This window comes from Psychrobacter jeotgali, from assembly GCF_904846315.1.
Taxonomy (GTDB): Bacteria; Pseudomonadota; Gammaproteobacteria; order Pseudomonadales; family Moraxellaceae; genus Psychrobacter; species Psychrobacter jeotgali.
Map to the genome: position 1 here is coordinate 346,029 of NZ_CAJHAF010000001.1, position 57,671 is coordinate 403,699.

The following is a 57,671-nucleotide window of genomic DNA, read 5'->3' on the forward strand; positions in this document are numbered from 1 at the left end:
AAGCAGCAAAATATCAAGCAGATGATAGTGCGCCAATCAGCGAGCATTCATGGACGTCAATCTATTGGTCCGCACAAACAGCGTTAAGTGCTGCTGATGCTTTGTTGGACGATGTGAGCACTCAGAGCGATGTGCAATTGTGCTTTTCACGTCCTCCTGGTCATCATGCCCGAAAAAGTGCAGCCGGAGGGTTTTGCTATCTTAACAACGCTGCCATTATCGCTGAATATTTAAGACAAAAATACCAAAAGATAGCCATTATCGATACCGATATGCATCATGGCCAGGGTATTCAAGAGATATTCTATAATCGTCGTGATGTGCTCTATACGTCAGTACATGGCAGCCCTATTAACTTTTATCCGGCAGTCACTGGTCACGAACATGAAAAAGGTGCAGGCGAGGGCGAAGGTTATAATATTAACTACCCAATGCCTCATGGTACCGACGAAGTAGAGTTCTTCAATTACGTTGATCAATCAATCGAAACGGTTAAACTATTTGATGCGGACGTTGTTATTCATGTATTAGGCTTTGATGTTTATAAAGACGATCCAGAAGCCAAATGCAAGGTCAGTACAGAAGGTTTTAAAACATTAGCGCAAAAGCTTATAGCTTTAAATAAACCTGTGATCGTGCTGGTTGAAGGTGGTTATTATCTACCCAAGCTCAATGAAAACTTGCAATCGTTTCTATCAGGATTAATGCCAAAATAGCTCGTAACTAATAACCGCTACGTTGCTAGCAGCGTAGCGGTTTTTTCGTAGGCTGATTTCTGATTCCACTAAGAATAGTGGCTGAATTAATGATGGGTTTTCATAGTTAAAGCCAATTATCAGAGCTTAATACTAATGAAACCTAAGTGCTAATAAAACCTAAGTGTTGTTCAATCTGTTCAGCCAACTGGATAAGAGCTGCACTGACTTCTTCACGCCGACATTCATACTCTGCTTGCAAAAAGCTTACCGCCATACCAGCGATGGCGTTGCCAGAGGCATTACGAATATAAGTGCCTAAACAGTACATGCCATCACGCAGTTGTCCATCATCCAACGAGATACGACTGCGGTGCACCATGTTGAGCTCGTCTTGTAGACGGTCAAAGTTATCGACCCCATTTGCGGTCAAGGGTTCAGGAAAACCGCTCTCATATATTGATTCAATATTATCCATAGAGAGTGTCGATAACATGGCTTTACCGGTCGCTGAAAATACGGCAGGAACACGTACACCAGCGCGGAAAGTAAAACCTAGTGGGGCGGGTGCTTCGTGACAAGCTAAAAACACCACTTCGCCGACATCGAGCTTTGACAAGGTAACCGTATGCTGTAATAACACGGGATACTGCGTAATTAGGTCTTTAAACAATTGAATAATACCTTGCTGCTGCTCATATTTGCCCGCCCAATAAAGTAGATATGAGCCCAGATGAAAGCGACTATCAGCATCTTTATAAATAACGTGTTTGGATAGTAAGCTCTGCAAAATATTATGGGTTGAGCTTCGCGGGAGCGCTAATTGTTTAGCAATTTGCGCTGCGGTCAAGGGTTGCGAGGCGGCAGTGATTAAATCTAGGATTTGAAAGGTTTTATCTAGTGCAGGGACTGCCGTTGTGCTCATATATAGCCTATAGATTCTGGTGTAAGAATTAGTTTAAAGGCTCATTAACTGACCTTTAATAAATTAAATGATAAAAAGACAAATAAAGGTTGCAAAAGCTATCTAGTCGTTCTTATAATGATGTTTAGTATATAGAATTAATGTTCAGTATATTGAACAGTTGAAAAATTATCAATTATTAATTGTGTTTTATGAATATGAATAGCACTGCATCGGTTCTATTAAAGTATAGTTTTTTAAAGATAAGCAATAAACATAACAACAAGGACGGTTACAATGTCAAAAGATAAGCCACATAACACTTCATCTACTCTAAAATTATCCAATCCAGACCTGCTCAAGCAGCAGTGTCTCATAAAAGATGGTTGGCATGAGGCTAGTGATGCCGCTACTATCGAGGTGACCAATCCCTTTAATGGTGAAGTACTCGGCAGCGTACCTAGCTTAACCCAGCAAGATGTCAATGATAGCGTTGCTTACGCTCATGAAGTACAAACATCATGGGCTGCAAAAACGCCAAAAGAGCGTGCCGAGCTCATGCAAAAATGGGCCGACCTTATCGATGCTAATAAAGAAGATTTGGCTATCCTTATGACTGCCGAGCAAGGTAAGCCCTTGACTGAATCACGCGGTGAGATTGGTTATGCCAATAGCTTTATTCGCTGGTTCGCTGAAGAAGGCAAACGTGTCTATGGCGATGTGATTCCTGCTAATCAAGCGCAGCTACGCCACGTTATCTTAAAGCAGCCAGTCGGTGTGTGTGCCGCCATCACTCCTTGGAACTTTCCAGCGGCGATGATTACTCGTAAAGTAGGGCCTGCGCTAGCTGCTGGCTGTACCATCATTGTCAAACCAGCCACCGAAACCCCTTTTTCGGCCTTGGCATTAGGCGCTTTGGCGGAGCAAGCAGGTATCCCAGCAGGGGTCATTCAAGTGGTTACCGGTAAATCTTCTGTTATTGGTGAAATCCTGACGGGTGATGCACGAATTAAAAAGCTATCGTTCACAGGTTCTACTGAAGTAGGGCGTACTCTGATGGCCCAATGTGCGCCTACCATCAAAAAGCTGTCTTTAGAGCTCGGTGGTAACGCGCCCTTTATCGTCTTTGATGATGCAGATCTTGAAAAAGCCGCTGAAGGTTTGATTGCCTCCAAATACCGTAACGCTGGTCAAACCTGTGTTTGTGCCAACCGGGTCTATGTTCAAGAAACTATCAAAGATGAGTTTTTAGAAGTCTTTATCAAAAAAGTTGCTGAGCTTAAAGTCGGCAATGGTATGGACGAAGGCGTCGATATTGGGCCTTTGATTAATGAAGGCGGGCTTGAAAAGGTGCAAGCGCTACTAAAAGACGCTCTCGATAAAGGGGCAACGCTAGTTACGGGCGGAAGTACTAACAGTGCATCAGAGCTCACTTATAATCCAACGGTAATTACCGATCTCAGTACGGATATGGATATCGCTCGCGAAGAGATATTTGGTCCTATTGCCTCAATATTTACCTTTAAAGATGAAGAAGAAGTCATTCGCCGAGCTAATGACACTATTTATGGTTTAGCGGCCTATTTCTACAGTGGTGATTACGCCCGCTCATGGCGAGTCACCGAAGGCCTTGATTACGGCATAGTAGGCCATAATACCGGTTTGATTTCTACCGAAGTTGCACCGTTTGGCGGGGTTAAACAGTCAGGCTTTGGCCGTGAAGGTTCGAAGTATGGCATTGAAGAATACGTGTCTACCAAGTACTGGTGTTCTGACGTCAGTTGATACTACTTAAAATCTCATTTTTTAACTCTATAACGTTATTATAGACAGCTCTAGTATTACAAAACTAGTATTACCAGAGCTGTTAACTCAATCTTTTAAGATACTATTTAAAATGCTATTAAAGAAAAGGATATTCTTATGACTACTACCAATCAATCACTACTCGAGCGCCGTAAGGCTGTTTTGCCAACTGGACTTGGTGTTGCCTTTCCAATCTTTGCTGACAAAGCAAAAAACTCAGAAGTTTGGGATGTTGAAGGCAATCGTTATATCGACTTTGTTGGCGGTATCTCGGTACTCAATACGGGACATAGCCACCCTAAAATTATTCAGCGCGTGCATGAGCAAGTGGATAAGTTCACTCATACTGCTGCACAAATGATCAACTATGAAATCTATGTCGAGCTTGCCGAAAAACTTTGCCAAAAGGCGCCTATTAGTGGTGACAAAAGAGCTTTCTTTTTGACCACGGGTGCTGAAGCAGTCGAGAACTGTATCAAAATAGCCCGTGCCAAAACGGGTCGTCCTGGGGTTATCTCTTTTGTCGGCGGCTGGCATGGTCGTACTTTAATGTGCATGAGCCTCACCGGTAAAGTTATCCCTTACAAAAAAGACTTTGGTCCAATGCCAGGTCCTGTCTTTCATGCGCTATTTCCTGCCGAAGAATTAAATGTTACGGAAGAACAGGCGCTGCATAGCCTTGAGATGATTTTTCAGGCCGATATTGATCCAAGCGAAGTGGCGGCGATGATTATTGAGCCGGTACAAGGCGAGGGTGGCTTCCATCAAGTGACACCTTCATTTGCCAAGGCATTACGTGAAATCTGTGATGAGCACGGCATCGTACTAATTTTTGATGAAGTACAGTGCGGCTTTGCTAGAACGGGTACTTTATTTGCGTCCGAGCAATTAGGGGTTGAGCCTGATCTAATGACTAGCGCTAAGAGCTTAGCCGGCGGTTATCCTATATCTGCCGTCGTTGGTCGTGCGGATATTATGAATGCCCCGAAAGTAGGTGGTCTGGGTGGTACTTATTCAGGTAATCCGGTGGCAGTAGCAGCAGCTCTTGCTGTCATAGAAATCATTGAAGAAGAAAATCTACTTGAGCGTAGTGTGGAGATTGGTGACAAAATCGCTTCATTCTTACGTGATCTAAACTTAAGCTGCATCGGTCATATCCGTCATAAAGGGGCGATGCTGGCTTTTGAATTAATTAATAGTGATGGCAAACCCGATACGGAAGCGACTGCTAACCTAAAAGCAAAAGCTTTTGAGCAAGGCTTGTTATTAGCCTCTTGTGGTATGCATGGCAATGCTATTCGCGTCATGGTACCACTTACAGTTGAAGATGAGGTGTTAGATGAAGGGCTGGAAATTATCAAAGGAATCTTGAGTGCTTAATTTAAATTAAGTTTAGCTATTTTATGTCAGACACTATATATTAAATATTGTAATATTTTTAATTATACTGATAAGCACTTTTATATAGTGTCAGTTTAGCACCAAGGTTGACCTCAAAGCATTCGCCTTACTAATGAGCTTTGCAACGGCGCCTTGTCAATCAAGACGCCGTTTTTGTTTGTAGTGATTAGAGAGGAATAGAGTTATAGGTTTAACCCGCTTAGCTGTAAGATACAGTTAACATGGATGACACATAGACAAGGAGTAAGTTATGTCTGTAATGAAAAAATCGCTAGGGGTAGTCGATATTATTGCCTTAGCATTCGGAGCTATGGTTGGCTGGGGCTGGGTAGTATTAGCCGGCGGTTGGGTAGCAATGGCTGGTACTTGGGGCGCTATGACGGCGTTCTTTATTGGCGGTCTTATAGTAATAATGATTGGTATCACTTATGCTGAGTTGATTGCCTCCATGCCAGTGACCGGTGGTGAGCATACCTATACCCATCGTGCACTCGGGGTTAATGTCTCCTTCATATGCTCATGGAGTATGTTGTTCGGTTACTTGTCGGTAGTAGCTTTTGAAGCCGTAGCGCTACCAACGGTGGTTGAGTATTTGATTCCCAATTATAATCAGGGCTATTTGTGGTCAGTCGCAGGCTACGAGGTTTATGCGACATGGGCAGCGGTTGGTATGGCGGGCTCCATCCTTGTTACTTGGCTGAATACTCGCGGGATGGAGGTCAGTGCTTGGTTCCAAAAAACCGCAGTCGCTGGAATTTTATTCGTCGGAACCTTACTGTTTATAGGGGCAGTATTGTTTAATCCGGATACTAACAATACCGATTTGGCTCCAGCTTTTATTGGTGATGGTTTCTCTGGTGTCGCTGCTGCTATTACGGGGGTCATTGTTATGGTGCCCTTTATGTTTGTAGGCTTTGACGTTATTCCACAAGCGGCTGAAGAGATAGACTTGACCCGCCCTAACATTGGTAAGTTTTTGATTATTGCCTTGATTGTGGCAGTGATTTGGTATGTGGGCGTCATCTGGAGTGTCGGGGTGACACTGCCTGTAGCACTGGCGGAAACCTCTACTTTGGCAACAGCTGATGCGATGGAAAGTGCGTGGCAAGGCAGATGGGCAGGGGTTTTACTGGTTATCGGCGGAGTACTTGGTATTATGTCGAGTTGGAATGCCTTCTTGATTGGTGGTAGCCGCTTACTTTATGCGATGTCCAAGACTCATATGCTACCGGCATTTTTAGGTAAACTGCATCCTAAGCATAAGACACCTATCAATGCTATCTTATTCATCGGTGGTCTAGCAACGCTTGCGCCGTTATTTGGTCGCCAAATGCTGGTGTGGATTGTGACTGCTGGTGGCTTTGGGGTGGTGATTGCTTATACCTTGGTAGCCATTTCATTCTTAGTACTGCGCTACCGCGAACCTGAGATGGTCCGTCCTTTTAGAATACCTAAAGGCAAAATCGTCGGAATGGTTGCTATTGTGCTTGGTTTTGGTTTATTTGTTCTATATTTGCCGGGTATGCCAGCAGCGCTTAGTGGCCTTGAGTGGGCAATATTCCTTGGCTGGACCGCATTAGGCATCGCATTCTTTGCTTATGAATCCATGAAAAACCCAGGTATGAGTAAGAAAGTTATGGACGAGGAGCTAGAGGGGCTTAAAAATATCAATCAGCAGTGGGTAAAGGATAACCCCTACGAAGCAGAATAGAAAAGTGAGTCAGTGAGCCCATCGTAACAAAGCCTAGCGTCAATAAGATGCTAGGCTTTTTTTATGTTGCTCTAAAGTTTCTGATTAAGACTTATCACGAATGAGCTTATAGTTCAAAAACTCAGTGATACCAAGAGTACCAAGCTCTCGCCCAAACCCTGAACGCTTGACGCCGCCAAATGGGGTGTTGGCTTCGCTACCCGAAGGCGCATTAATCGTAACCATGCCGACTTCTAACTTTTCGGCAATCTCTGCTGCCAGTGCTGCATCTTGAGTTTGAATAGAAGCGCCCAGACCAAAAGGCACATCGTTAGCGATTTTGATAGCATGTTGAATGTCACGAGCTTTATAGACGACAGCCACAGGGCCAAATAGCTCCTGGCTATAAACATCCATTGAATCATCAACATCAGTTAACACTGCAGGCGCAAACCAAGCGCCAGGCTTATCTTTCATCATACCGCCTTCTACTAAGACAGTAGCACCAGCTTGTACAGCACTATCTAATTGTTGTTGCAAATTGACCGCCGCACTTTTTGAAGACATCGGACCGATAGCGGTTTTTTCATCCAATGGGTCAGCTAGGGTCATGGAACGTACCGCATCCGTAAAGCCCTGAACGAACATATCATAAACAGACTCTACCACGATTAAACGCTTAGCGGCATTGCAAGCTTGTCCGGTATTACCAAAACGGCCAGAGATTGCACCTTTTATAGCCTGCTCAATATCTGCATCTGCGGCGACAATAAAGGCATCTGAGCCGCCAAGCTCTAACACTACTTTTTTAAGGGCATTACCAGCTTCTTTAGCCACTGCTTGCCCCGCACGCTCGGAGCCTGTCAGTGAAACCCCTTGCACCCGCTCATCTTTGATAATGGTTGCTGCTTGTTCATTGGTAGCGAATACATTGTTATAAACGCCATCAGGGATACCAGCTTCTTTAAAAATCTCAGTAATGACTTCTGCTGTTTTTGGGCATTGCGGCGCATGCTTTAAAATGACGGTATTGCCAGCCATAAAGTTGGGTGCAACGAAGCGAGCCACTTGATAATGGGGATAGTTCCACGGCATAATACCGAGCAATGCACCCACTGGCAGCTTCTTCACTGAAGCTGAGCCGCTATCAACGTCGATTTTGTTGGGCGCTAATAACTGCTCAGCATTGTCAGCATAATAACGGAAAATCTCAGCCACTAAGCCGATCTCGCCTTTACCTTGAGCCACTGGTTTGCCCATCTCTTTAGCAATGATAGCGGCCAGCTCATCTTGACGTTCAAGATAAATATCAGCGACCTTATGCAATAAGGCACTACGCTCGCTAAGCGCCACCTGACGCCAGTCCTGATAGGCATCGTCAGCTTTTTTAAGCGCTTGTTGGATATCTTGTTCACTGGCAGTAGGGTAAGTAGCTTCTACTTCACCAGTAGCAGGGTTGGTTATTTGATAATCACTCATAGTTATTCCTTGGGTTCAAAGTCCATTTTTGGTTTACTTTTAAAGCTATCTTAAAAATAAAACCACTATATTTTGACGGCGGGTTGCTGCTGGGTAATACAATGAATATTGCCACCGCCAAAGACATACTCCTATTACTTGATACTGGGGAAAGATTTTTTCAAGTTGTGCTATTGCTAGGCTATCATTAACATCATCATAGCTGCCTGTTAAAAGTGGCCTTTATAAGAGTATAGTTAAGATTGAATAGCTCAACCATGAGTCAGTAAAGTACCGTACATGGAGGGGCGACGATCACGGAAAACGCCCCACTGCTGACGAGTAGCCGCAAGCTCATCCAAATCAAAAGTTGCTTTGATAATCTCGCTGGTATCTGCTGAAGCTTCTTCGATGATAGCACCTCGTCCATCGGTGATGAATGAGCGGCCGTAGAACGACATAACATTGTCCACTCCATTTTGGGTGATAGTTTCTTCTCCAATACGATTAGAGGCCACTACTGGCATCAAGTTGGCGGCGGCGTGCCCTTGCATACAGCGTTGCCAATGATCTTTTGAGTCGATATTAAGGGTAGGCTCATCGCCAATAGCGGTAGGGTATAATAAAATCTCAGCACCCATTAAGGCCATACTACGTGCGCATTCAGGGAACCACTGATCCCAACAGATACCTACACCAATCTTGGCGTACTTGGTTTGCCAAACTTTAAATCCGGTATCGCCGGGGGTAAAGTAGAATTTTTCAGCATAAGGAATACCATCTGGTATGTGGGTTTTACGATAAGTGCCCAGTATTTCGCCATCGGCATCAATAATGGCAATGCTATTAAAAAAGGTATTGCCCGACTTTTCATAAAAGCTAATAGGGATTACAACTTCAAGCGCTTTAGCCAGTTGTCTAAAGTGTTTAATAGCAGCATTGTCCTCTACTGAGGTAGCAAGTTTGAAATAATCAAAGTCATGTACTTGGCAAAAGTAAGGGGTCTCAAATAACTCTTGTAATAAGACAATATTAGCGCCCGCTTTGGCGGCATGGGTGACCAAGTCGGTTGCTATGGCGATATTCTGCTGTTTATCCCAACCACATTTCATTTGAGTAGTAGCAACGGTGACTAATCGCATAATCTAAATCCTTTTAGTCATATAAAACTGTTTATTAAAAATTGCTCATTAAATATTCGTTCAAAGTTGATGATGGGTAATTACTTGCAAGCAATCACCCATCAAAAGACTCTAATCTTTTATTGCAATCAAGCCATGTAATATCCCAAAATTAAGAAGCTGATAGCGGCTAATACTGCGCCAAGTATCGCATAGGGGAACTGGGTAAAGGCATGCTGCATGGGCGAGCATCCTGCGCCTTGGGAGGCAAGCAGTGATGAGTCACTAAAGAAGCAAGCATGGCTACCAAATGACGATGCTGATAGCAAGGCGCCAATCATCAAGGGCGTGCTCACGCCAAGTGCTAATGATATTGGAAATACAATCGGCATAGCCAAAACATACAAACCCCAGCTCGATGAAGTCGCAAAAGTTAAGAACGCCATAACGATAAAGATGACCGCAGGGAAAATCATTATCGTCATATAAGGTGTGATGGTTTCAATAACATAGGCCGTCATGCCAAGCTCATTGTTGATGGCACTTAAGAAGAAGGCGCCGATGACCGTCGACAGCGGATACAACATGACTTTAAAACCCTTAAACAAAGCTTCGACTTGAGTCTCAAAACTCAAAATACCTTGCACCCAATAAACTATTACGGTAACAAAGCAGGTCAATAGCGCGCCACGCAGCAGATCAATCTCAAAGTAAACCGTTGAGATAATAAGTAATAACATAGGGAAAGAAAAGTTTGCGATATTAGCTTTAAAAGATAATTTACGCTTAGCTTGAACATTTGAAACCAATTGCTCTTCTACAAACGCCTCGGGCACAGGATTACCTGCTTTGGCTCGTTTCTCTGCTTTTTTCATCGGACCCCAATCGCCCAAAATGCCATAAGCGACCAAGAATACAATAAGTAGGGCAAACCATGCATAAGCCATGTAAGGAATGGCGCTGATATAGAGCTTGAGACCACCGCCATCGACTGCGACCCCGTTCTCTTCTAATAGACCAGCAAAATAGACCGCCCAAGTTGAAATAGGCACTAAAATACACATAGGCGCTGCGGTTGAGTCGACGATATAAGCCAGCTTCTCACGTGATACGTTATAAGCGTCGGTCAATTTTTTGACTGAGGTTGAAACCGCCAAACAGTTGAGATAATCATCAATAAAGATGATAACGCCTAAACCAAAAGTCGCCAGTAAGGACTGCCGACGAGATTTAATAATTTTTTGTAGCCATTCACTAAAGCCATCGAGACAGCCGCTAATCTCAAGCAGCTGAATCAGACCACCCATCAGACCACAAACCAAAACAATCCATATAATGGTCTCATTACCTAAGACCGTTGACATATTGTCAGCAAAGGGGGATATCAGATCAAAGGGGTTGAGCATAACTAGGCCAGCAACGCAGCCTGCTATCATTGATTCAAACGGACGTCTGGAAACAACAGCTACTACCAATACTAGTAGCGTCGGTAATAGAGACAATGCTCCCCAAGACTCATTGGCATCGTTATTAAAAGATAACCAGGCAAAAACAAAATATATCGCTATTCCTGTCAGTAAGGTGATAAAAACGCGCTTATTATGATGCTTTCTTTGAACCGCATCGTTCAGCCCCATATTCATAGTTACACTCCTTGTAAACTCTCATTGTTTTTAAAAAGAACCATCCTGTTCTCAAGTTGTTTTGCGATAGGCAATAGCAGATCTATTGATCTGCTATCACTTACAATGACAATCGGCTTCCTCAATGATTTAGTCTAACTTTATAGTTTTGGCACTGGGCTACTGACAGCAAGATAAAGGCTTAATTATGAGTTATTCATCTACATACCTGTACGGTCTTTTAAGGCATACCACCATGAGCCCATCATAGAGTAGGGTACTCTCAAGGCGCGGCCACCGGGGAAGGGTATCCATGGAATCTTTGCAAAGGCATCAAATTCAGCGGTGTTACCATTAATAGCGTCAGCCAATATCTGTCCGAATAAATGCGAGCCAGTAACCCCGTGGCCACTATAACCATGAGCAAAATAAACGCGGTCATGGAGTTTACCCATTTGTGGTACGCGAGAAAATGACAAGGCAAAGTTACCGCTCCACGCATAGTCTATTTTGACATCACGTAGCTCGGGAAATATCTTGTTCATATTGGGTCTGATTTTGGCAGTTATATCTGCTGGGTCTTGACCGCCATAGACTGTGCCGCCGCCAAACAACATCCGTTTATCCGCTGATAAGCGATAGTAATCTAGGATGTAGCGCACATCTTCGACACAAACATCGGTTGGCAGTAGTTGATCGGCCAAGTCGCCCAATGGTTCGGTGGCGATAATCTGAGTCGATACCGGCATAACACGATCGGTCAGTTTTGGAATCACTTTGTTTAAGTAAGCGTTGCCGCAGATAACAGCCTGCTTACAAGTGACGGATCCAAACTCAGTGATAATTTTTATAGCGTCATCGGCATATTCAATGTCGACCACTAAAGTGTGCTCATAGATAGTACCGCCGCCTTGCTCAACAGCGACGGCTTCGCCAAGCGCTAGATTCAAGGGATGAAAGTGTCCACCTGAGTGATCTATAACGCCGCCGACATAAGCATCGGTTTTTACATGTTCTTGAATACCAGCTTTATCTAGCATTTCACGATCATGCATGCCGTGGCTTTCCCATAGCGCATGAGTCTCTTGCAAATCTCTTAACTGACCATTATTTAAAGCAGCAAAGATATTCTTCTCTTTTAAATCGCAATCAATATTGTAATCTCGGATAAAACGGCGAATAATTTTACCGCCGCGAGTCACAAGCTTACCGACAAAGTCTGCATTGTCTTGACCATAAGATTTTTTGATCTTTTGTAGGCTGGCGTTGAGGCCATTGACGATTTGACCGCCGTTACGACCGGACGCCCCCCAACCGATTTGGGCTCCTTCAAGGACGACCACTTCATGATCGGTTTCAACCAAATGTAGAGCTGCTGATAGACCACTATAGCCGCCACCAACCACACAAATCTCGACCTGAATATCGTTTTCTAGAGCAGGTCTATCAGGCTTAGGATTACGACTGGCAGCATAATAGCTGTCAGGATATTGGCCCTGGTCTGAGTAGTGCGGAATGTTACGCTTATTATTAGATAAGCGGTTTTGCGCTGAAGGCGGAGTAGCGTTGCTATTTGACATATTAAACATCCTGTAAATAGGTTGAGTATTCAAGGTTAGTAACTTGCTGAGCAAAACGCTTGGCTTCTTGCTTTTTTACGGCGCTCAGAAGCTCAATCATCTCGCTTGGAAATAGTGAGTCGATCACATCGCTTTTTTGAAATTCGCGAATGGCAGAGAGCCAGTCTAATGGTAAGGTTTTGAGGTCAGTATCGTCGTAAGTAATGCTATTGATAGGCTCTGGAGCTTCAAGTTTATTCTCAATGCCATACAGCATACCTGCTAATACGGCGCTACAAACCAGATAAGGATTGGCATCCGCACCCGATACGCGGTGTTCGATGCGCCGTGCTCGAGTGTCACCACCAGGAATACGAACGGCGGCGGTACGGTTTTCATAACCCCATGAGATGTTGTTAGGAGCGAGAGTCCCTGGCGTAAAGCGGCGATAAGAATTCACATGCGGAGCAAATAGTAAAGTGCAATCTGACATAGTAGCCAGTAGTCCTGCTACCGCATGGCGTAGCATATCTGAGCCATCCTCAGATCCATCGTCAAAGACGTTGTTACCATCTTTATCCAATAAACTGCAATGGACATGAAAACCATTACCTGACTGTAAACCAAACGGCTTTGCCATAAAGGTTGCGGTTAACTTACGGCGGGTGGCCACGGCCTTTACTACTTGTTTGAATAAGATGGCATCGTCGGCTGCTTTTAATGGATCATCCACGTGCAGTAGATTAATCTCAAATTGACCACAGCCATTTTCGGCTAAGGCGGCGTCAACAGGGATATCAAGCTTGCGGCACTGCTCATAGATTTCGTCTAAAAATTCATCAAATTGTAGTAAGTCATTGATACTTAAGATAGAGGTTTTATTGAGCCTCAAACCACTCTTGGGACGAATAGGCGGCTTTGGAGTTTCGCCTTCAGTATAATCCAGTAAATAAAACTCAAGCTCGGTTGCCATGACTGGTGTCAATCCAAGAGCCTTGAATTTTTTACTAACATAATCTAAAACGTGTCTGGCGTCACCATAATAAGGTTCGTTGTCTTCGGTATAGAGCCAAACAGGGAGTAGGGATGAAGGGGCACTGGTATTGAGAAGGGGGTAAGCTGCACGTCCTGTGGGCTTCGCAATGGCATCGATATCGCCATTAGTTTGAGAGGATTCGATAACGTCTGCCCCCCAAATATCGACACCTAATATAGATAAAGGCAAGCGTACCCCGCCACTTTCTGCTTTTTCCATTTGATCAAAAGGGATGCGCTTACCGCGAAGTAGACCGTTGATATCACCAGCTGCAACATATACATATTCAATGTTATTTGCAGAGTCGACCATTCCATTGGCTGTCGTCATGTCTATTATTCCTGTTAATTTTGAGACTTTTAAGGGTTTTATATCTGTGTTGCTAAGGTTTGTTATTTATAATTGACGCAGTATTCTGTCAGTAATACTAAATACAACACTTGTTAAAATAAAATTGCTAATTAAGAACTCACTATCTATTACCCAGTTTTATTTCAAATAAAGCTATTAAAATCAGTTACTTGTTAATATTAAAAACTAGTGATCTATGTTTAAACAAGGACTGTAGTAAGTTTTTTTATTAACAATGACTTCCAATATATGACTGAAATTTATAGTTGTCAAACACTATTTTAAATTAACCAGTAGTAAGTTATAAGATTCATATCTACTTATATTCAATAATAATGAAGTTTATAGTTTACATTATATGATTAGGTATGATAATTTTAGTTCAATCACCAGTCATTTAAATAAGACTTTGAGTATGGACTTAACCTTCAGGGAATTAACATGCAAACTTATAGACCTATTATCGCTATCGTATCTTGTCATAAAATGGTTGATGGGCAGCCAGCGCAAGCGGTATATCAGAAATATGTAGACGCCATAAATTTTTATGGAGGGAATCCGATATTGCTCCCTTATACCGCAGCTGATAGTGAGAATTTTGCTGCATTAATGGACCTTGCAGACGGCATTTTATTGACAGGCAGTTATAGTAATGTAGCACCTAGCCGTTACGGAGCTTCACATGTAGAAGCAAAGCAAGATTTAGGCCGTGATGAGCTGAGCTTTAAGCTATTGGCTTATGCTGAAGAGTTTAATATACCTTTGTTGGCGGTATGCCGGGGACTGCAAGAGATGAATGTTTATTTCGGTGGCACATTGCATCCCGATTGGCGTGAAATAGAAGGGTTTTATGAGCCGCATTTAGAGGATAATACCCAGCCTCTTGAGGTGCAGTATCAGCCCGTCCATGATATTAATATTCAAATGGGTGGGAGATTAGCGGCATTTGATGAGCAGTGGTATGTAAATTCCCTGCATAAACAAGCGATTAATAAAGTTGGCGAGCGCTTATGTGTTGAGGCGCTTGCTAACGATGGACTGGTGGAGGCAATAAGCTTAGCAGAACATCGCTTTATGATTGGTGTACAATGGCATCCTGAATTAAATTATGCTAAAGACGATATGTCTAAATTTTTGTTCACGGAATTCATTCAACATGCCAGCCAACAAAACCCCCAATAAAAAAGCAGTGGATAACGATATTGATGCTAAGGTTGAAAAAGATATTAGCAATGCTACCCGTATAGCTGATAACCATGAGACTAGCGATATTAATAACGATCACGATGCTAAAGATAAAGATGCTGAAGATAAAGAAATTGTCGATACTGACAACCACGATATTAGTATTGAAAATAAGTCCAAAGCTAATGGCAATTCGCTGACTTCGGCAATACTGGAACAGTCAGATGAAGAAAATATCGGCAAGAAAATTAATCAGCTGCGACTTGATAAAGGCCTGTCACAGCGTAAGCTGGCGCGGTTAGCAGGATTAACCAATACGGCGATCAGCTCTATTGAGCGCAATAAAGTAAGCCCAGCGGTCAATACTCTAAAAGCTATTTTACAAGTACTAGATTCTGATCTCACCACCTTTTTTAGTGATGAGTGGAAAGAGCGCAAACCTAGAGTGGTGGTGACGCCAAAGGACTTGTTAGAGCTTAGTGAGCCCAATAGTAAAGTCTCGCTCAAACAAGTTTACAACTGTAGTACTACAAAGAATTTAGGATTTTTGATCGAAACTTATCAGCCTAATAGTTCAACTGAAGAAAAGATTGTCCATGAGGGTGAGGAGATTGGAACGGTTATCGAAGGTAAAATCCTAATCCGAATTGAAGAGATGACTTATCTATTGAACGAAGGGGATAGCTATGTGATTGATACCAGTCAGCCGCATACTTTTATCAATCCTGGTAGTACCATAACTCGTATTGTCAGCGCACACACGCCAACGACTTATTAACACGCTATTCTTTATCCAGCGTTTTGGTAGATTTATTGATTTTAGATGGCTTTTTGGTAAGCGATATAGAGGAGGTTTTATCTAAATTATCGCTAACCTTAAGGGCAGGTTTTGGTTTATCGATAAGTTTATCGTTTTGCTTGACGGCTGAGTAATTAGAGGCTTCGCTAAGCGGCTTTACTGCGGCGGCTTTTTGTTGCTTCTTAATCTTAAGTGCGGTAGAGGCATCAAAGCGCGCTTGTTCGGCATCAAGTGCCTGCTGATAGAGCTCCTCGTACACAGCGAGTGTTTCATCGATCATTTCGCGCATAGTAAATTTATCTGTCATTTGCGGACGGGTGACGCTCTCTAATTGGTTGCGCACCGCTCTACATAGCGCTTTAGCATTGTAATTTTTGACCAATCCTTGCGGGTATAAAGGGCGCAGAATTTCACTAAAAGCCGCTTGATCCCAGCCGATGACAGGCGTCCCTAAATGAATAGCTTGCAGAGCATTTATACCGATAGATTCGGGCTGATTGGCCAGCGCCAAAACAATGTTAGCTGCTGATAGCCATTCGCGCATATCATTGCGCTTATTGCCCACATAAGTGACACGGTCAGCAAGCTCTAGGGTGTTAACACGCTGGCGAAAGTCCTCGTGCGCTACATCGCCGTCTCTATAATCTTCATCCATGATAATGGCGTGTATTTTTGGAAACTCCTCTTGTAAATTGCCTAAGATATCAATCAGCCATTCTTGACCATACTCGTTACCGATAATCGTTGGAAACACCAGCCATTTTTTATGCTCAAGCTCAGGATACTCAGCAAAGGTATGACGTAGCCAATAGACTGAGGGGTTATGCCGATAAGGGTAGCGCCGGATATCAACACCACGGTAGATACGCTTGATAACTTTTTTGCCCATCTCTTCGCGGCGTAGCCCTTTTTTAAGATAGTCAGTAACACTATCTGAGACGGTAATAATAGTATCGACATCAAGTAGTGCTTGCGAGTACTTATTGATGGGATAAAAGCCGTACATGGTCGAAACCAATTTGGGTGGGCGTTTAACCTTGGCCCGGCGCAGCGCTAAATGTAATATCCACGCAGGCGTACGTGAATGTAGGTGAATAACATCAGGCTCATACTTTTCAATAAGTCGGCGCAGCGGTGCAATCTGTAATAGCGACAGCCAAGATTTTTTATTCATATGTAGCTGATGATATATATTACCATCACGCTCTAGTCGCCTAACCAAATCGTTATCTTTGTCAGCGCTGGAGACAATGATTGAGGTGTGGTCGTTTTTTACCAGCGCGCGTCCAAGATGGAAAATACCACGTTCGGATTCATCATGTTTCAAAGACGATAACAGGCGCATAACGATCATAAGAGAGGGGATTATCCATTGGCTATTAACAACATCAAGCTGCTATTGTCAGTTAAAAATAGTCAAAACTCAACCTTCAAGATTAATCAGGTGTTACAAATAAATAGGATAGATAGGCTCAGCGCCGTTTTTGTAGATGTTCAGCATTGGGCAAGACTTGTTTTTCGCTTAAGTATTTCCAGTAACGTTGGGGTAAATACTGCTTATGCAAGCGCGGGTTTTTACGCTCCTTAATATTAACATTGGTAAAGTAACCTTGCCAAAAGCGCTGATAGCGCTGCTCATCCTCGCTATGAATACTGCTAGGATTACGTAGTACCGCTTCATCGAGATCGGTGATGGTTTGCAAAGCTGCTGGTCGCCTGCGGGTACTTTTACTTTTATCATAATAAATACCATAACCACGTAGCAGATCATAAATCGCCCAATGCTGGTCTTGGTAGCGCTGACGAAAGTGCTCGCCAATAAGCGGTAGTACATTAAAGTCAGGCTCAACCCGGGCAAAATAAATATCGTCGGTAGTGTGCTCAAAGCGTACAAAAGCTTCCATGCGGTGCTTTTCACGCCCAACTGATTTAACCGTTTGTGCCAATTCCAAGATATTTAGATTACCCAAATCCTGCATGATATCACGCTCAGGATAATCTAATGCGTATTTGACCACGTGGAATAGAGTCGTACCGATATCATCTTTTTCAGACAAAAATCCCCATAACAACTGGCGCATTTCGGAGCAATCAAGTAGTTTATTAAGCTTAACCAGTACCCGCTGGGCGTTATCTTCATCGACTACAGCTGGGGTTGCTTGGGCAATCAGCGAAGGCACGTAGCGATCATTAGCTATCAGTTGTAGCGCTTCATCGTGCTGCAATTTATGCGCATAGACATAGAATACGGCGCTGAGCCAGCCTTCAAAGCTGGGCTCATAAAGTACAATGCTGGGCGTTAAGTTGCCGATAGGGTGAGCGGCGTTTTGAGTAAGTGTTGTCATTAATTATCCTAATACTTTATTAAAACAACGCCAACTGCCCACTGCGCTGATCTTTATACTTGGTCTGGGTTTGCGCCAATACATATTGGCGAAAGTTATCACGAGTCAAATGGGCGAGGTGCTCATTTTTACCAGTAGTAGCAATGAAGTACTTGGCACGATTGACCGCTGCGCCCATTTTCTTCAAATGATAAAGGGTGAGCTGGTTGAACTTGCGGGCTTTAACGATTTTCTTCGCCGTTTTAATCCCAATACCGGGGATGCGCACAATCATCTCGTAAGAGGCGGTTTGAATATTAACTGGGAAATGCTCACGATGACGAATCGCCCATGCCAGTTTGGGGTCACAGTCCAAGTCCAAAAACGGCGATTCAGGCTCTACGATTTCATGGGCGCCAAAACCATAAAAACGCATCAGCCAATCGGCTTGATACAGGCGGTTCTCACGCACCATCGGTACAGGCGTACCGATAGCAGGGAGACGGCTATCAGCCAACATCGGCACGTAGCCGGAATAATAAACCCGCTTGAGATCATACTGCTGGTAAAAGTGGCTGGAGAGCTGAATCACTTGCAGATCGGTCTCATTACTAGCACCGACAATCATTTGGCTGGTTTGACCCGCTGGGGTGAATTTTGGCGCTTTTTTATGGGTTTTACGGCTCTCACGAATGGTGATAATCTCTTCTTTGACGGTCTGCATCGGCGCTTTTAATTGTTCATGCGACTTCTCTGGCGCTAGTAGTGCCAGACCAGACTTAGTGGGAATCTCGATATTGACGCTCAGGCGATCGGCATATAGTCCTGCTTCTAATAACAGCTCTTTGGAGGCGCCGGGAATGGTTTTTAGATGAATATAACCGTTAAAGCGCTCGCGAGTACGCAAGATTTTGGCGACTTCAACCAAGCGCTCCATCGTATAATCACCACTCTTAAAGATACCGGAGCTCAAAAACAGCCCTTCGATATAGTTGCGGCGATAAAACTGCATGGTCAAATCAACCACTTCTTCGACGCTAAAAGCGGCGCGCGGCGTATCATTGCTTTTACGCGAGGTACAATAAGCGCAGTCGTAGATGCAGTGGTTGGTCAAGAGGATTTTGAGCAGGCTGACACAGCGCCCATCTTCGGTATAGCTATGACAAATACCGGTTTTGGAGGCGTCACCCAGTCCGCCGCCTTGGTTTTTACGAGTGCCGGCTGAGGATGAGCAAGAGACATCATACTTTGCCGCATCGGCTAAAATATTGAGCTTGCCTTGGAGTCTGTCATAATTGATGGTTGCCATAGAGCAGATTACCAATGAATTAATGAAAGACTATTTTAGCAAAATGGAAGGTAAGTCATTGTAATTATGGATGAAATACCAATACTAAACGACAACTGTTGTCGCTTGATGAAAAAAGTCCTAGATAGCTTATAAGGTACTCAAACTATCTAGGACTTGGCATTGAAGATTGACAAAAATATTTGAAATCACTCAAAAATTAATCATAAATCACTTTCATAATCTCGTACTCAACCACACCTTTTGGGGTTTCGATACGGGCTTCATCACCTTCAGATTTGCCGATTAAACCGCGCGCAATAGGAGAGTTGACCGAGATTTTACCCGCTTTAAAGTCCGCTTCATCGTCACCTACGATCTGATACTGTTTCTCTTCGTCAGTATCCATATTTTCGATAACGACCGTGACCCCAAATACCACTCGTCCTTCTTTAGGAAGGGTGGCGGGGTCGATGACTTGAGCTGCACTAAGCTTGGCTTCGATATCACGGATACGCGCCTCACAAAAGCCTTGTTGTTCACGAGCAGCATGATATTCAGCGTTTTCTTTTAGGTCGCCATGTTCACGCGCATCAGCGATAGCTGCAGTAATGCGCGGACGATCGACGGTTTTTAGCTGTTTTAATTCGGCTTCTAGAGCCGCATGCCCTTGCGGAGTCATAGGATAGCGTTGCATGTTTTTTTCCTTAAACCAATAACACCACACCACCTCATAATGAGATGGTGTGAACGTTATTATGTGAATTTAAAATCTAAAAAAGAATATTATTACGCTTTATTAATCAATATATTATCAAGAGTTTATTGCTTAAGTAAATATTAAGTTAACGTAATAAAAGCATAGTCGCTGTGGAGCCACTATGCTTTTAAGGTTTTAATAAATGGTTGTTAACTTACATCGTTAAGCTTAATCTACTGAAATTATTGGGTCACGTCAATAGGTTTTGCTTGTGCGTGTAAGTCTTGTAGTTTGTAGACATCAAACGGCAAATCAATAGCATATGATTTACAAACCGCATCAGCCGCACCTAAGGTTGTGACATAAAACACCTTGCCTAACAAGGCACTACGGCGGATAGAGAATGAATCCTCTTGTGCTTGCTTGCCTTCTGTTGTATTGATGATAAGGTCGATTTTACCGTTTTTCAAGGCATCGACAATATGCGGACGACCTTCGGTGACTTTGTTAATTTGCTTAGATTCAATACCGTTGTCACTAAGCACTTTTTGTGTGCCTGTGGTGGCAACAATCTCAAAACCATAGTCAAGCAATTGGCGAGCAATAGGAGCGATTTGCGCTTTATCGCTGTCACGAACTGAGATAAAGACAGTTTTGGTTTCGCCCGCTGTTGGCAAGCCCGGTAAGCGCTCATTACTACCAATAACGGCTTTATAGAAAGCCTCGCCAAAGGTTTTACCAACGCCCATAACTTCACCCGTTGATTTCATCTCAGGACTCAAGATAGGGTCAACACCAGGGAATTTGGCAAAGGGGAATACCGCCTCTTTTACTGCATAAAATGACGGCACAATCTCAGTGGTGAAGCCTTGATCTTTGAGTGACGTGCCCGCCATACAGCGAGCCGCTATTTGTGCTAAGGAGGTACCAATACATTTTGAGACAAAAGGCACCGTACGCGCCGCCCGTGGGTTGACCTCAAGAATATAAACGGTTTCACCTTTTACTGCAAACTGGACGTTCATAAGTCCAATAACGCCCAGCTCTTTTGCCATCGCTACGGTTTGCTCGCGCATTACGTCACATAGCTCATCAGATAAAGAGTAAGGCGGCAGTGAACAAGCTGAGTCGCCAGAGTGCACGCCCGCTTGCTCGATATGCTGCATGATACCACCAATCACCACGTCAGTACCGTCGCAAACACAGTCGACATCGACCTCAATCGCATCGTCCAAGAAACGGTCGAGTAGTACCGGCGCCTCATTAGACGCTTGTACTGCCGTGCGCAAATAGTGTCTTAATTCATCTTCATTATAGACGATCTCCATCGCCCGACCACCGAGGACGTATGAAGGGCGCACTACCAAGGGATAGCCAACGTCTTTAGCTTTTACCAAGCCATCTTCTAAACTGGTGGCCAAAGCGTTTGAGGGTTGAATAAGATCAAGCTGATGAATCATATGCTGGAAGCGCTCACGATCTTCAGCACGGTCAATGGCGTCAGGGCTAGTACCGATGATATTAACGCCTGCGGATTCAAGAGCGCGAGCTAGTTTCAGTGGCGTTTGCCCACCGAACTGCACGATAACGCCATCAGGCTGCTCAATACGGACAATCTCCAGCACATCCTCAAGCGTAATCGGCTCAAAATAGAGGCGATCAGAGGTGTCATAATCGGTCGAAACCGTTTCAGGGTTACAGTTGACCATGATGGTCTCATAACCATCCTCACGCATGGCAAGAGCAGCATGCACACAGCAATAATCAAACTCAATCCCTTGACCGATACGGTTCGGCCCGCCACCGATAACCATAATTTTCTTATTATCAGTCGGATTGGCTTCGCACTCGCTATCATAGGTTGAGTACATATAAGCGGTGCTGGTCGCAAACTCTGCCGCGCAGGTATCGACGCGCTTATAAACCGGATAAACATCTAAAGCCCAACGTTTTTTACGTAGCTGCTTTTGAGAAACTCCAAGCAGCTTTGCCAAACGCAAATCAGATAAGCCTTTACGCTTAAAGCTACGTAGATTATCTGCATCTAGACCGCCAAAACCTAGCGCCTTGACCGTAGTTTCAGTGTTGACGATATCTTCGATTTGTACCAAGAACCAAGGGTCAATTTTGGTATAATTAAACACCTCATCGACGCTCATACCGATACGAAAAGCATCGGCAATATAATAAATACGCTCAGGCGTAGGAATAGTCAGATGGTTGACAACTTCGCTACGGGCTTTATCTGCACTCAGCTTGCCGTCCTTGATAGCACCAAAATCGATCTGTTCGTCAAAACCGTCAGAGCCTGTCTCCATGCCGCGTAGGGCTTTTTGCATCGATTCTTGGAAGTTACGCCCAATCGCCATCACTTCACCAACTGATTTCATTTGGGTTGATAGGATGTTATCGGCTTGCGGGAACTTTTCAAAGTTAAAGCGTGGTATCTTAGTCACTACGTAATCAAGCGCCGGCTCAAAGCTCGCTGGCGTCGCCCCGCCAGTAATGTCATTTTGCAGCTCGTCAAGCGTGTAACCAACCGCTAATTTGGCAGCGATTTTGGCAATAGGGAAGCCGGTCGCTTTGGATGCCAAGGCTGATGAGCGTGATACCCGTGGGTTCATCTCAATCACCACCATACGGCCAGTATCAGGGTTAATACCGAACTGCACGTTAGAACCGCCGGTTTCTACCCCAATCTCACGTAGTACCGCTAGTGAGGCATTACGCATGATCTGGTATTCTTTATCAGTCAAGGTTTGTGCTGGGGCCACGGTGATAGAATCGCCGGTATGGACGCCCATCGGATCGAAGTTTTCGATAGCACAGATGATGATACAGTTGTCATTTTTGTCACGAACGACTTCCATCTCGTACTCTTTCCAGCCGATTAAAGACTCATCGATGAGCAATTGATGGGTAGGAGATAAGTCAAAACCGCGCTCACAGATCTCGATAAATTCATCACGGTTATAAGCGATACCACCGCCAGAGCCGCCCATCGTATATGACGGGCGAATGATGCACGGATAGCCCATTTTTTCTTGAGTGGCAAAAGCCTCCTCCATGGTTTCAGCAATCTCAGCGCGTGGACATTCAAGGCCAATACGCTTCATGGCTTTGTCAAATAAGTCGCGGTCTTCTGCCATCTCAATGGCGTCTTTGCTGGCGCCAATCAGCTCACAGCCGTACTTTTCTAATACCCCATTTCTATCTAATTCCAATGCACAGTTAAGAGCGGTTTGACCACCCATCGTAGGCAAGATGGCATCGGGGCGTTCTTTATCAATGATTTGCTCAACCGTCTGCCAAGTGATGGGTTCAATATAAGTCGCATCCGCCATTACAGGGTCGGTCATGATGGTCGCTGGGTTTGAGTTGACTAAAATGACGCGGTAGCCTTCCTCACGGAGTGCTTTACACGCCTGCGCCCCTGAATAGTCAAACTCGCAAGCTTGACCGATGACGATAGGGCCTGCGCCAATGATAAGAATGCTTTTTATGTCGGTACGTTTTGGCATGTTTAGGGCTACCTTCGTTTAAGTGATATTTTGATTCATTTATATGTCAATCACGCTTATAGCGTTTTGTCTGAGGCTGCTTGAATAACTATTAGCTATTCAAGCGTTTACTTACGAGCTTACTATTAATAATTTAAATAATGACTCAAGCTTGCGCCGCTTTAGCCTTTTCCATCATCTCCGCAAACTTATCGAAAAGTAGTGCGGCATCATGCGGACCAGGACTGGCTTCTGGATGACCTTGGAAGCTAAACACCGCCTTATTGGTCAGCTCAATCCCTTGGTTAGTGCCATCAAATAGCGAGCGATGGGTAGATTTCACATTATCCGGTAAGGTATCTTCATCGATAGCGAAACCATGGTTTTGACTGGTAATCATCACCTTGCCTGTCGCCAAGTCTTGTACTGGATGGTTGGCACCGTGATGTCCGGTTTTCATTTTAATAGTATCAGCACCGCTGGCAAGCCCGACCAGCTGATGACCGAGGCAAATACCAAAGGTGGGAATGTCGGTCTCTTCAATGATATGGCGCACGCTGTCGATAGCGTAATCGCAAGCCGCCGGATCGCCCGGACCATTAGATAGAAAGATACCATCTGGATTCATCGCCAATACTTCTTTAATAGGCGTCTGTGCAGGCACAACGGTGACATGAGCGCCAATATCGACCAGCATACGCAGGATATTGGTTTTGGTGCCAAAGTCGTAGGCAACTACATTATATTTGTGTTCGATATGGGTGCCGAGCTGCTTATAAAAACCGCCCGTACCGCTGTCATGGCTACCCGGGGCATCACGGTTGAGTAAGGTGTCAGACAACTCCCACGTACCCGCTGTCCATTCAAAACCGTCAGGATGGCAGCATTCTTTTGCTAAGTCCATGCCCTCAATACCGGCAAACTCTTGCGCTAATTTGACCGCTTGTTGTTCGTCTTCTTGGGTGATGGTTTGACCGTTTGAAGCGGTCATGATACAGCCATTTTGTGCGCCCTTATCCCGTAATAGGCGAGTCAGCTGGCGGGTATCAATATCGGCAATGGCGACGGTTTCGTTACGCTGTAGATAGTCGGCGAGTGATTCAGAATTACGGAAGTTGGAGGTAACCAGTGTGGCATCACGAATGATAAGGCCTTCCGCCCAAACTTGGTGTTTAAAGTCGATGTTACCGGACTCTGCATCCTCAGCATTGGTGCCGGTATTGCCGATATGCGGGTAGGTTAAGGTGACCAATTGGCGCGCATAACTTGGGTCGGTTAGGATCTCTTGATAACCTGTCATGGCAGTATTAAACACCACCTCACCGACACGGTGGCCTTTGCTACCGATACTTACACCGCGAAAGATGGTACCGTCTGCTAGTGCTAAAATGGCTTGTAGTTCTGTCGATGAATTCAAGGGTTGCCTCCGCTGTAATTGGCGCTATGAGCTATGATAGGATAGATAGGTGCTATGCTGTTTTTTGGTGCAAATAATAGTTTATTATCACTATTTATAATGCTATAGATGCTATTAAAACCAAAATAAAAAAGAGCCAGACACAAAAATTTTCCACAAAAAAGCGAGAAGACATCATTGATGAAAAGGTACAGGATTCACAGGGTGGTGAATAAGTAACTTACATCATGTCCGCTCGCTTTGGCACAGATTTGGCGTATTATACTAGACTTTTCTACTAAGGGCTAGCACCATAAATCCACCTTCATTTATTAAAATTGATAATTTATCGATAAACCAGAGTATTCAGGTGATAAAGTGGTGGCTATATGCAATTGGTCGTCATAGCTTTTGGTCAAATACATGCTACTGGCGATCCCGAGCAATGCCCCGGCGAACACGTCGCCAGCATCGTGCTTATCGGATTCTATTCTACTGTAGCCTACAAAGCCTGCGCCTATATAAGCCGGAATACTATACTCCCATCCGTAGCGTTTATGGATGAAGCTGGCACCCTGAAAGGCGACTGAGGTATGTCCAGATGGGTAAGAGTCATCGTCACTATCATCAGGTCGGTTTTTATCGACTACTGATTTTAGCGCTAAGGTACTCGCCACATTGGTGCCGAAAGCATAATAAAACTGCTGACGCCCTTCTTTATCATTCATATAATAAGTGCTACCGTAAGCTATAGCAGGAATAGCAATGGCGACAATATCCCCTGCGGTCTCAATACCAGAATTGCTACCGGCGTAAGTAGGACTGGCAAATATCAAGCTGCCCGATAGCAGTATTAAGGGTGCATAAGCTTGGGTGCGCATCATTTATTCCTTAAGTTAATTTTGCCATTAGCATTCAAATCATTATTAAAGCGGCTATCAAAAACGGTACAGCAAACAGTATTGAGAAACGGCGCTGATTTCGTATTATAATGGCGCGGTAGTATTTTATGTTTAGCGATTTTGAGTTAATTTTACGTTAAAGTACAGATGATTCTTGATTAAAGTGCGACATTGTTAAAAAATTTATACCACTAACTATAAAGACTAAGGACAGACTATGATTTATAAATATTTGGATAAAACTCCTGAATTTGCCACGCCTTTCAATGGCTGGGTTGCCGATAGCGCACGGGTGATTGGCGATGTTTATTTAGGTCACAAAGCCAACGTTTGGTTTGGGGCGGTGATACGTGGCGACAATGAGCGCATCCATATTGGTGATTATACCAACGTGCAAGAGAACAGCGTGATTCATACTGATGCAGGTATTGAAGTCAATATCGGCAATCACGTTACTATTGGTCATTTGGCAATGCTGCACGGCTGTGAGATTGGTAATAATAGCCTGATTGGTATCGGTGCCGTGGTGCTCAATAATGCCAAAATCGGCAAAAACTGTATCATTGGTGCCAAAGCTTTGGTTACCGAAGGTAAAGAGATTCCGGATAATTCATTGGTCATGGGCGCACCGGCAAAAGTGGTCAAAACCTTAACTGATGAGCAAGCAGCCATGCTTACCTTATCAGCACTGCACTATGCAGAGCGTTGCCAAAATTTTAAAACCGGTCTAACCGAGATCGAGCAACCTGAATAACTTATCGTAAGTTAGGTATAGTTGGTACTAAATTAAATAGATACACTAGATTATAATGCGAGACTGGAGACAAATTTTACTTGCGTGCTGTGTCCCCAGCCTCGCTATATCCTTTTTATATTGACCTGACTCTTACTTAAATTCAGATAACTTAAGTAACATTAATTAAGCTATCTGATTTAGGTTGCCTAATTATTTTAACCATCAATATTTTTAATCACCATCAATGAGAATTGCAATATGAGTACGTCGTCATCCGCAGCAAACACCTTAGCCCTATTTGATTTAGATCATACTTTACTCGATGTCGATAGCGACTATCTGTGGGGCGAGTACATCGTTAAGCACAACCTCGTTGACGAAGCCCAGTATCGCACTGCCAATCAAAAGTTTTATCAAGACTATATCGAAGGCACTCTTGATGCGACCGAGTATAATGAGTTTGTCGCTCAGTTTTTGAGCAGTTTGCCGATGCAGCGCCTTATTGAGTTACGTGAGGATTACATTAAGTACGAAATTGAACCACACATGCGCCCAAAGGCAATTACTGTGCTGCGTGAGCATTTGGATTTAGGTCATGAAGTGGTCATCATCTCTGCAACCAATGACTTTATCGTCTCCGCTATCGCTGAGCGCTTTGGTATCGAGGAAGCAAATATTTTGGCGACCCCGCTTGAGGTCAAAGACGATCGCTATACCGGTAAATTGACCGACAAACCCAACTTTAAAGAAGGTAAGATTTATCATCTTGAAAAATGGGTGGATAAGCGCAAGGCTGAAGGGGTAGTGTTTGACAAAACTTATGCGTATTCTGACTCCAAAAACGACATTCCGCTGCTCGATTGGGCGGATGTAGCGGTATGTGTATCGCCTGATGATGCTTTGCATGCGCATGCTTTAGCCCATCGCTGGGCGGTGGAAGATTGGGCGATTTAGCTCTGACGGTATTTAGAAGCCATTCACACCCACGACAACCTTAAATAATCACAAAATCTCAGCAAAACCTAGGAAAATTTATGGAAATCAATCCCTACCAAGAGCAAATCAAAGATCTCACCGAGCGTGGACAGGACCTACGGAGGTATCTTTGACTTTGATGGCAAGCAAGAACGCTTAGAAGAAGTCAATTTAGAATTAGAGAATCCTGAGCTGTGGAATGATCCAGAGCGGGCAACCAAAATCAGTAAAGAAAAAAGCCAACTCGATGGCGTTATTGATGTGGTGGTCTCACTTGAGACCACTTTAGAAGATGCCGAGGCCATGCTGGATTTGGCAGTAGAAGCGGATGATGAGGCTTTACTTGCCGATGTGCAAGCCGAATTAGAGAGTGCTGAAAAACGGGTTGCCGATTTGGAATTTCGCCGGATGTTTGATGGTGAGATGGACGGCAATAATTGCTTTTTGGATATTCAGTCGGGTAGCGGCGGCACAGAAGCGCAAGATTGGGCGGAGATGCTGCTACGGATGTACACGCGCTGGGCAGAGTCGCACGGCTTTAAGGTTGAATTGATTGAGATATCCTCAGGCGGGGTGGCGGGTATTAAGTCGGCGACGCTGGCTATCAAGGGCGATTACGCCTTTGGTTGGTTACGTACTGAGATTGGCGTGCATCGGTTAGTGCGTAAGTCGCCCTTTGATAGTAATCATGGTCGTCATACCTCGTTTGCGGCGGTGTTTGTCTCGCCTGAGATTGACGATGATGTTGAGATTGATATCAATCCCGCTGATTTGCGTATCGATACTTATCGCTCATCGGGGGCAGGTGGTCAGCACGTTAACACTACCGATTCGGCAGTGCGTATCACTCATGAGCCGACTGGGGTGGTAGTTGCTTGTCAAAATGAGCGCAGTCAACATGCCAATAAAGACACGGCGATGAAGATGCTACGTGCCAAGCTCTATGAGCTTGAGATGCAAAAACGCATGGAGAAGCAGCAGGCGGTCGAAGATAATAAATCTGATATCGGTTGGGGCAGTCAAATCCGCTCCTACGTGCTCGATGACGGCCGTATTAAAGACTTGCGCACCGGCGTTGAGACCTCTAATACTGGTGCAGTGCTCGATGGCGATTTGGATCAATTTATTGAAGCCAGTCTAAAAGCTGGATTGTAAATCATCATTATAAAATACCGTTTTTAGCTATTTAACAACAATTACTTAAGGAAAAACTATGCCAAGCGTCAACCACTATTTCGATAATAAAGTTACTTCTATCGCCTTTCAAACCGCTACCAAGCCTGCCACCGTTGGCGTAATGGAGATTGGTGAGTATGAATTTGGCACTAGTGAGTTTGAGACCATGACCGTAGTCAGTGGCGCATTAACGGTTAAGTTGCCAGACAACGATAACTGGCAAAAATTTAACGCTGGCGAGTCCTTTACCATCGAAGCCAATCAAAAGTTTCAGGTAAAAGTTGAGGTTGAGAGCGCTTATTTATGCCTTTATGGTAAGTAATAATTTTTAGTTTAAACGATATTTATTATAAAGAGCGCCAAGTGTTTTACGCTTGGCGTTTTTTTTGACGGTTTTATCTTAATGATTTTACACAGCATTACACATTATCTGCGCCAAATGAACAGTAAAAACTGTAGTAATTGACTATGCTAAATAGTCTATTTGAACTTCAAATCAAAATACTAAAAGATAAATAACGAAGGCAGGACGCTATATGGCTAAGACCACTGAGCAACAAATAAATGACCTGCGTCATGATTACGAGCGCCTAGCCCAGCGTGCCAATTTGCGTTATGTCAGCGACGATGAGCCCGGCTTTACTCGTAAGCGCTGGGGTCGTGGTTTTACTTACAAGGATGCTAACGGTAAAACGGTTAAGGATAAAGCGCTACGTAAGCGTTTTGATGCTTTGGTAATCCCGCCGATGTGGTCGCAGGTTTGGATATGCCGTGATGATAAAGGCCATCTGCAATCGACAGGGCGTGATGACAAAGCCCGTAAGCAGTACCTTTATCATCCGCTATGGAATAGCGTACGAGACAAGGCCAAGTTCGATGCTATGATTGGCTTTGCCGAAGCATTGCCGGATTTGCGCGCGCAAGTTGAGCAGGACTTAGCAGCAGAATCATTATCACGTGCCAATGTGCTGGCGGCGGTGGTTAAGTTGCTTGAAACTACCTTAATCCGCATTGGAAATAGCCGTTATGCCAAGCTCAACAAAAGCTATGGCTTGAGTACCCTGCGCAGTAAGCATTTAAGCGTGACAGAGGACGGCTTAGCTTTTGACTTTATGGGCAAAAGCGCCAAAGAGCATCATATTGAGCTGCAAGATGAGCGCTTGATTGACATCGTGCAAGCTTGCTCAGAGCTGCCCGGCTATCAGATATTTAAATACTTAGATGAAAATGGTGATAAGCAAGTGGTCGATAGCGCCGATATTAACGATTATTTGCGCGCGCATCTTTGTAGTAATGATTGTAGCGATAGATTATATAGCGCCAAAGACTTTCGGACTTGGATGGCAAGCGTCCTTGCAGCAAGTTATCTGTATGACGAGCTAAAAACTTCAGGTAAAGAGATATTAGCCAGCGCTGCTGATAGCCGTAAGCGTCAACAATTAGTCACAGATATGGTAAAAGAGGTGGCAGAGGAGCTAGGCAATACACCCAGCGTTTGCCGCGCCTCATACATTCATCCTGTCATTATTGAAAAGTTTTTAGCAGGGCAGTTTTTTGAGCCTTATAAACAAGCGCGTCGTGGCCGTACCAAAAACTATCAAAGTACCGATGAAAAGGCTTTGCTTGGCTTTTTGAAGGAAAATAAATATCAAGACTTATCTTTAGTGGTATAAAAATGATACGCTACGTATTGAAATAGAAGATGAAATGGGTTATTAATAGATCAATGACTTTATATTAAAATAAATGTGACAAAACGGTCTATAGGATATTACCGTTTTACTGGACGTTATACTTGGTTTTCTATAGACCTTTTAGCTCTCTTTTCTAATATATGCTATGCGTCCTAATTTTCCATAAAGTTCTAACTTTCCAAAATATTTTTTGCTAAAGGATTAGCTCATGATTACTACTCAAAAACCTTCCGATCACTCTACTTCTAGCAGCTATACGGATTACTACAATAGCTTTGATCAATCAGCATTATTAACAGAAATCTTTGGCGAGCATCTCGATGATAGACTCAATGCCTATATGGCTTGTTGCGGGCGCCATGTCCGTGACGGTCTGACGAACAAGACCGCTTTGGTGCACGAAGATACAGCGGGTAAGGTCACTCGTATGAGCTTTGGCGAATTGGACAAAGCCAGTGCTCAAGTAGCCAACTTGCTGCAATCTTATGGGGTACAAGCAGGTGATCAGGTAGCGACTATGCTGCCGCGTACCCCAGAGTTATTAACTATCGTGCTGGCTACTTGGCGTATTGGCGCTGTTTATCAACCTTTATTTACCGCCTTTGGTTATGACTCGATCAAATACCGCATGGATAAAGCCAATACTAAAGTGGTCTTTACCAATCATGAGAATCGTAGCAAATTTAAGGATTTAGCTGAGCAAACCAAAATGGCATTGGTAGGCCCTCAATCTGACAGCTGGGATGATGATAATTATGATGACATCATTGCAAAGCAGCCGCAAACCTTTGAGCCAGTAACTCTGGATACCGATGCACCATTTTTGCAGATGTTTACCTCAGGTACGGTAGGTAAATCCAAAGGCGTTAGCGTGCCGCTAGCGGCGCTACCGACCTTTTATTTATATATGCGTTATGCGATTGATTTACGTGAGAGCGATAATTATTGGAATATGGCGGATCCGGGCTGGGCTTATGGTCTTTATTATGCGATTACCGGCCCTCTATTATTGGGTATGACCACTTATTTTAATGAAGCTGGTTTTGATGCGACCAATACCCGCGACTTTATGGTACGCCATAAAATTACCAATGTGGCTTCCTCGCCAACCGCCTTTCGCATGATGAAATCTAGTGGTGTTTTTACCGCGCCTACTACAAAGTCTGGCAATGAGCTGTTTTTACGGGTGGCCAATTCAGCGGGTGAGACTTTGAATACCGAAGTCGTCAATTGGGTAGAGAGCCATTTAGGCTGCAAAGTTTGTGACCAATATGGACAAACTGAGACCGGCATGACCTGCTGTGAACATCATGCATTAGAGCACAAATGCCCCGTAGGCTCGATGGGTATGGCGCTGCCCGGTCATACCTTAGTGGTGTTGGACGATGATATGCAAGTGCTGCCCGATGGCAAACAAGGACAACTGGCGGTAGTGGTCAGTCAGTCGCCAGCGTTCTATTTCCGCGGCTATAGCTGGAATGAGAAACAAGCCTTCGTCGATGATTACTATTTAACTGGTGACGTGGTTGAGCGCCATAGTGATGGTACTTATTGGTTCTCAGGGCGTGATGATGACATTATTACTACCGCAGGTTATCGAGTAGGGCCGACCGATGTCGAAAACACAGTGTTAGAGCATGAAGCGGTTGCCGAATCAGCGGCAGTTGGCGTTCCTCATGAAGTGCGCGGGCATAATATTAAGTCCTTTGTGGTGCTAAAAGAGGGTATCGAAGGCAGTGAAGAGATCGCTCAAGAGATCAAGGATTTGGTGCGGGAACGTTTATCGACTCATGCTTATCCCAGAGAGGTTGAGTTCGTGACTGCGCTACCAAAGACCCCAAGTGGCAAAATTCAGCGCTTTTTATTACGTAGTTTGGCAGCTGAATAAAATTGATACCAGTAGCACTGTACCTATTTTAAAGTGGGTGAACTATATTAGTCATAACATTAATAATAATTAGGGAATAAGTATGGATATGCAGTCTAACAGCTTTTTGGTTACTGGCGGCGCTTCAGGATTAGGCGAAGCAGTAGTTCGCGGTATTGTGAATAAAGGCGGTAAGGTCGTTATCGCAGATCTAAACGAAGCAGCAGGGCAGGCGTTAGTAGATGAGCTCGGTGATCAGGTACGCTTTGCTCGCTGCGATGTGGCTAGCGGCGCAGAGGTTCAAGCGGCGGTTGAGCTAGCCGAAGAGGCGTTTGGCGGGATTCAAGGCTCCATCAACTGCGCCGGTATCGCCGTAGTCCAAAAGCTGCTCGATCGTGAGAATACTCCAGCTGATCTTGATGACTTCAGCCGTGGGGTCAATATCAATCTAGTCGGCTCATTTAATGTGGCGCGTCTAGTCGCTGCCAGTATTGCTAAGCGTGTTGCAGCCGACAATAATGATGCAAACAATAATGATTCAAAAAACACTGATAATGGCGTCATCATTAATACTGCTTCAATCGCTGCTTTTGATGGGCAAGTCGGGCAGGCCAGCTATTCATCGTCCAAAGCCGGTGTGGTTGGCTTAACCTTACCGCTTGCTCGTGAGCTCGCTCGTCATGGTATCCGAGTGATGACCATTGCCCCTGGAGTCTTTGCGACCCCTATGATGCAAAGTATTCCGGATAAAGCGCGCGAGCAGTTAGAGTCAGCCGTACCTTATCCTAAGCGTTTAGGATCTCCTGATGAGTTTGCCAAACTGGTGCTGCATATTATCGATAACGCTTATCTAAATGGTGAAGTTATTCGTTTAGATGGGGCGATTCGGATGGTGTAGTAAATCCTAAGATATCTTGAATATTCTTCTTATATAAATTTTAGAACAGATATCAAGCATAAGCTTGAGTCTGTTCTTTTATACTTTTCAATATAGCGCCCTGATAATTTGTGATTGATGCTGCAAGATCTATCCGTAGTTATCAGAGCCTATAACTGTTTTTGACTTCTCACCCCATTTCCTCTAAAACGCTCTTGAAACATCCTCTCGTCATACCTATTAACGACTATGAAATATATCATTGTTGTCAGTAGGGTATTGGTATTTCGTTAGTAAATTTAATGTTTTCTTAATTTGATTAGACTATCACCAAGAAGTCATTATTTAGCATTGACAGCCAAAAATATTGAGTTGAAATTTTAGTCTATCTACCCTATATAGATAACAACTAACAGCAAGCGGTTTGATCTAATACCTATAAAAACCCGCTGCTCTATATCAATTATTAAAGGATAACATTATGAGGTTTGAAAAATTCACTCAAAAGCTGCAATCGGCTATTCAAGAAGCGCAAAGTCTATCTTTGGGCCGCGATCATACTGGTATTGATCCGGTACATCTATTAAGCGTGCTATTGCAAGACGAGTCTAATTTATCTATCTGCCAACAAGCAGGGGCGTCTATTCCCGCATTGAAAAATGGCGTTGCCAAAGCTTTGGATAATCAAGCGACTATTGCTGAGCCTACAGGCGATGTCAACTTAAATCCCAATGCGGTCAAAATACTAAACTTGGCGGATCGTCAGGCTCAAAAGGCTGGCGATGATTTTATCGCTACCGAATGGGTGATGTTGGCACTGGCCGAACAAGGTGAGACCAAAAAGATATTTGAGACTGCAGGTGTGACTGCTAGCCAGCTAAAAGCAGTCATTGAACAGTTACGCGGTGATCAAGTGGTTGACAATCAAAACGCTGAAGACCAGCGTGATGCGCTCAATAAATATACCATTAATTTAACTGAGCAAGCAGAAAAGGGCAAACTTGACCCGGTGATTGGGCGTGACGAAGAGATTCGCCGCACCATTCAAGTATTGTCACGCCGTACCAAAAACAACCCAGTACTGATTGGTGAGCCCGGTGTCGGTAAAACCGCCATCGCAGAGGGTTTGGCACAGAAAATCATTAATGGTGATGTACCTGAAGGACTGCGCAACAAAGAAGTGCTGTCGTTAGACTTAGGTGCCTTGATTGCGGGTGCAAAATTCCGCGGGGAGTTTGAAGAGCGGCTGAAAGGTGTGCTAAGTGACTTAGCCAAGCAAGAAGGCAACGTCATTTTATTCATCGATGAGCTGCATACCATGGTTGGTGCAGGTAAATCTGAAGGCGCGATGGATGCGGGTAATATGTTAAAGCCTGCGCTTGCCCGTGGTGAGCTGCACTGCGTCGGAGCGACCACCCTTGATGAGTATCGTCAATATATCGAAAAAGATGCTGCGCTTGAGCGCCGCTTCCAAAAGGTATTGGTCGATGAACCTTCTGTTGAAGATACCATTGCGATCCTTCGTGGTCTTAAAGAGCGTTATGAGCTCCATCACGGTGTCGATATCCAAGACAGCGCGATTATTGCCGCTGCTCGTATGAGCCATCGTTATATTACCGATCGTAAACTGCCGGACAAAGCCATTGACTTGGTTGATGAGGCGGCGAGCCGTCTACGGATGGAGATGGATAGTAAGCCTGAAGCTTTAGGTAAGCTTGATAGCCGTCTTATTCAGCTGAAAATGCAGCGTGAAGTCCTTAAGAATGAAGAAGATGCCGGCGCTCAAGCCGAGCGTAAAGTGCTTGATGAGCAGATTGAAGAGCTGGAAAAAGAATATGCAGATCTCAACGAAGTCTGGCAAGCTGAAAAAGCCTTGGTCAAAGGCAGTCAGCAGCTCAAAGACGAGCTGGATAAAGCCCGTATCGCTTATGATAAAGCCAGCCGTGAAGGTGACTATGAGACTATGAGTAAGCTACAGTACGAGACTATTCCGCAGCTTGAGCGCCGTATTCATGAGTCGGATCTGGCTGAGCAAAAAGAGCAGACAGGTGCAAATATTGGTGTAAAATTGCTGCGTAATAAAGTCACGGACAATGAGATCGCTGAAGTGGTTGCTGCTGCTACCGGTATTCCCGTGAGCAAGATGATGCAGGGCGAGCGTGATAAAATGCTAGCAATGGAGGACAAGCTCCATGAGCGCGTCATCGGTCAAGACGAAGCGGTTGAAGCGGTTGCGAACGCCGTACGCCGTAGCCGTGCTGGTTTGTCTGACCCCAATCGTCCTTCTGGTTCGTTCTTATTCTTAGGGCCTACCGGTGTCGGTAAGACCGAATTGACCAAGTCATTGGCGAACTTTTTGTTTGACTCTGAGGATGCGATCGTTCGTATCGATATGAGCGAATATATGGAGAAGCATAGTGTCAGCCGCTTGGTCGGTGCGCCTCCAGGCTATGTTGGTTACGAAGAAGGCGGCACCCTGACCGAAGCGGTACGCCGTAAGCCTTATAGCGTTATCTTGTTTGACGAAGTCGAAAAAGCGCATCCTGATGTGTTCAATATCTTGTTACAAGTATTGGATGAAGGTCGTCTGACCGACTCGCAAGGCCGGGTGGTTGACTTTAAAAATACCGTTATCGTGATGACCAGTAACTTAGGCTCGCATAAGATTCAAGAGATGGTTGGCGAGAGCTATGAGGATATCAAAGCTGAGGTTATGGATTCGGTCGGACAGCATTTCCGCCCCGAGTTCGTCAACCGTATTGATGAGATTGTAGTCTTCCATCCGCTGGGTATGTCGCAGATGGCGGGTATTGCTGATATTCAAATTCAGCGTTTACGTCAGCGTCTACAAGAGCGTGAGCTTGATATTGAGCTGTCACATGATGCGTTGAACAAGCTAGTAGCCGTAGGTTATGATCCGGTTTATGGTGCGCGTCCACTGAAACGTGCTATTCAGCAACAGATTGAAAACCCACTGTCTCTTAAATTACTGGCTGGTGATTTTGTCGCAGGCGATATCATTAAAGTTGATATTGATGCCAATGACAACCTTACTTTCGATAAGCTTAGAATGAGCTAATCGTCTATTATTAATAGTCTGTTAAAAATAAAGCCCCTTATCTACACTAGTAGGTAAGGGGCTTTTTAATTGGTAATCATAATAAGGTAGTAAGCTCTAAGCTTGACACTAGGCTGATTATATTGTTTATATAAGTTATAGCTTATAAGCAAGTCAAAGGATGAATACTATGATAAATAATAATGAAGGAAAACCCGCACCGTCGATTTTGGCGTTATCTATTATCGCCTTACTGTTTAGTGCGTCCGCTTGTTCTAGTCCCTCAACACCATCAACTGACGATAATGTAACCGACACTCAGAGTGTATCAACTGAAACGGCTGACGCTGTTTATCAGTCTGAGTCTGCTGATGAGGCTAACGCCGCTTATAATGCTGAGTCTAAGCAGGCAACTAATGTTAAGCCGGCTTTTATGAGCAAGGCTATCGCTAGTTTCAATGAGCCGTGGGCGATGACCGCCTTACCCAAAGAGAGTAATGAGCCGTTAAAGCTGCTAGTCACCCAAAAAACCGGCGAGTTATTTATCGTGGACACCGTCACAGCAGCTAAAACCCCTATTAAGGGTGTTCCTAAAGTTGGCTATGGCGGGCAAGGGGGCTTAGGAGATATTATCTTAGCACCAGATTTTGCCACTAGCGGCTCTATATACCTAAGCTACGTTGAGGCTGGTACCGCAAGTGAGCGCAATAAATATGGGGCCAAAGTCGTTGAGGCTAAGCTCTCAGGCTTAGATACCGCTACGCCCACGCTACAAGCTATCACGCCTATTTGGCAGCAGAATAAAAAGTACGGAGGTCAAGGGCACTATAGTCATCGCTTGCTATTTTCACCTGATGGCCGTTATCTGTATATCAGCTCGGGCGACCGCCAACAAAAAGATCCAGCCCAAGATATGGATGTCAACTTAGGTAAAATCATTCGCCTGTATCCAGATGGTTCTATTCCTAATGATAATCCATTCTATACGCGCGCTGATGATATCAAGTCCCAGTTTTGGAGCGTAGGCCATCGTAATGTGCTGGGTATGACCTTTGATAATGCTGATAGACTTTGGGCGATTGAGATGGGGCCTAGAGGCGGTGATGAGTTCAATTTAATTAAAAAAGGTAATAATTATGGTTGGCCTATAGTCTCTAACGGGCGTAACTATTCTGGCACTGATATCCCTGATCATGATACCCGTCCTGAGTTTGAAGCGCCCAAGATTACTTGGACACCCGTAATATCGCCTTCTTTTATAAACATCTATACTGCTGGCAGCCATAATGACTTTCCAGCATGGCAAGGAGATGCGCTGCTAAGCGGTCTGTCGTCTCAAGCATTAGTCGTAGTCAGTATCAATGAAGACGGCAGTGCAGCAGAGCGCTATCGCTATGATATGGGTGCCCGTATTCGCAGTGTATTAGCCATTGATGGGCAGGTTTGGCTACTAGAAGACGGTAAAGATGCTCGGTTATTGCAGCTAGTGCCTGAGTAAGTGCAATTAATCCCTGAATGAGTGTAGATAGCCTAAGCAATTCTTAGCCTTGATCTTATATATTAATATAACCATAGTATCACTAAGGATTATAACGCTGTAGCCAATTGATAAAAAATGGTTAGTTTGTTAAGGTAGCGCTACCTTAAATTATGAGATTTTATACATGAATGATGTGAAAGTAGGTAGATTAGGCCCTTTTCCTAGGGTAAATAAACCCGTTTTTATTACGTCGGGCATTCTGATCGTTGGTTTCATTATTTTTGGGGCATTTTTCACCGAAACCGCAGGAGCACTTTTTGAGTTTCTGCAAAGCTTTATTACCAAGAATTTTGGCTGGCTATTTATCATCTTAGTGAACATTGCACTAGTTTTCTGTATTTATCTAGCAATGAGTCGTTATGGCGATATTCGTTTAGGGAAGCAGACCGAACAACCGCAGTACCCTTTGTTCTCATGGATTGCAATGTTGTTCTCAGCCGGCATTGGTATTGGGTTAGTATATTGGGGAACGGCTGAGCCTTTATATCATTTTATGGCGCCACCACTGGGTGAGGGAGAGACCGTAGAAGCCGCTAAACAAGCTATGAACTTCTCTTTTCTGCATTGGGGGCTCCATGCTTGGGCCATTTATACCATAGTTGCTCTATCATTGGCTTACTTTCATTTCCGCCGCGGTTTACCACTCTCTATCCGTTCGACCCTGTATCCTATATTAGGTCAAAGGATCTATGGTAAATGGGGGCATACTGTCGATATCTTGGCGGTATTCGGTACGATGTTTGGGGTAGTGACCTCGCTAGGACTTGGGGTGATGCAGATCAACTCAGGTCTGGAGAATTTATTTGGTATACCCAATACGGTGTTGGTGCAGTTTGCTATCATTGCTTTTGTAACCGCACTAGCTTGTGGTTCACTGATGCTCGGTCTTGATAAAGGCATTAAACGCTTAAGTGACATCAATATGGGCTTTACCGGGGTGTTATTAGCTTTTATGGTCATTTTAGGACCGACATTGTTTATCTTTGATAGTTTTATTGAGAATATGGGGAACTATCTAGCGGCCATTGTACCTTTGTCCTCATGGGGTGAGTCTTATAGTAATACCGATTGGCAAGGCGCTTGGACGATATTTTACTGGGCGTGGTGGGTTAGTTGGTCGCCATTTGTCGGAGTGTTTATTGCCCGTATCAGTCGTGGTCGTACTATTCGTGAGTTTACCCTTGGGGTGCTGCTCATTCCAATGACCATTCTGTTTTTCTGGTTCACTACCTTTGGCGGTTCTGCTATCAATATGGAGCTACTGGCCAGTATGAGTCCTGAGCTGGCAAGTCCAGGGCTGGTTGAGGCGGTACGAGCAGACACCGGTAGCGCTATCTTTAAACTGGTTGAATATTACCCCTTTACCCAAGCCATTACTTTGCTAATTGTAGTAATGATTGTGCTGTGGTTTGTGACTTCATCGGACTCCGCTAGCTTCGTCATCGATATGCTAACCGCTGGCGGCGATACCAACCCGCCTAAGATTCAGCGTCTATTTTGGGCGATCATGCAGGGATTAATTGCCGCTATCTTATTGGCAGCTGGTGGTTTATCAGCGCTACAAGCTGCTGCCATTGTCGCAGGACTACCTTTTGCACTAGTAATATTTGTGATGATGTACGCACTTTTGCGCGGACTGAGTCGAGATCGCTTGATTCTATATCGAGCTAAGCAGCACTTTATTACTGAAGAGTCTGCTGATCACAACTCGGCTGATGAGTTCGTTGACGAGCATCTGTTAAAGGGGCCACCAAAGATTGTCAAAGGGGATTAAGCTAAGGCGTATCCTAATATCATAGATTGAATCAAAGCCCCATTCATAATGAATGGGGCTTTTTTAATAATTTTTAGAAATGGATATCAGCTTAAGTGATAACTTAAATCGATGAATAACTCTATACTGTTAACTTTTATTTAAACTGAGACATATTAAATTGATAATCGGGTAACATCTTGTTAAGGTAACAGCCCCTCAGATATCGGATAATATAATGAGTAAACTCAAAATTGGCCGCTTAGGGCCTTTTCCAAGGGTAAATAAACCTGTGTTTATTGCCTCAGTAGTGCTAATTGTTGGTTTTATCATCTTCGGTGCCTTATTCCAAGAATTAGCAAATACTGTGTTTAGTGACGCACAAGCGTTTATTACTAAGCGCTTTGGCTGGCTATTTATTATCTTGATGAATGTGGCCGTGGTGTCATGTTTGTATTTAATATTTAGTAGATACGGTGATATTCGTTTAGGTCATCAGACTGAAACTCCACAATATAGCTTACCCTCTTGGATTGGGATGTTGTTCTCAGCCGGTATTGGTATTGGTATCATGTATTGGGGTACGGCTGAACCTGTTTATCACTTTATGGCGCCGCCGCTTGGTGATGCAGAGACTGTAGAAGCCGCCAAGCAAGCTATGAATATCTCCTTCTTACATTATGGAATACATGCTTGGGCCATTTATGCCATTGTGGCTTTGTCATTAGCTTACTTTCACTTCCGCCGTGGTTTACCGCTTTCCATTCGCTCCAGTTTATACCCTATATTAGGTCAAAAGATCTATGGTAAATGGGGTCATACCGTCGATACATTAGCGGTATTTGGTACGATGTTTGGGGTGGTAACCACTTTAGGTTTTGGGGTTTTACAGATCAACTCAGGACTTGAGGGTCTATTTGGTTTGCCTAATACCGTCACCATGCAAGTCATTTTGATTGCTTTTATTACTATGCTAGCTTGTGGCTCGCTACTCATGGGGCTGGATAAAGGTATCAAACGTTTAAGTGATATTAATATTCTGCTGACGTTTTTGCTATTAGGCTTTGCCTTTATCATGGGCCCTACCCAGTATATTATGGATAGTTTGGTTGAAAACACCGGTAACTATCTACAAAATATTGTGCAATTGGGTTTTTGGAATGAAGCTTATAGTAAAACGGATTGGCAAGCGTCATGGACGATATTCTATTGGGCATGGTGGATCAGCTGGTCACCATTTGTAGGGGTTTTTATTGCCCGTATTAGCCGTGGTCGTACGATTCGTGAGTTTTTGTTGGGTGTGCTATTTATACCTATGATTATTCTATTTTTCTGGTTCACCACCTTTGGCGGTGTAGCGGTAAATATGGAATTGATTGGTAATCCTGGATTTATTGAAGTCGTACAGAACGATTATGGTAGTGCTATCTTTAAACTGATGGAGTTTTATCCGTTTACTAAAGCCACTACGATGTTGATCGTTATCATGATTGTATTGTGGTTTGTAACTTCGTCAGACTCAGCGAGCTTCGTCATCGATATGTTGACTTCAGGTGGCGACACTAATCCACCGAAGATTCAGCGTTTATTCTGGGCTATTACCCAAGGTTTCGTTGCTGCCATCCTGTTAGCAGCCGGTGGTTTAGGAGCCTTGCAAGCAGCAGCAATTGTGGCAGGATTTCCCTTTGCTATTGTTGTATTCGTTATGATATACGCGATGATGCGAGGCTTTAGCCGTGATAGGTTGATATTGTACCGTGCCGAACAGCGCTTCATTACCGATGAATCAGTAGAGCATAATACCGCTAATGAGTTCGTTGATGAAAGCTTACTAAAAGGGCCTCCTGAGATTGCCAAAGGTGATTGATCTAAACAAACTCAAGCCACAGTATTAAAGATATCATCAATAATATTACTCAATCCAAGCTCCAGTTTACTAGTAAACTGGAGCTTTTAAATTAAGTCAGTTTGTCAAAAAACATGCTAAAACTTTTGTAATTTTTTATATTTCAACAATAGTCAGGAGCATATTGATTTGATAAATTGATAATACCTTGATATGGTTACGCTATTTTGTTTTAGGAAAGTCTATGGATCACGTTAAAGTTGGTAGAGTGGGCCCTTTTCCGCGGGTAAGTAAACCGGTATTTTTGACCTCAACGATTTTAATTCTGGCGTTTATTATTTTTGGGGCGCTATTTAATGCGCAAGCAGAAATCGTTTTTGGTCAGGCCAAGGAGTTTGTATCTCTGCGTTTTGGTTGGTTCTTCATTCTAGTAATTAATGCCACCGTGTTGATGAGCATCTACATGATATTTAGCCGCTATGGCGATATCAGGCTAGGTCATCAGACAGAAAAGCCTGAGTACAATCTGATTTCTTGGATTGGTATGCTGTTTTCGGCAGGTATTGGTATTGGACTGTTATATTGGGGTACAGCGGAGCCGCTTTATCACTATATGGCGCCGCCGCTAGGGGCCGGAGAGACCGTAGAGTCTGCTAAGCTGGCGATGAATATCTCCTTCTTGCATTATGGTTTCCATGTATGGGCACTTTACGGCATGGTAGCTTTGGCATTAGCGTATTTCCATTATCGCCGTGGTCTGCCATTAGCTATCCGCTCCACGCTCTATCCTTTATTAGGTAAAAAGATATACGGCGGCTGGGGTCACACCGTTGATACTTTAGCGGTATTTGGCACTATGTTCGGGGTGGTCACCACCTTAGGTCTTGGGGTGTTGCAAATCAACTCTGGTCTTGAGAGCTTGTTCGGTATTCCTAATAACATTAGCGTACAGATTATCTTAATCATTGTTATTACCATACTAGCGGGCATGTCGCTATTCTTAGGACTGGATAAAGGTATTAAGCGTTTAAGTGATATCAATATCTTTTTGACCATTGTGCTCTTGAGCTTTGTGATTATATTAGGGCCTACCCAGTTTATCTTTAACAGCTTTATTGAGAATATCGGTAATTATCTGCATCAAGTTATACCTCTAGGCTTCTGGACTGAGTCTTATGAGGGTCAAGAGAACTGGCAGGCATCATGGACGATTTTCTATTGGGCTTGGTGGATTAGCTGGTCGCCGTTTGTTGGGGTGTTTGTCGCTCGTATCTCCCGTGGCCGTACTATCCGTGAATTTACCCTAGGGGTGCTACTAATCCCAGTAGCGATTTTATTCTTATGGTTTACTGCTTTTGGCGGTTCAGCGGTTCATATGGAGCTGTTATCGGTTCTTGATCCTAGTATCGCCAGCCCTGGGCTAGTTGAAGCGGTTAGCGCCGATACCGGTAGTGCTATCTTTAAGCTAATGGAAACTTATCCTTTTACTGCCGCTGTGAATTTACTGATTGTACTGATGATCGTATTGTGGTTTGTAACCTCATCAGATTCAGCCAGTTTTGTGATTGATATGCTGACCTCAGGTGGTGATACAGATCCACCAAAGATTCAGCGTTTATTCTGGGCAGGTACTGAAGGCGTTATCGCGGCAGTACTACTTGCAGCTGGTGGTTTGAGCGCCTTGCAAGCAGCCTCTATCGTCTCAGGTCTACCGTTTGCGGTGGTGATATTAGTGATGATGTATTCATTACTACGGGGCTTGAGCCGAGATCATCTGATTCTATATCGTCAGCAGCAGTGGTTTATCACTGAAGAATCAGCTGAACATAACTCCGCAAATCAGTTTGCTGATGAAGAGTTGCTCAAAGGACCGCCCGAAATTGTGGTAAAAGTTGAAGAGTAGAGAGTAGCTTTTCAATCATTAAAATATATTGTGATAATAAAAACCCCAGCTTAGTCATAAGCTGGGGTTTTTCGATCTAAAGGCTGTAATTTTGAAGATAAGCTCAAAGGCCGGTTAGAGAAGATAGTTAAAGAAAAAGTTTACTCAGTCGCTTGATCGTCTTTGTTAATCTGTACGTACTTATCAAAGTTCTGCGCATAGTCCGTCAAGTTATCGTTAAGCATCTGGCGGTATTGTTTAACATAAAATTCAATAATATCGTCTTTTTCTTTAGCGAAATCATCGCCTTTCACAAAGCCAATGGAAGCTACCGAAGCACTGTAACGGGCGGCGGCGTACAGTAACGAAGCCCCGACCTGACCTGAATGCGCATCTGGTCCTAGCTGACTATTGGCAAGTTCGATGATAGCATCAGCACGCTGATAAAACGCCTGCATTTCAGGGGTGATTTCAACCGCTGCCTCAGCATTATCATTCGCTTGGTTTTCAGGTGCATTATCTGTAGACATAGAGTACTCCTATTTAATTATTTAAAGGTAAGACTATAAACCTGCATCCGCTTTTAATATTTCAGCTTTATCGGTTTTTTCCCAAGTAAATGCGGTTTCAGAGCCTTCACGTCCAAAATGGCCAAAGGTAGCAGTCTGCTGGTACATAGGTTGTAATAGGTTTAACATCCGTGTGATACCGTAAGGACGAAGATCAAAATGGGTGCGAATCAAGCTAATGATTTTCTCATTACTGATTTTACTGGTACCAAAAGTATTAACCGAGATAGAAGTAGGTTCAGCAACGCCGATAGCATAGCTCACTTGTACTTCACAGCGCTCTGCTAGTCCAGCGGCAACGATGTTTTTGGCGACATAACGAACGGCATAAGCGGCGCTACGATCCACTTTTGAAGGGTCTTTACCGCTAAAGGCACCGCCGCCATGACGGGCCATGCCCCCATAAGTGTCAACGATGATTTTGCGACCGGTAAGGCCTGCATCACCAACGGGGCCGCCGATAACGAACTTGCCTGTGGGGTTAATATGATAACGTGTTCCAGCATGCAATAGATCTGCGGGCAGTACCTGCTTGATAATGTTTTCCATTACCGCTTCTTGGAGATCTTTTTGCGAGATGCTAGGATCGTGCTGGGTTGAGAGCACCACTGCATCAATGGCAGCAGGACGGTTACCTTCATATTTTAGGGTGACTTGGGCTTTGGCATCGGGGCGTAGCCACGGTAGCTCACCTGCACGGCGTAGCTCAGACTGACGCTCCATCAAGCGATGGGCAAATTCAATAGGGGCTGGCATCAGCACCTCAGTCTCGTTACTAGCATAGCCAAACATTAAGCCCTGATCGCCTGCGCCTTGCTCCTCAGGGCTACTACGATCGACCCCCTGAGCAATTTCAGGTGATTGCTTACCTAGCATATTGATTACTGCACAAGTCTCACCGTCAAATCCTAAGTCTGAATGATGATAGCCAATGCCATTGACGGTATCACGTACGATACGCTCAAGGTCGATATTGGCCGTAGTCGAGACTTCGCCCGCCAGTATGACTGCGCCAGTCTTGACTAAGGTTTCGCAGGCGACGCGCGCATGCAGGTCTTCACGTAGGATGGCATCAAGAATGGCATCGGAGATTTGATCGGCCATTTTATCGGGATGGCCTTCGCTGACAGATTCGGAGGTAAATAAACTATATTCACGCATAGTGGGATCGCTTAATTGCAGGGATTGTGATTAATGTAATCGACAATGCAGTCATTATTAGAGGTTGTTACCTGACTCTCAACAGCTTAATTTTATGGGGATCTTTCACCCAGATTTAACTTACGCAAAACTTGGTTGAGAGTTAGGTCTTTTTTGTAAAAATAAGAGTTAAAAAGTGAGCATATCTTACCGTGAATTGCGGCAAAACTCTAGCGCTGGATAGTACTGAGAAGTATGTGCGCCTCTACAACTCCAAAAACTTGGCTTTATCCTTGAACATACACTCTTCATATACTGGACAAGCACCGCATTTAGGCGTTCGTGCCTGACAAGTATAGCGCCCGTGTAGAATTAGGTAATGATGCGCATCCAGTATCAAATCCTCTGGAATGCGCTCAACCAGCTTTTGCTCGACGAGACGGACATTTTTGCCAGTAGCCAGCCCAGTACGATTACCGACTCGAAAGATATGAGTATCGACTGCCATAGTCGGCTGCCCAAAAGCGGTATTTAACACCACGTTAGCGGTTTTTCGTCCAACCCCAGCCAGCGACTCTAAATCTTTACGGTTATCAGGCACTTGACTATCAAACTTCTCAATAAGATCACGACAGGTTTTAATCACATTTTTGGCTTTAGCGTTATATAAGCCAATATTTTTGATATAAGACTTTAGCCCTTCCTCGCCTAAAGCCAAGATTGCTTCAGGCGTATTAGCTACGGGATAAAGCTGCTGGGTAGCAATATTGACACTGACATCAGTCGCTTGAGCAGATAAAATCACCGCAATGAGCAGCTCAAAATTACTTTCATAATTGAGCTCAGTGACCGGCTCTTTGATGGTCGCCGCTAGTTTTTCAAAGAATGGGCGTACCTGACGATTGGGCATCCGCCGTGAGGGCGGGGTATCAGCTGTTTTGTGTTTGACCGTTTTACTCATAGCATAAGTTCTTCAAATTATTCTTTAATATTCGACTCTCAAAGCTGCGCCAGCTCGGCTTGTAAGGATTCTAGCTCCACTTGTTTGTTAGCATTGGGACGTACGCTTAGCTGCTTCTCTAGTTTTTTAATTTTGCTACGTAATCTGGCAGCGGCAATGGTATCTTTAGCTTGCTGTTCGCTAATATCCAAAGTTTGAGAGGCGGCGTTATTGAGCTTGGCCTCAACCATACTGACCACCGGCTTAGTGTTGCTACTATCAGTCAGCTGCTTGGTGACCCGCTTAAGATGCGTATGATAACGTTGACGCAGATCAGTTTGCTCTTGCTCACGCTCAGTAGTGGTTATTTGGCGCTCAATAGGTAGCAAATCAATACAATCGACGGGGCAGGGAGCGATACATAACTCACAGCCTGTACATAAGTCGGTAAAAATAGTATGCATATGTTTGCCGGTACCGACGATAGCGTCTACAGGGCAGGCGGGAATGCATTTGGTACAGCCAATACAGTCCTCTTCACGGATAATAGCTCTTACTTCTTGCGGACGTTTGGTTACAGGGTCTGTAGACCACTGTGAGGGTGCTGCAGACAGCGGTGATTTTTCTTTAGTAGTGAGAATTTGATAAATAGCATCGGTAACTGGCTGACCGCCAGGGACGCATTTGTTATAAGCTTCGCCCTCGACCACGATAGCGGTAGCATAGGGCAGACAGCCATCGGGGTGTTCGCAAAGTCCACACTGAGTTTGCGGTAGGCAAGCATCAACCTGTGCAATTTTTACTTGAGTTGCAGTAGGTTGCCTATTTAGAGCTAATGCATCAAATAAAATAGGCAATTCAGTAAGGCGCGTAGGAGTAGCACGACTCTCATGGCTATGCATCGTCATATCAATATCGTGACTGGGTATGAAGTCTGTCATAAAATCTAAAGTATTTATCCTGATTTTTAAAGCAAAAGCGTGTTTTTCAAGAGTGCTTTTAAAGTAATAATAGTATGAGCATTAGCTGCATTCATAAAGGTTAGTCATTAATAGTCTACTATAGAAGGATAATCAACTATTACAGGCCAGCCTTTTTATCCTTTTGCTCTTGAATAATTTGGGCGATAAGTTCATGCGCAATACTGCCTTTTGGCGGTATCTTCGGCAGATTTGAGAGGTCAAAGAAGGCAGCATGAGACAGCTCAGACTCTTGCCAAACGATATCGCCGCTACTGTACGCGGCTCTAAATCCTAGCATTAGGTTAGAAGGGAACGGCCAAGGCTGACTGCTCACATAGCGGATATCTTTTAGGGTGATACCAACCTCTTCTTCAACTTCACGTACCACCGCATGCTCCAAACTCTCACCCACCTCTACAAAGCCTGCCAGTAATCCGTATTGTAAGGGTCGAATTTTCTGCCCATGCCGATGATGCTGCGCCAATAGAATTTGGGTCTCACCAGTAGTAGGATTAGGACGAGTAATAGCGGTGATAATACAAGGCTGTACCCGAGGATATTGACGCAGTTGGCAGGCAGGGCATACCATCGCCCGTTCACCAAGCTTTGCATGATCAACAGGACTGCTACAGCGACTACAAAACTGGGTATCAGCTTGCCATCGCAGTAATTGTATGGCCTGACTCAATTGATCCGCAATAGCGACGGGTAGCACAACAATCAGCTGTCGATAACTTATAAATTCAAACTGGCTAAACTGAGAACCCACACTATCTGCAGAGCTTATTACATTTGCTTCCCTAACTTCAGGTATAGCAATATGGTGCGCTAGGGCGTAGTCAGAAGTGATGGCAAAGGTAGCTGGTGCATCTAAGCGCTGGTCTTGCTCTACCTTTAACTTATTATCTTTACTCTCATTTATCCAGTGCTTTGGCGCTAAGCTTGCTAATAACGTTACTCGACCAATTTGATAGCGTTGATTATGGTCACTGCTCTTTATAGCACCCGAATCAGCGTTGGTGTTATACAAAGGTGGATCAAGAGCAGGTAGCGAAACTTGATAGGGCCACCAGCCATCATTGGTTTGACGACACAAAATAGTATCGCCGTGTAGTACAAAAGCGCTAGACATTGCTAAAATCCGGAAAGTATAAAAGTGTTGATTGAATTCATATCGCAAAGCTTCATTATACGATAAAAATTAAAAATGGCCCTTAGGCAGCAAGTAAACGATTGAGACCGCGTTGACCTATCTCTAATGAGCGCTTATTGACGGGATGGTTGCTCTCAAAACCATTGAGCTGATAGTCCACCGCCATCATAGTATCCGCTATATGAGCGAGCATATCATCGGCAATACCACGATCATTCGCTAGGCGCTGTTCTACATTAGTTGCCAGTTGGTTAAATAAGCTGGCTGGCAAAGGCAGGTGTAAAAAATGCATGGCACCAGCTACTTGACGCATCATAGTAGGAATATTCTCTAGATTTAACGGTTCACGGCTGTCATCTACCAAGTAATCATTAATAGCCTGCTCCGCACTAGCGATAGCGGTACGACTTTCTTGGATTAAAATGTCGTAGGCGCTATTGAGCTGGTGCAATGAGATGTTCTGGTTATGAAGAGGTAGGTTGATGGCTCCTGGGGTATGCATTTCCGCCATTTTTATAGTCGCATTTTCTGCACCTACTAACGCCAATAATAAGTGATCAAAGTCATCAGAGGTTGGCGTTTGCCACTGGGCAACCGCATGGGCCGCTTCTTTTAACAAAACTGCCGCATCATTTAAGCATAATAACTTAAAAGCTGAGCTTAACGAGATTAAGTCAGCTGCTATTTGAGCAGCTTGCATAGTAGCGGTGTTTATCAAGTCACCACGTGCGTAGCTATCTACATTGTCTTTGATGGTGTTAATTTGCTGCTGAATTAAGTCTTTTAAAGTATCAGCGACTTCTCGGTTAGGACCCATCAAAAACCGTTTGCTTTGTTTATACTGTGAGGACTCTAGTTGATTGAGCTTATATTGCTCGCGTAATACTTGTGCCTGCTGATTATCACGCTGGCAAGCAAAGCTAACCAAATCTGCAAACCTAGTATCCATCACTGGCAGATAGCTACAGAACTGCTGCTCTAAATAAATGAGTGTATGCTTTTGTTTTGAGCTTAAAGGTAGGGCTGATGCAATATCGGTCAGCGCCGCTGAGGCTGCTTGCCAAAATAAGCGATTGCTGTGAGCGGCGATCAGCGCACAAGCGGCACTCATTGCCGCCAGCTTGCGCTGTTCTTCTGCATTTACTGATCCACCTTTATTGGTTAAAGCCACGACTAGCCCACTGCGATAAGCCTGAGTGAGCAAGTCGCGATCAACGCTAAGCTCAGTTAATGGCTGAAAGTTATGTTCAGGATTGGCAATACTAATGCTGCTACTATCAAAATTAGTAAAATAATCTGCCGCTATATTTTCTTGCTCACTATGCTCTCTTAATTTATTAATAATAGGCAGTAATAAAGTAGGTTCGACCATCTCAGTTAGCAGCACAAATTCAACATAACGATCTAGGATCATAATAGCTTCTGATAGATCCATAATCAGCGCCGCATCGTTATTATCAGCAGAGTTATAAAGCTGCTGTAATCCCTGAGCAATGGCACTACTCAAAATCTTGCCCCCTTTTAAGGCAATAACTTCAAAGATAGCCGATAGCTGTTGTAATACCTCGATGGAGTCTAACAATAGCAGTGACTGGGTATGATCATCGTTGAATCTACGTAGATGAGCTTCCGTATCTTTGAGGGTCGCCATAATCTCGTCGTGTAATAAATGCAGCGACGGTAGATCAAGATTAGTAATACTAAAGGTTGGGGCAGAGAAGGTGGTTTGCTCAGATTGGCTCATAGCTATTTTTCCATAAAAGACTGATGATTAACGGTTATCGGTAAAGGTCTGCTGAAATTTAGAGCGCGCTTAAAATATACTAATAGTCTGAATTACCAATCTGAGAGCTTGGCGGTAATGTCAGGATAGTCATCCGCTAAGCTAGTAAACCATTGCTCATTGGCACTGCGATCGGCTTTGGATGCTAGCAGTAATGAGGCCAGCTCAGCAAAGTTAGCATGAGCGGTCTGACCACCCTCTGTTTGTACGTCTTCTTCAATCGCTAATGCCACCTGTCCACCGGTCATTGCCAAATAGACTTCAGCTAAAATCTCTGAGTCAAGTAAAGCGCCGTGAAAGGTCCGGTCTTGCTTACCTACGTCTAATCGACGTACCAAGGCATCAAGAGTGTTTTTTTGCCCCGGATATTGCTGTTTTGCCATCGCTAGTGAGTCGGTGACTTTGACTCGCTGAGCAAAGTCAGTCATCCCCACTTTGCCAAACTCCATAGATAAAAAGTTCATATCGAACGTAGCATTGTGAGCGATGATCTCAGCGCCATCCATAAAGTCATATAGCGACTGAGCGACCTGATCAAAGGTGGGCTTGTCGGCTAAAAAGGCTTCAGAGATACCATGAATACGGATAACTTCCTCGTCCATACCGCGCTGCGGATTGATATAGACGTGCAGTTTCTCCCCAGTGAACTTACGTCCGATCAGCTCGACGATACCCACTTCAATGATACGGTCGCCTTTAAGCGCATCAAGTCCTGTGGTTTCAGTATCCATAATCAGTTGCCGATTGGCTTCATTTTTATGAATAGGTTGAGGCAATAGTGGCTGAAAATGGGGGTTGGCCCGACTGGTATCGCCATCGAACTTTGGAGCGTCGACTGCAGTATCGCTGTCTATCGCTGCGTCATTTATTAATGAGTTTTCTACAGAATTATTTATGGCCATATTATCGCTACTTCGTGACGCTATTGGAGGGCTGCTATTATGAGGGTTAGCATTTGTACTATTATTATTTCTACTGCTATCAATAGTATCTATTACGGCGCTATCTAACAAGCGCTCATTTATAGCATTTTCGGCTAACAAACCATCATCGAGCTCATCATCCAGCTCATTATCGAAGGCATCAAGACCTAAAGGGTCACTGAATAACCAGTCATTATCAACCGCTTCAGCAGCAGGCAAGTCATCATTCGAGGTTAGATGCGGTTTTTTTTTAGCCATTAGATCATTATTATCTTTTGATAAAGTCGCATTATTTGAGGCGCTACTCGATGTGACGCCCAGATTGGCCAGCTCGTCCGCTTTTTCGTTACCCGCATGACCAGCGTGACCTTTTACCCAGTGCCAATCTACTTTACGGCCTTGGCATAACTCATCGAGCTGTTGCCAGAGATCTTGGTTGGCTACTGGCTTTTTACTTGCGGTCTTCCAGCCGCGTTTTTTCCAACCTTCAATCCAGTCAGTGATACCGTTTTTGACATAGCTTGAGTCGGTCCAAATCTCCAGCGTAACCTCAGGCGAGCTATGCTGTAGCGCTTGTATAGCGCCCATTAACTCCATGCGGTTATTGGTAGTCTCGGCTTCACCGCCATAAAGGTCTTGAGTATGACCATCGCTGAATATAAGATGAGCGCCCCAACCGCCAGCGCCTGGATTACCTTTACAAGCACCATCAGTATAGGCAATGGTGGTGTTTTTCTTGGCGGCCATAGGATCGGTAACGTTATCTGACATATAAACTCATTGGATTTAATAGTAATTGATCATTTAATTGCACAGGGCTTGATTATAACAAATCCATGACTAACATGGGGGAGTCTGTAGACGCAAAATTCATTGTAGTAGCGTTAGTTTTTTTAAGTAACTTGGCTATATAAATCAATAGCACCAAAAAAGATAAAGCTAAATATCAGCACGGCAGCCGTTTGCTTTCTGCTAAAATAAGCGCCATAGAGGCAGCTGATTTTAGTTTAAGCTGTTTCGGGTCTGCTTCATCCCTTTTAAATAGGATAATCTCATTATGTTCAGGCGTCTAGATAGGCTTAGCAGCGCAAATAATATATCCAATAAGCTATTGATTGGGCTTACAGCTAGTGCTTTATTGCTGGCAGGCTGTAATAATAGCAGTACCGCTATTGATAATAGCACGGCTGACAACGCCGCTGCGGCAGATGTCTCCGTATTTGAGGGTTGCTATACCGTTAGTATGACTGAGCCTGCCCAAATCAAGGTCAGTCAGCAAGCGGGTGCTTGGGTAATGCAGATGAAAGAGCCTGCAAATGCCAATCGCGTATGGGATGATCCAGAGGCTTTGGAAGTGCTCGACAAGTCAACCCTACCTGAGTTTTTCTCCATTGATCCTGATAATGTCGATGCGGTGATTGCGCGTCCTGATCGAGTGCTAGTGATGGCGCACGTCAAGCCGGTGTATGCCAATATTGATCCGCTATTAGATAGCGAGTATTTATCTTATATTTATAAAGGCGCAAACACCATTTATCGCGTAGATTGTGACGAGGTTAATACCGATATATTGGCCAATCCTCATGCCAATATAGTTATTGATAATGTGAATCAAGAGAGTTGATAGCAGGCTTTGCTATAGTTGATGCCAAATTAAATAAATACACTAAACTATAGCGCTAGACTGGAACAAATTTCACTTGCGTGCTGTGTCGTTGCAGCCAGAGGCTGCGCAAAATTCGTCCCAGTCTAGCTGTATCTTTTTTATATTGACCTGACTATAGCTAAAATAATGCTTATAGCTGAGTCACTTTAAAAGGCTTACCACTCAGTAGTACGTGGCTAAATATGTCAGTTTTATTTGGGATTGACTATACAATATAGTAGTGATCGTTAAGAGATAGAGTTAAATAATATGAATTTTTTGGGTTATGTAGTATTGGGTGGATTGTCTTATGCAGCGGGTTGGGCGATACGTATCTATGTGCTCGACAAACAGCCCGAGCCTGAGCAGCCTTATAACTTGAAGCATCCAGCTATTTTGGGCTACTTAGGTGGGTTCTTTATTATTATGTTGATGGTTTCATGGCTGCTTGGACGTTATGTACTCGGTCATGTCCATATTGATATCCCTTTTATTATAGTAAATAGCTTGGTTGCCACTTTTGTTTATTCATTTGGACTCAATCCAGAAAAGGCACGTTACGACATACCGGATTAAGAAATGTCACCGTGACTTTTAAGCTTTTTTATTAAGATCAGTCGTATTCTTAGACTTAGGGGTGGACTGACGTAGTTTCCATATTTGATACTTTTGCAAATCCTTTTCGGCTAACTTTAAGCAAAAGGTCAGCACTATAGCGTCATCGATGTAGCCGATAAAAGGGATAAAGTCTGGAATGATATCGATAGGGTTGAGGATATATAACAAGGCGACGACGACAGCGGACATGCTTCTATAAGGGATGTCAGTATAGTTGCCTTGATAATAATCTTTGGCTAAACTCAAAAACAGCACCAAATCTTTAGCAAAGCGCTCAAGGTAGCTGCTATCTTGTAGTTTCTCTTTGAGCTTCTCCTCTTCATTGATAATATACTCTAAATCGGTATCAAGGACTTCATCAAGGTCTTCATTATCATAGTTGTCTTTAGCACTCAAAACCTTCTCCTCATTTAACAGCAGTAATAGGACTACATTTATAATTACACTATAGCAAGCATAACCGCCAACGCCAAACAGGGTTGTTTAGCTAATTGTTGTTTATAGTAATCCGCATTTTTAATAAGAATACTTCAATGGTATACCCTTTTAACGCTACTTTTTAACAAAACTCTCTTTATTAAATACTATTAAGTGTTGTTTGTAATAATTCATGGATAGGTTTTAGTTATAGACATTTAAAAGCCAGCTTTTAAGCGTTAGTTTTCATATAAGATTTCAAAGGTAATAAATAATATGTCGTCATCGTCTCAATCATCAGCCCCGCCGACTCTGAACCCACTTAACCGCCGCAAGTTTTTAACCAAAATGGGGATAGGGGCAGCACTCAGTGTTGTTCATAGTCAAGGTATGGCGGATACTTTAGTTAATACCGATACGATTGAGCAAAATGATGCTCGTTCACAGCTGACTAAAGATGATCTGCCTCTATCGTTAATAGATAACAAACCGCTATCTGAGTCTAATGAACTCCAAAGCAGATGTATAATTCCTAGTATTGAGACACGTTTGTTTGCCAGCTCTAATGTAGGTAGTAATAATAACCGTAATCAATTGGCTTTAGAGCGCTTAGCTTGCGCCGGATTTAAAGTGCAAAACCCAACTATTACCGAACGCCAGTATTTGCGCTTTGCTGGCACTGATGCCCAGCGTGTCAGTGATCTACAAAACCTAGCCACGGGTGCCATAGCCATGCCTAAACTGCTGATGGCGGTGCGTGGAGGATATGGCGCCATGCGTTTATTACCCGCAGTTGACTGGCTGACTTTGGGCCGTATTATGGCAGAGCGGGGCACTATATTGACTGGTTTTAGCGATGTGACCGCTATTCAATGCGCGTTACTGGCTCAAGGAAAAATGAGCTCACTTGCCGCCCCGATGCTCTATAGTGAATTTGGCAAAGCTAATCCTGATAAAGTAAGTTGCCAGCAATTTGTAGAAGCCCTTATTAACCCAAACCTAAGCATTGAGGTGCAAAATGCCAATCTGACTAGCAAGCAGTTACCAACGATTTTAGCCAGTGATAGTGATAACACTCAAACTTTAAATGGGACGATTTGGGGTGGCAATTTGAGTGTGGTATCGGCTCTAGCGGGCAGTAAGTATTTACCTCGTATCGATGGCGGTATTGTGTTCTTAGAAGATGTCGGCGAGCAGCCCTATCGAGTTGAGCGCATGCTATATGATCTGTATTTAGCGGAGGTGTTCAAGAATCAACAAGCTATTGTCTTCGGAGCCATATCAGCGACCGGTGAAGACGGCTACGATGCTCGCTATGATGTGGCCACGGTGATTCGCCAATTACATAAGCTCACAGGCTTGCCTATTTATAACGGGATGAGCTTTGGTCATATCAATCAAAAACACAGTTTCCCATTAGGCGCCCAGTGTGAGATAACGCCAAATACTATTGGGGGATACCAACTAACCTTTGCAAACTATCCTACTATAGAAGCGCATACTATCCATGCTGAAGGGCTATGGTAATAGTTCAGCATGAAGATAAAACAGATAGCCTCGGCTTTCAAGCTTTTTTACCAGATTGACATTTTCATCCCAAGCTAAAATATTTGAAGCTTCCAAAGGGAAGATAAGCTTGCGCACCAAAACTCAAATTTGCGCCATCACTATGGCGCTGTGTCATCATACCTTGATAATTAGCAAGGTAACCCTTTAGATTTTAAAATTATTTTTTAGTTTATCTTATAAAACCTTGATGATTTGATAGGTTATTAAAAAGTCGAGCTCTATCTTAGTCAAGCTGATATAAAAGTGGATTATAAACTACTCCTTGATAAAATCCTCTAAACTAAGTATTAAACTAATCAACGAGCTCACCATTTAATTTGCTGCTAAAAGGTATTTTTAGTCACTCACAATATTTTAAATTTGTCAACCATAATAAGTATGGGCGGTATTTTCTAGGGTATTAACGGTCTTAATGCTACTATAAATTAGTAAACAATTATCTGCTAAATTTAACCTATTATTTATATTCAATTTTATTTATATATAATAATACTAAAAATATCAATGACTTACGAATGAAAAATAATGGCTGTTATAAATCAATGTTTACTTTTTTTATAACCAAGCTATAATTGCCCGACCGAAACAAGGTTACAAATATATTTTTTAAGGTAATAAAAATGAAGAAAATTTCTTTAGCAGTTCTAACCGTTTTAGCAACTTCAAGTGTATTTGCTGCTGATGGCACGATCACAATTAACGGTATGGTTACAGATAAAACTTGTACAATTAATGCGGGACAAGGTAAGGATTTTACAGTAACTCTGCCTACAGTTTCTCAGCAAGTTCTGAAAGCTGCTGGTGATGTTGCTGGACGTACACCTTTTACTATTAGCCTAACTGAATGTTCAGAGGGCTCAGTGGCCACTTATTTTGAGCCAGGTTCAACAGTTGATTTCAATACAGGTCGTTTAAATAATACAACTGCTGGCGGGAATGCTGAGAATGTTCAAGTACAGCTATTGGGTTCAAATAACGAAGCTATTCCTGTTTTAGCGGCAGGAGCTGGCGGCGCTCAAACCAACTCGCAATGGGTAGACGTGGCTGCTGCTGGTTCGGCTGATCTTAACTACTATGCTGAATACTATGCTACAGGCGCTTCAACACCTGGTAATGTGGCAACCTCTGTAAAATATACAATTATTTACCAGTAATCTTATCTTAGATTAATAGGAGCTAGGATAAGTATTGGGCCTAGCTCTTTTTTTTAATTTTTAAGTCGAGATAATCCTATGTCGTTGAGACAGTTATTTTATAGAACATGCCTCATTGCGCTTTTAATCCCCTCTAGCTTAGTTAATGCTGAAATTATTATTCATGGAACGCGTGCCGTTTATCCTTCTGATGCCCGTGAGATTACGCTGCAACTAAGTAATAATGGTGAAAGCCCCTCTTTAGTACAGGTATGGATTGATGAAGGTGATCCACAGTCGACTCCAGATCAATCAAAAGCCCCTTTTGTCATTACGCCTCCGATAACACGTGTCGAAGCTCAAAAGGGTCAGTTTATACGCATAACCGGTTTGCCTACCGTGGATGCCTTAAGCAAAACCGAAGAAACGTTATTTTGGTTAAATGTTTTGGATATACCCCCAAAGCCCTCTGCAAAAGATAAAAGCGCTTCACCTGATAATTTTTTACAATTGGCAGTAAGGTCGCGTATCAAGTTCTTTTATCGACCTAGCGATATTAAACAGGATGTGACATTAGCACCCGAAAAAATTCAGTGGAATAGTAAAGGATCGACCTTACTAGCCAAAAACCCAACGCCTTTTCATATAACCATAACCGCTATAACCCAAGAAGAATTGGGCAAGCGTACTAATATCTTGCCAGAAGGTCTGATGCTAAAACCTTTTGCTGAAGAGAGTATTTTATTAAAAAATCCTAGTCTGAAGAATATGACGTTTACTACGATCAATGATTATGGTGGGCGTGTCAATCATACTATTAAGTAAATATTCTTGATCAGTATTCGAACTATAAGTATCCAAAACAACATAATCCAAAAACCTATTAGATGGCTGATAGGGTGGCGATGCTATGCAAAATACATTACACACTTATGAGTCTATGAAGCGACAATTTAGATACTACTTAGCTTGTGGTGTGATTACCCTTTGCCTGCCAGTATTGGCAAGTGCCGATGATGCCAGTAATAGTAAAGCTACCTCCGCCGTTACTAACGCTGAGTTTAATTCCGACTTTTTAATAGGCGATGCTAAAAAAATAGATGTCAGTCGCTTCGCTTATGGTAATACTATTTTGCCCGGCCATTACAACGTAGATATCTATGTCAATGGCAACTGGTTTGGTAAACATCAGATTGTATTTAAAAGCACTGAAGATGATAGAAACTCTTCTACTTGCTTTTCTTCAAAGCAATTGCTTGAGTATGGGATAAAAGCTGAGCTCATTAAGAAAAGACTAGAAACCAGCAATGAGAGTTGTCAGAAGCTTGGTGAGTGGGTTGAAGACGCTTTTTATGAATTCGATACTTCAAACTTAAGATTTGATATATCCATACCTCAAATTGCGATGGCAAAAAATGCACGTGGTTATGTCGATCCTAGTGTTTGGGATCGTGGTATTAATGCAGGATTTGTATCTTACAATGCCAGTACTTATAAAACCTATGACAAATCAACAAATAATGCAGACAGTACCAACGCATTTTTATCATTAAATGCCGGAGCAAACTTGGCAAACTGGCAGTTTCGCCATAATGGGCAGTGGAAGTGGGAAGATAAGACCGATAACCGAGAGTCTCAGTCAACTTATAATGCTACTAGTACCTATGCACAGCGTGCT

The 57,671-nt window shown here is 43.7% G+C and carries 45 protein-coding genes (2 of these 45 cut by a window edge); 24 read left to right on the plus strand and 21 right to left on the minus strand.

Annotated features, from left to right (window positions below):
- A protein-coding gene (locus JMX18_RS01435; protein WP_201582998.1) for a histone deacetylase family protein crosses the window boundary here: on the plus strand, positions 1 to 716 show its 3' portion. 316 nt of this gene lie to the left of the window's left edge; only the last 716 of its 1,032 coding nucleotides appear in the window; the start codon falls outside the window, past its left edge; it ends in the stop codon at positions 714 to 716.
- 142 nt (positions 717 to 858) lie between these two features.
- On the opposite strand, the gene JMX18_RS01440 is transcribed toward JMX18_RS01435, so the two are convergent.
- Positions 859 to 1,620, minus strand: coding sequence for an IclR family transcriptional regulator (locus tag JMX18_RS01440; RefSeq protein WP_201582999.1), 762 nt, complete (start codon positions 1,618 to 1,620; stop codon positions 859 to 861).
- Between the two features lie 276 nt (positions 1,621 to 1,896).
- Here JMX18_RS01440 and JMX18_RS01445 point away from each other — a divergent pair, with 276 nt between their 5' ends.
- From JMX18_RS01445 to JMX18_RS01455, 3 genes are all read left to right on the plus strand, one after another.
- The gene (locus JMX18_RS01445) at positions 1,897 to 3,384 is read left to right on the plus strand and encodes an NAD-dependent succinate-semialdehyde dehydrogenase (protein ID WP_201583000.1); all 1,488 of its coding nucleotides are present in this window, start codon (positions 1,897 to 1,899) and stop codon (positions 3,382 to 3,384) included.
- A gap of 138 nt (positions 3,385 to 3,522) precedes the next feature.
- Complete coding sequence (gene gabT, locus JMX18_RS01450; RefSeq protein WP_201583001.1) at positions 3,523 to 4,785, plus strand: 4-aminobutyrate--2-oxoglutarate transaminase; 1,263 nt, start codon at positions 3,523 to 3,525, stop codon at positions 4,783 to 4,785.
- 271 nt (positions 4,786 to 5,056) lie between these two features.
- On the plus strand, positions 5,057 to 6,517 hold the full coding sequence (locus tag JMX18_RS01455) for an APC family permease (RefSeq protein ID WP_201583004.1): 1,461 nt from the start codon (positions 5,057 to 5,059) through the stop codon (positions 6,515 to 6,517).
- Positions 6,518 to 6,601: 84 nt separating this feature from the next.
- Here the strand turns inward: JMX18_RS01455 and JMX18_RS01460 are convergent, their stop codons facing one another.
- The 5 genes from JMX18_RS01460 to JMX18_RS01480 form a co-directional block, all read right to left on the minus strand.
- Entirely contained in the window at positions 6,602 to 7,975 is a 1,374-nt protein-coding gene (locus JMX18_RS01460) for an NAD-dependent succinate-semialdehyde dehydrogenase (protein ID WP_201583006.1), read from the minus strand.
- A gap of 251 nt (positions 7,976 to 8,226) precedes the next feature.
- Positions 8,227 to 9,096 (minus strand): N-carbamoylputrescine amidase, encoded by an 870-nt coding sequence (aguB, locus tag JMX18_RS01465; RefSeq protein ID WP_227674520.1) that lies wholly within the window; start codon positions 9,094 to 9,096, stop codon positions 8,227 to 8,229.
- 128 nt (positions 9,097 to 9,224) lie between these two features.
- Positions 9,225 to 10,718, minus strand: a complete 1,494-nt coding sequence (locus JMX18_RS01470; RefSeq protein WP_201583008.1) for a Na+/H+ antiporter NhaC family protein — start codon at positions 10,716 to 10,718, stop codon at positions 9,225 to 9,227.
- 200 nt (positions 10,719 to 10,918) lie between these two features.
- The gene (locus JMX18_RS01475) at positions 10,919 to 12,277 is read right to left on the minus strand and encodes an NAD(P)/FAD-dependent oxidoreductase (RefSeq protein ID WP_227674521.1); all 1,359 of its coding nucleotides are present in this window, start codon (positions 12,275 to 12,277) and stop codon (positions 10,919 to 10,921) included.
- A 1-nt stretch (position 12,278) separates the two neighbouring features.
- Positions 12,279 to 13,622 carry a glutamine synthetase family protein gene (locus tag JMX18_RS01480; protein WP_201583010.1) on the minus strand — a complete coding sequence of 448 codons (1,344 nt, stop codon included), beginning with the start codon at positions 13,620 to 13,622 and terminating at the stop codon, positions 12,279 to 12,281.
- Between the two features lie 462 nt (positions 13,623 to 14,084).
- Here JMX18_RS01480 and JMX18_RS01485 point away from each other — a divergent pair, with 462 nt between their 5' ends.
- Together JMX18_RS01485 and JMX18_RS01490 are read left to right on the plus strand one after the other, a co-directional pair.
- Positions 14,085 to 14,825, plus strand: coding sequence for a gamma-glutamyl-gamma-aminobutyrate hydrolase family protein (locus tag JMX18_RS01485; RefSeq protein WP_201583012.1), 741 nt, complete (start codon positions 14,085 to 14,087; stop codon positions 14,823 to 14,825).
- Entirely contained in the window at positions 14,800 to 15,606 is an 807-nt protein-coding gene (locus tag JMX18_RS01490; RefSeq protein ID WP_201583016.1) for a cupin domain-containing protein, read from the plus strand. Before JMX18_RS01485 ends, JMX18_RS01490 begins: the two co-directional genes overlap by 26 nt.
- A 4-nt stretch (positions 15,607 to 15,610) precedes the next feature.
- Here JMX18_RS01490 and JMX18_RS01495 read toward each other — a convergent pair whose 3' ends face one another.
- From JMX18_RS01495 to JMX18_RS01525, 7 genes are all read right to left on the minus strand, one after another.
- Positions 15,611 to 16,981, minus strand: coding sequence for a glycosyltransferase (locus JMX18_RS01495; RefSeq protein ID WP_227674522.1), 1,371 nt, complete (start codon positions 16,979 to 16,981; stop codon positions 15,611 to 15,613).
- 118 nt (positions 16,982 to 17,099) lie between these two features.
- On the minus strand, positions 17,100 to 17,972 hold the full coding sequence (locus JMX18_RS01500; protein WP_201583019.1) for a TIGR03915 family putative DNA repair protein: 873 nt from the start codon (positions 17,970 to 17,972) through the stop codon (positions 17,100 to 17,102).
- Between the two features lie 19 nt (positions 17,973 to 17,991).
- The gene (locus JMX18_RS01505) at positions 17,992 to 19,260 is read right to left on the minus strand and encodes a putative DNA modification/repair radical SAM protein (RefSeq protein ID WP_201583020.1); all 1,269 of its coding nucleotides are present in this window, start codon (positions 19,258 to 19,260) and stop codon (positions 17,992 to 17,994) included.
- Positions 19,261 to 19,459: 199 nt separating this feature from the next.
- The gene (greA, locus tag JMX18_RS01510) at positions 19,460 to 19,936 is read right to left on the minus strand and encodes a transcription elongation factor GreA (RefSeq protein ID WP_201583021.1); all 477 of its coding nucleotides are present in this window, start codon (positions 19,934 to 19,936) and stop codon (positions 19,460 to 19,462) included.
- A gap of 245 nt (positions 19,937 to 20,181) precedes the next feature.
- The gene (gene carB, locus JMX18_RS01515; RefSeq protein ID WP_201583024.1) at positions 20,182 to 23,460 is read right to left on the minus strand and encodes a carbamoyl-phosphate synthase large subunit; all 3,279 of its coding nucleotides are present in this window, start codon (positions 23,458 to 23,460) and stop codon (positions 20,182 to 20,184) included.
- A gap of 145 nt (positions 23,461 to 23,605) precedes the next feature.
- Entirely contained in the window at positions 23,606 to 24,856 is a 1,251-nt protein-coding gene (carA, locus tag JMX18_RS01520) for a glutamine-hydrolyzing carbamoyl-phosphate synthase small subunit (protein ID WP_201583036.1), read from the minus strand.
- A 311-nt stretch (positions 24,857 to 25,167) separates the two neighbouring features.
- On the minus strand, positions 25,168 to 25,719 hold the full coding sequence (locus JMX18_RS01525) for a phosphatase PAP2 family protein (RefSeq protein ID WP_201583039.1): 552 nt from the start codon (positions 25,717 to 25,719) through the stop codon (positions 25,168 to 25,170).
- A 235-nt stretch (positions 25,720 to 25,954) separates the two neighbouring features.
- Here JMX18_RS01525 and JMX18_RS01530 point away from each other — a divergent pair, with 235 nt between their 5' ends.
- The 12 genes from JMX18_RS01530 to JMX18_RS01585 all read left to right on the plus strand — a co-directional run bounded on the left by JMX18_RS01530 (position 25,955) and on the right by JMX18_RS01585 (position 43,162).
- Entirely contained in the window at positions 25,955 to 26,491 is a 537-nt protein-coding gene (locus tag JMX18_RS01530; protein ID WP_201583041.1) for a gamma carbonic anhydrase family protein, read from the plus strand.
- Positions 26,492 to 26,731: 240 nt separating this feature from the next.
- Complete coding sequence (locus tag JMX18_RS01535; RefSeq protein WP_201583044.1) at positions 26,732 to 27,427, plus strand: HAD family hydrolase; 696 nt, start codon at positions 26,732 to 26,734, stop codon at positions 27,425 to 27,427.
- 80 nt (positions 27,428 to 27,507) lie between these two features.
- Positions 27,508 to 28,603, plus strand: a protein-coding gene (gene prfB, locus JMX18_RS01540; RefSeq protein WP_201583046.1) for a peptide chain release factor 2 whose coding sequence is annotated in 2 segments (ribosomal slippage) — positions 27,508 to 27,579 and positions 27,581 to 28,603 — 1,095 coding nt in all. Because the reading frame shifts where the segments join, the coding sequence is not laid out codon by codon here.
- 58 nt (positions 28,604 to 28,661) lie between these two features.
- On the plus strand, positions 28,662 to 28,946 hold the full coding sequence (ppnP, locus tag JMX18_RS01545) for a pyrimidine/purine nucleoside phosphorylase (RefSeq protein ID WP_201583048.1): 285 nt from the start codon (positions 28,662 to 28,664) through the stop codon (positions 28,944 to 28,946).
- Positions 28,947 to 29,160: 214 nt separating this feature from the next.
- Positions 29,161 to 30,297 carry a DNA topoisomerase IB gene (locus JMX18_RS01550; protein ID WP_201583050.1) on the plus strand — a complete coding sequence of 379 codons (1,137 nt, stop codon included), beginning with the start codon at positions 29,161 to 29,163 and terminating at the stop codon, positions 30,295 to 30,297.
- Between the two features lie 229 nt (positions 30,298 to 30,526).
- Positions 30,527 to 32,206, plus strand: coding sequence for an AMP-binding protein (locus JMX18_RS01555; protein ID WP_201583052.1), 1,680 nt, complete (start codon positions 30,527 to 30,529; stop codon positions 32,204 to 32,206).
- Between the two features lie 82 nt (positions 32,207 to 32,288).
- Positions 32,289 to 33,083: an SDR family NAD(P)-dependent oxidoreductase gene (locus JMX18_RS01560; RefSeq protein ID WP_201583055.1), complete on the plus strand. Its 795-nt coding sequence runs from the start codon at positions 32,289 to 32,291 to the stop codon at positions 33,081 to 33,083.
- A gap of 460 nt (positions 33,084 to 33,543) precedes the next feature.
- Positions 33,544 to 36,141: an ATP-dependent chaperone ClpB gene (gene clpB / locus JMX18_RS01565; RefSeq protein WP_201583057.1), complete on the plus strand. Its 2,598-nt coding sequence runs from the start codon at positions 33,544 to 33,546 to the stop codon at positions 36,139 to 36,141.
- A gap of 169 nt (positions 36,142 to 36,310) precedes the next feature.
- Positions 36,311 to 37,618, plus strand: a complete 1,308-nt coding sequence (locus JMX18_RS01570) for a PQQ-dependent sugar dehydrogenase (RefSeq protein WP_201583059.1) — start codon at positions 36,311 to 36,313, stop codon at positions 37,616 to 37,618.
- A 166-nt stretch (positions 37,619 to 37,784) separates the two neighbouring features.
- On the plus strand, positions 37,785 to 39,434 hold the full coding sequence (locus JMX18_RS01575; protein WP_201583061.1) for a BCCT family transporter: 1,650 nt from the start codon (positions 37,785 to 37,787) through the stop codon (positions 39,432 to 39,434).
- Between the two features lie 217 nt (positions 39,435 to 39,651).
- Entirely contained in the window at positions 39,652 to 41,280 is a 1,629-nt protein-coding gene (locus JMX18_RS01580; protein ID WP_201583063.1) for a BCCT family transporter, read from the plus strand.
- Positions 41,281 to 41,503: 223 nt separating this feature from the next.
- Positions 41,504 to 43,162: a BCCT family transporter gene (locus JMX18_RS01585; protein ID WP_201583064.1), complete on the plus strand. Its 1,659-nt coding sequence runs from the start codon at positions 41,504 to 41,506 to the stop codon at positions 43,160 to 43,162.
- Between the two features lie 140 nt (positions 43,163 to 43,302).
- On the opposite strand, the gene JMX18_RS01590 is transcribed toward JMX18_RS01585, so the two are convergent.
- The 7 genes from JMX18_RS01590 to dnaQ form a co-directional block, all read right to left on the minus strand.
- Positions 43,303 to 43,671: a DUF3144 domain-containing protein gene (locus JMX18_RS01590; RefSeq protein ID WP_201583065.1), complete on the minus strand. Its 369-nt coding sequence runs from the start codon at positions 43,669 to 43,671 to the stop codon at positions 43,303 to 43,305.
- Between the two features lie 33 nt (positions 43,672 to 43,704).
- On the minus strand, positions 43,705 to 44,871 hold the full coding sequence (gene metK / locus JMX18_RS01595; RefSeq protein WP_201583066.1) for a methionine adenosyltransferase: 1,167 nt from the start codon (positions 44,869 to 44,871) through the stop codon (positions 43,705 to 43,707).
- Positions 44,872 to 45,115: 244 nt separating this feature from the next.
- Positions 45,116 to 45,811: an endonuclease III gene (gene nth / locus JMX18_RS01600; RefSeq protein WP_201583067.1), complete on the minus strand. Its 696-nt coding sequence runs from the start codon at positions 45,809 to 45,811 to the stop codon at positions 45,116 to 45,118.
- Between the two features lie 38 nt (positions 45,812 to 45,849).
- Positions 45,850 to 46,692 (minus strand): RnfABCDGE type electron transport complex subunit B, encoded by an 843-nt coding sequence (locus JMX18_RS01605; RefSeq protein WP_201588173.1) that lies wholly within the window; start codon positions 46,690 to 46,692, stop codon positions 45,850 to 45,852.
- A 178-nt stretch (positions 46,693 to 46,870) separates the two neighbouring features.
- Positions 46,871 to 47,884 (minus strand): NAD(+) diphosphatase, encoded by a 1,014-nt coding sequence (gene nudC, locus JMX18_RS01610; RefSeq protein ID WP_201583068.1) that lies wholly within the window; start codon positions 47,882 to 47,884, stop codon positions 46,871 to 46,873.
- 82 nt (positions 47,885 to 47,966) lie between these two features.
- On the minus strand, positions 47,967 to 49,649 hold the full coding sequence (locus JMX18_RS01615) for a hypothetical protein (RefSeq protein ID WP_201583070.1): 1,683 nt from the start codon (positions 49,647 to 49,649) through the stop codon (positions 47,967 to 47,969).
- Between the two features lie 92 nt (positions 49,650 to 49,741).
- A complete protein-coding gene (gene dnaQ, locus JMX18_RS01620; RefSeq protein WP_201583072.1) occupies positions 49,742 to 51,382 on the minus strand; it encodes a DNA polymerase III subunit epsilon in 1,641 nt (546 codons plus the stop codon).
- A 286-nt stretch (positions 51,383 to 51,668) separates the two neighbouring features.
- Between dnaQ and JMX18_RS01625 the strand changes: the two genes are divergently transcribed.
- Positions 51,669 to 52,235, plus strand: coding sequence for a hypothetical protein (locus JMX18_RS01625; RefSeq protein ID WP_201583074.1), 567 nt, complete (start codon positions 51,669 to 51,671; stop codon positions 52,233 to 52,235).
- Between the two features lie 291 nt (positions 52,236 to 52,526).
- Positions 52,527 to 52,832, plus strand: coding sequence for a hypothetical protein (locus tag JMX18_RS01630; protein WP_201583076.1), 306 nt, complete (start codon positions 52,527 to 52,529; stop codon positions 52,830 to 52,832).
- Between the two features lie 18 nt (positions 52,833 to 52,850).
- Here the strand turns inward: JMX18_RS01630 and JMX18_RS01635 are convergent, their stop codons facing one another.
- The gene (locus JMX18_RS01635) at positions 52,851 to 53,270 is read right to left on the minus strand and encodes a YkvA family protein (protein ID WP_201583078.1); all 420 of its coding nucleotides are present in this window, start codon (positions 53,268 to 53,270) and stop codon (positions 52,851 to 52,853) included.
- Between the two features lie 297 nt (positions 53,271 to 53,567).
- Here JMX18_RS01635 and JMX18_RS01640 point away from each other — a divergent pair, with 297 nt between their 5' ends.
- The 4 genes from JMX18_RS01640 to JMX18_RS01655 form a co-directional block, all read left to right on the plus strand.
- Entirely contained in the window at positions 53,568 to 54,818 is a 1,251-nt protein-coding gene (locus tag JMX18_RS01640; RefSeq protein ID WP_201583080.1) for an LD-carboxypeptidase, read from the plus strand.
- Positions 54,819 to 55,480: 662 nt separating this feature from the next.
- Positions 55,481 to 56,014 carry a fimbrial protein gene (locus tag JMX18_RS01645; RefSeq protein WP_201583082.1) on the plus strand — a complete coding sequence of 178 codons (534 nt, stop codon included), beginning with the start codon at positions 55,481 to 55,483 and terminating at the stop codon, positions 56,012 to 56,014.
- Between the two features lie 78 nt (positions 56,015 to 56,092).
- Entirely contained in the window at positions 56,093 to 56,818 is a 726-nt protein-coding gene (locus tag JMX18_RS01650; protein ID WP_201583084.1) for a fimbrial biogenesis chaperone, read from the plus strand.
- Positions 56,819 to 56,903: 85 nt separating this feature from the next.
- Positions 56,904 to 57,671, plus strand: partial view of a fimbria/pilus outer membrane usher protein gene (locus JMX18_RS01655; RefSeq protein WP_201583086.1) — the start only. 1,797 nt of this gene lie beyond the right edge of the window; the window shows 768 of its 2,565 coding nt (coding positions 1-768); it begins with the start codon at positions 56,904 to 56,906; its stop codon lies off the right edge, out of view.

Excerpts from the sequence above, each read along its gene's own strand:
- JMX18_RS01440 (WP_201582999.1), bottom strand. The coding sequence starts at position 1,620 with ATGAGCACAACGGCAGTCCCTGCACTAGATAAAACCTTTCAAATCCTA.
- JMX18_RS01445 (WP_201583000.1), top strand. The coding sequence starts at position 1,897 with ATGTCAAAAGATAAGCCACATAACACTTCATCTACTCTAAAATTATCC.
- gabT (WP_201583001.1), top strand. The coding sequence starts at position 3,523 with ATGACTACTACCAATCAATCACTACTCGAGCGCCGTAAGGCTGTTTTG.
- JMX18_RS01455 (WP_201583004.1), top strand. The coding sequence starts at position 5,057 with ATGTCTGTAATGAAAAAATCGCTAGGGGTAGTCGATATTATTGCCTTA.
- JMX18_RS01460 (WP_201583006.1), bottom strand. The coding sequence starts at position 7,975 with ATGAGTGATTATCAAATAACCAACCCTGCTACTGGTGAAGTAGAAGCT.
- aguB (WP_227674520.1), bottom strand. The coding sequence starts at position 9,096 with ATGCGATTAGTCACCGTTGCTACTACTCAAATGAAATGTGGTTGGGAT.
- JMX18_RS01470 (WP_201583008.1), bottom strand. The coding sequence starts at position 10,718 with ATGAATATGGGGCTGAACGATGCGGTTCAAAGAAAGCATCATAATAAG.
- JMX18_RS01475 (WP_227674521.1), bottom strand. The coding sequence starts at position 12,277 with ATGTCAAATAGCAACGCTACTCCGCCTTCAGCGCAAAACCGCTTATCT.
- JMX18_RS01480 (WP_201583010.1), bottom strand. The coding sequence starts at position 13,622 with ATGACGACAGCCAATGGAATGGTCGACTCTGCAAATAACATTGAATAT.
- JMX18_RS01485 (WP_201583012.1), top strand. The coding sequence starts at position 14,085 with ATGCAAACTTATAGACCTATTATCGCTATCGTATCTTGTCATAAAATG.
- JMX18_RS01490 (WP_201583016.1), top strand. The coding sequence starts at position 14,800 with ATGCCAGCCAACAAAACCCCCAATAAAAAAGCAGTGGATAACGATATT.
- JMX18_RS01495 (WP_227674522.1), bottom strand. The coding sequence starts at position 16,981 with ATGATCGTTATGCGCCTGTTATCGTCTTTGAAACATGATGAATCCGAA.
- JMX18_RS01500 (WP_201583019.1), bottom strand. The coding sequence starts at position 17,972 with ATGACAACACTTACTCAAAACGCCGCTCACCCTATCGGCAACTTAACG.
- JMX18_RS01505 (WP_201583020.1), bottom strand. The coding sequence starts at position 19,260 with ATGGCAACCATCAATTATGACAGACTCCAAGGCAAGCTCAATATTTTA.
- greA (WP_201583021.1), bottom strand. The coding sequence starts at position 19,936 with ATGCAACGCTATCCTATGACTCCGCAAGGGCATGCGGCTCTAGAAGCC.
- carB (WP_201583024.1), bottom strand. The coding sequence starts at position 23,460 with ATGCCAAAACGTACCGACATAAAAAGCATTCTTATCATTGGCGCAGGC.
- JMX18_RS01525 (WP_201583039.1), bottom strand. The coding sequence starts at position 25,719 with ATGATGCGCACCCAAGCTTATGCACCCTTAATACTGCTATCGGGCAGC.
- JMX18_RS01530 (WP_201583041.1), top strand. The coding sequence starts at position 25,955 with ATGATTTATAAATATTTGGATAAAACTCCTGAATTTGCCACGCCTTTC.
- JMX18_RS01535 (WP_201583044.1), top strand. The coding sequence starts at position 26,732 with ATGAGTACGTCGTCATCCGCAGCAAACACCTTAGCCCTATTTGATTTA.
- ppnP (WP_201583048.1), top strand. The coding sequence starts at position 28,662 with ATGCCAAGCGTCAACCACTATTTCGATAATAAAGTTACTTCTATCGCC.
- JMX18_RS01550 (WP_201583050.1), top strand. The coding sequence starts at position 29,161 with ATGGCTAAGACCACTGAGCAACAAATAAATGACCTGCGTCATGATTAC.
- JMX18_RS01555 (WP_201583052.1), top strand. The coding sequence starts at position 30,527 with ATGATTACTACTCAAAAACCTTCCGATCACTCTACTTCTAGCAGCTAT.
- JMX18_RS01560 (WP_201583055.1), top strand. The coding sequence starts at position 32,289 with ATGGATATGCAGTCTAACAGCTTTTTGGTTACTGGCGGCGCTTCAGGA.
- clpB (WP_201583057.1), top strand. The coding sequence starts at position 33,544 with ATGAGGTTTGAAAAATTCACTCAAAAGCTGCAATCGGCTATTCAAGAA.
- JMX18_RS01570 (WP_201583059.1), top strand. The coding sequence starts at position 36,311 with ATGATAAATAATAATGAAGGAAAACCCGCACCGTCGATTTTGGCGTTA.
- JMX18_RS01575 (WP_201583061.1), top strand. The coding sequence starts at position 37,785 with ATGAATGATGTGAAAGTAGGTAGATTAGGCCCTTTTCCTAGGGTAAAT.
- JMX18_RS01580 (WP_201583063.1), top strand. The coding sequence starts at position 39,652 with ATGAGTAAACTCAAAATTGGCCGCTTAGGGCCTTTTCCAAGGGTAAAT.
- JMX18_RS01585 (WP_201583064.1), top strand. The coding sequence starts at position 41,504 with ATGGATCACGTTAAAGTTGGTAGAGTGGGCCCTTTTCCGCGGGTAAGT.
- JMX18_RS01590 (WP_201583065.1), bottom strand. The coding sequence starts at position 43,671 with ATGTCTACAGATAATGCACCTGAAAACCAAGCGAATGATAATGCTGAG.
- metK (WP_201583066.1), bottom strand. The coding sequence starts at position 44,871 with ATGCGTGAATATAGTTTATTTACCTCCGAATCTGTCAGCGAAGGCCAT.
- nth (WP_201583067.1), bottom strand. The coding sequence starts at position 45,811 with ATGAGTAAAACGGTCAAACACAAAACAGCTGATACCCCGCCCTCACGG.
- JMX18_RS01605 (WP_201588173.1), bottom strand. The coding sequence starts at position 46,692 with ATGCATAGCCATGAGAGTCGTGCTACTCCTACGCGCCTTACTGAATTG.
- nudC (WP_201583068.1), bottom strand. The coding sequence starts at position 47,884 with ATGTCTAGCGCTTTTGTACTACACGGCGATACTATTTTGTGTCGTCAA.
- JMX18_RS01615 (WP_201583070.1), bottom strand. The coding sequence starts at position 49,649 with ATGAGCCAATCTGAGCAAACCACCTTCTCTGCCCCAACCTTTAGTATT.
- dnaQ (WP_201583072.1), bottom strand. The coding sequence starts at position 51,382 with ATGTCAGATAACGTTACCGATCCTATGGCCGCCAAGAAAAACACCACC.
- JMX18_RS01625 (WP_201583074.1), top strand. The coding sequence starts at position 51,669 with ATGTTCAGGCGTCTAGATAGGCTTAGCAGCGCAAATAATATATCCAAT.
- JMX18_RS01630 (WP_201583076.1), top strand. The coding sequence starts at position 52,527 with ATGAATTTTTTGGGTTATGTAGTATTGGGTGGATTGTCTTATGCAGCG.
- JMX18_RS01640 (WP_201583080.1), top strand. The coding sequence starts at position 53,568 with ATGTCGTCATCGTCTCAATCATCAGCCCCGCCGACTCTGAACCCACTT.
- JMX18_RS01645 (WP_201583082.1), top strand. The coding sequence starts at position 55,481 with ATGAAGAAAATTTCTTTAGCAGTTCTAACCGTTTTAGCAACTTCAAGT.
- JMX18_RS01650 (WP_201583084.1), top strand. The coding sequence starts at position 56,093 with ATGTCGTTGAGACAGTTATTTTATAGAACATGCCTCATTGCGCTTTTA.